Here is a 57,671-nt window from a genome sequence, read left to right as displayed (position 1 = left end):
TCGAACGCTATCGCGATTGCCTCGACCAGGCCGCCTCGCTGTATCAGGGCGAAGTAGAGACCTTGAACGATGGCAGCACGTTGATGCTGTTCCACACAGAAGACAGCGGCGACGATTACCTGACCAACGCCATCTGCTGTGGCGAACTGCTGCGGGCCCTGGGCCACCAGTTGCAGATCGAAGTCGCGGACAGTGGCATCACCCTGCAATTGCAACTGGGCCTGACCCTGGGCGACGAACTGTTCGGCCTGAGCCAGATCGACCTGCTGCTGACCGATCCCGCCCAGGACGCCCTGGCCCTGTCGCAACACAGCCGCAACCTGCTGCTGGTGGAGCGCAAGATCAGTGACGACGCGTTGATCCGCCAGCGCGCACGGATCCGCCCGATTGCCAGCCCTGAGGGGGCTTGCTGTGTGGAGCGGTTGATGGAGCCGTATCCATCGATGCTGGAGCGGCAATTGGCGCGGATGCATGAGCGCCGCGCGTAGGAGCTGCCGAAGGCTGCGATCTTTTAGCCTTTGAGCCTGCAAGCCCGTAGATGAGCGATCGCCTGCGGGCTTTTTTGTGGCCTGCTCTGGCCTCTTCGTCGGAACGCCGCCCGGAGCAAGTCCGCTCCCACAGGGGACGTGGTCGTACACAAGATCTGTGTTCACAGAGATAATTGTGGGAGCGGGCTTGCTCCGGGCGGCGTTCCGACGAAGAGGCCGGAACTGACGCCAGATATCTCCATCCTGCAGAAACAACAAAGCCCGCATCTATGCGGGCTTTGTTTCAAATCCATCCAGCCTTAGAAGCGGAACACTTCCATATCCGTACGAATCGGCGCGGCCATCGGGATCTTCGGCTGCTTTTCCTGTTCTACCGCAGGTGCTGGCGCCTTGGCTGCCGGCTTGCGCGGGGCTTCGGCGATCGGCGGCTGATTGGCCAGGGGCTTGAGCGCCACCGACAATTGCTCGGCCAGGCGTTGCAACAACACGCCCTGTGCCTGGACCTGAGCCGCCGTGGTACCGGCATGCTGTTCCTGCAAATGGATGATGCGGTTGTCGCGGACCTGCCCGCGACGGTCGATCAGGCGCCATTGCGCGTCGAGGATCGCCGGCTGTTTTTCACCCGAATCCAGGCGCGTGATAGTCAGCAGGACCTGGACGTCCGGTGTAAAGCCCAGTGTTGCCGGGGCCAGCACTACGCGCTGGCTGTCCAGGCGACCTGCGACCTGACGCAGTAGCAGTTGATCGATATCCGACGAAAGGCTGCCAGCCCAACGACCGTCGGTCGAGGCTTGCAGGCTGCCATCGGGCTGGCGCTGCAACAGGGTTTCGCGTTGCAGGTAGTCGGCCACGGTCACAGGCCCCAACAATACCGCCATGCCCGCGTTCTGTGCGGGCTGAACCGGACTACCCGCGTCCAGCTGATACAACGACACCGGTTGGTGAACGCTGCAACCCGCCAGGCCAAGAACGCCGGCGAGCAAAAGAATAAAAGGAAGGCGCAGAGCAGTCATCGTCCCATCCAGGTGATCGCAAAAAGGCTGATCACAGTGAAAATACTCAATAAATATGAAGAACGCGCGGCAGTGCCGGCGCTTGAAAGGCCATATCATCCGTGAATATGCGTTCCGACTCCAGCGCAAAGCGCCGAACTACGGGTTAAATCGTAGATCGGCGCCTCAAACTCGCGTTCTTCGGTCAACTGAACGCAGTAGCGCTCAGTTGACCGGGCTTTCGACGAGTAGCGCATCTACCCGCTGGAAGCCCCGCGGCAACTTATTGCCACGACGACCACGTTCACCCTTGTAGTGTTCGAGATCGTCCGCTTTCAGTGACAAGGTACGTTTCCCGGCCTGCAACACCAGTGTTGCACCGTCCGGCAATACGGCGATGTCCGTCACATACTCTTCACGACTGGCCACTCGTTCACCGGGGATCCCGATGATCTTGTTGCCTTTGCCCTTACCTAATTGTGGCAGGTCGCTGATCTTGAATATCAGCAGGCGACCTTCGGTCGTCACCGACGCCAGCCAGTTCTGCTCACGATCGGCCACAGGGCGCGGCAGCATGACCTTGGCGTTGTTCGGCAGGCTCAACAGGGCCTTGCCCGCCTTGTTCTTGGCTTGCAGGTCTTCACCCTTGACCACGAAACCGTAGCCGGCGTCGGAGGCAATCACGTACAACGCGTCGTCTTCGGGCATCAACACGCATTCGAAACTCGCCCCTGGCGGCGGCGTCAGGCGACCGGTCAGCGGTTCGCCCTGGCCACGGGCCGACGGCAAGGTGTGGGCGGCCACCGAATAACTGCGTCCGGTGGAGTCGATAAACACGGCAAACTGGTTGGAGCGCCCGGCTGCCAGCGCCTTGAAACCGTCCCCGGCCTTGTAGGAAAGCCCGGTGGCGTCGATTTCGTGGCCTTTGGCGGAGCGAATCCAGCCTTTTTCCGACAGCACCACCGTCACTTTCTCGTTCGGCAGCAGATCGTGCTCGGTCAGGGCCTTGGCTTCGGCACGTTCGACGATAGGCGACCGACGGTCATCACCGTAGGTTTCAGCGTCCTTGATCAGCTCGCTGCGCACCAGTTTTTTCAACTTGGTTTCGCTGCTGAGCAGGGCTTGCAGCTTGGCTTGTTCCTTGAGCAGTTCATCCTGCTCGGCACGCAGCTTCATCTCTTCCAGTCGCGCCAACTGACGCAGACGGGTATCGAGAATGTAGTCGGCCTGGATTTCGCTCAGGGCGAAACGCTCGATCAGCGCGGCTTTCGGGTGTTCCTCGGTACGGATGATGTGGATCACTTCATCCAGGTTGAGGTAGGCAATCAACAAACCGTCCAACAGGTGCAGGCGACGCTCGACCTTGTCGAGGCGGAATTGCAGGCGACGACGCACGGTCTGCACCCGGAACTCCAGCCATTCGACCAGCAGCGCCCGCAGGTTCTTCAGCTGCGGCTTGCCGTCCAGGCCGATGATATTGATGTTGACCCGGTAGCTCGACTCCAGCTCGGTGCTGGCGAACAGGTGCTGCATCAGGGCATCGTGGTCGAAGTTTTTTCGCGCGCCCGGAATGATCACGATCCGGCACGGGTTTTCGTGGTCGGATTCGTCACGCAGGTCGGCGATTTGCGGTGCCTTGGACGGCTTGGCCTGCATCATCGCGGCGATCTGCTCAAGCACCTTGGCGCCCGAGACCTGATGTGGCAGCGCGGTGACGATGATGTCGCCGTCTTCGATGTGATACACGGCGCGCATGCGCACCGAACCGCGACCGGTTTCGTAGATTTTCAGCAGGTCGGCGCGCGGGGTGATGATTTCCGCTTCGGTCGGGTAGTCCGGGCCCTGGATGTGTTCACAGAGCTGTTCGACCGTGGCCTTGGGCTCGTCGAGCAAACGCACGCACGCCGTGGCGACTTCCCGCAGGTTGTGCGGCGGAACGTCGGTGGCCATGCCCACGGCGATACCGGTGGTGCCGTTGAGCAGGATATTCGGCAAACGTGCCGGCAACACCAGCGGTTCGTCGAGGGTACCGTCGAAGTTCGGGCCCCAGTCCGCCGTGCCCTGGCCCAGCTCGCTGAGCAGCACTTCGGAATAGCGCGACAGCCGCGCTTCGGTGTAACGCATGGCGGCGAAGGACTTGGGATCGTCCGGCGCCCCCCAGTTGCCCTGGCCGTCGACCAGCGTGTATCGATAGCTGAACGGCTGGGCCATCAACACCATGGCTTCGTAGCAGGCCGAGTCGCCGTGGGGGTGGAACTTACCGAGCACGTCACCGACGGTACGCGCCGATTTCTTGTGCTTGGAATCGGCGTCCAGCCCCAACTCGCTCATCGCATAAATAATGCGGCGCTGTACCGGTTTCAGACCGTCGCCGATATGCGGCAAGGCACGGTCCATGATCACGTACATGGAGTAGTTGAGGTAGGCATTTTCGGTGAAGTCAGCCAGTGACCGGCGTTCTACACCGTCCAGGCTGAGATCAAGGGAGTCGCTCATGCGGGCCTCATCGGTTCGTTGTCTGGCGCAGCAGCATGGTGCCACCGCGCTGGGTAAATTCAAGTTTGTTCAGTGCGCTCATGCCGAGCAACACCTGATCGCCGTGCAGCCCCGGGGCCACCAGTGCGCGTACATCCCGTAGCACGATGTCGCCCAGTTGCAGGCGCTCGATACGGGTGCGATAGCCCTGGCTCAGGCCGTTGGCCGTGCTCAGGGTCACGCCGAATCCTTCTTCGAGCTTCAAGCGCTTGGCCAGGCCCGCCGGAATCGACACATCGGTCGCCCCGGTATCGAGCATGAAGTCCACCGGCTGGCCGTTGATCTGGCCGCTGGCGACGAAATGCCCCTGCACATTGCTCACCAGTTTCACCTCGATGAAACCTTCGCCCTGCTCCGAACTGACCACCACATTCGGATTTTGCTGACGCGCTTCCCACTGGGCGAAAAACCGCGTGGCCAGAAACAGCGCCGCACACCAGGCCAGCACCATGAACACCCGGCCGATACGCTGCCCCGGGCTTTGTTGTCTCATGGCCTGGCACTCCAGCCACCTTCCGGTGCGGCGAAGCGCCAGACCACCGGGCGGACTTCGCCATCGGCGCGCGCGCCGAAGTTATTGTCGACACCGATCCAGGCGCCATCGGCATCCACGATCAACGCTTCTTCCAGCCCGTAGTTCTGTGAATAACGACGGCTCTCCTCCAACAACTCGGCGGCGTACGACCAGCAGCGCTCGACCTTGGCCGTCTGCGCATCCCGGCGACAGATCTGGAAGGCATTGCGGTCAAGGGTGAACAGCTTGCCGTTGAACAGCGACAGGTCAGAAAAATCCCGCGGGACAGGCTTGGCACGGGGAAACTGCTCGGGCTGCATTTCCATGCCCGCCTCGCTCAGCAGCACGCAACCACCGTCGCAATCCCACAACGTCTGCTGGCGCTTGATCATCAGTAACCCCCGGCCTTGACGCTCGGCGGCGAGCCACATCCGATCCCCCGCCGGATTGATCACCAGCCCTTCGAACAGCGCATTGAATTGCAACAGCAGGCCTCTGGCCCGTGCCTCGCGAACCATCATCGGCGAAATTTTAAGCCAGGTGGCAGGCCCCGTTGGCGGCACTTGCAAGACAGCGGCATGGCCTTCGCTGACGATGTAGCGATTGCCGGCGCTGTCACAGGTGATGCCTTCGAAGTCCAGATCGCCGCCACGCACGAACGAAGCCCCCCAGACGCGAGACTTCAGCCCCCAGGGCAAACCGCTGTCCGGCACCGTCGGTACGTCGATGTGCACCGTTTGTGCCTGCCACACGGATTCGCGGGTATCGAGGCGGTAGATCTGGCCATCGTCGCGGTCGGAAACCGCCCACAGGTCATTGCCGCACTGCGCCAGCCCGGACAGGTTGCCGCCGCGCATGCCGTCGATGACATGCCCGGACAACACGCGCAGCTGTGGCGCCGGCTCGGCGGATACCGTAATCGACGTCAGCAGCAACCCACAGGCCAGGGCAAAGCCCAGACGCATCAGCCCAGCACCTCGGCCAGGTTGCCCTTGGACTCCAGCCAGGTCTTGCGGTCACCGGCGCGTTTCTTCGCCAGCAGCATATCCATCATTTCCGAGGTGGCCTCGAAATCTTCCAGGGTCAACTGCACCAGGCGCCGGGTGTTCGGGTCCATGGTGGTTTCGCGCAGCTGTGGCGGGTTCATTTCGCCCAGACCCTTGAATCGGGTGACCTGCGGCTTGCCGCGCTTCTTCTCGGCCACCAGGCGATCGAGGATGCCATCGCGTTCGGCTTCATCGAGGGCGTAGTAGATCTCTTTGCCCAGGTCGATGCGGTACAACGGCGGCATCGCGACATAGACGTGACCGGCATCCACCAACGGGCGGAAATGCTGGACGAACAAGGCGCAGAGCAAGGTCGCGATGTGCAGACCGTCGGAGTCGGCGTCGGCGAGGATGCAGATCTTGCCGTAGCGCAGCTGGCTCATGTCCGCCGCGCCCGGATCGACGCCGATGGCCACGGCGATGTTGTGCACTTCCTGGCTGGCCAGCACTTCGCTGCCGTCGACTTCCCAGGTGTTGAGGATCTTGCCCCGCAACGGCAGGATCGCCTGGAATTCCTTGTCCCGCGCCTGCTTGGCGGAACCGCCGGCGGAATCACCTTCCACCAGGAACAGCTCGGAACGCATCGGGTCCTGCCCGGCACAGTCAGCCAGCTTGCCCGGCAGCGCCGGGCCTTGGGTAATGCGTTTGCGCTCGACCTTCTTGCTGGCCTTGAGGCGACGGCCAGCGTTGTTGATCGCCAGTTCCGCCAGCAGCATGCCGGTTTCCGGGTTGGCATTGAGCCACAGGCTGAACGCATCCTTGACCACACCGGAGACGAACGCCGCCGCTTCACGGGACGACAGGCGCTCCTTGGTCTGGCCGGAGAATTGCGGTTCCTGCATCTTCATCGACAGCACGAAGGCGATGCGCTCCCAGACGTCTTCCGGCGCCAGCTTCACACCACGCGGCAACAGGCTGCGGAACTCGCAGAACTCGCGCATGGCGTCGAGCAGGCCCTGGCGCAAACCGTTGACGTGGGTGCCGCCCTGGGCGGTCGGGATCAGGTTGACGTAGCTTTCCTGCACCGCGTCGCCGCCTTCCGGCAGCCACAGCAGCGCCCAATCCACCGCTTCCTTGTTACCGGCAAAAGCGCCACAAAACGGCTCGTCCGGCAGGCGCTCGAATTCGTTGACCGCATCCACCAGGTAGGAACGCAGGCCGTCTTCGTAATGCCATTCGACTTTCTCGCCGGTGGCCTTGTCTTCAAAGCTGACCAGCAGCCCCGGGCACAACACGGCCTTGGCCTTGAGCACATGCTTGAGGCGGCTGATGGAGAATTTCGGGGAGTCGAAGTATTTCGGATCCGGCGCAAAGTACACGCTGGTGCCGGTGTTGCGCTTGCCGACGGTACCGATCACTTCCAGCTCGGTCTTTTTGTAACCGTCAGCGAAAGTCATCTGATATTCGTTGCCGTCACGCTTGACCCGCACCCGCACTTCGGTGGACAAGGCGTTAACCACGGAAATACCCACCCCGTGCAGACCGCCGGAGAACTGGTAGTTCTTGTTGGAAAACTTGCCACCGGCATGCAGCTTGGTGAGGATCAGCTCGACACCCGAAACACCTTCCTCGGGGTGAATGTCCACCGGCATGCCACGGCCGTCGTCGCTGACTTCCAGGGAATGGTCGGCATGCAGGATCACCTGCACCGATGAGGCATGCCCGGCCAAGGCTTCGTCGACACTGTTGTCGATGACTTCCTGGGCAAGGTGGTTCGGCCGACTGGTGTCGGTGTACATGCCGGGGCGTTTGCGCACCGGGTCGAGGCCCGAGAGGACTTCGATGGCGTCTGCGTTATAAGAGCTAGCGCTGGGAGTGGCCATGGGGTCTCGTCGTCAGTGTTCGGTGAAAAAAGAATTCATGGGGCTATCGCTCACAATGCGGTGAAATCGATTGCCTGATACAAATCGGCGCCAATGCCGGCAAAACTCAACATGGCCGGCAGTTGCGTGGCAAAACCCTGGAAACCGTGATCGCCGCCGGCCTGGATACGCAAGGCGCATGCCCGGTAATACTGCTGGGCGAGGCGATAGTCCAGCGTTTCGTCAGCTGTCTGCAACCATACCTGATAACGCTGTAGATCCTGGGGCGCCGGCACTTCCAGTTCGGCCAGGGCCGTCACGTGGTCGTGGGTCATTTCCCAGGTCTCTTCGGTATACAGGTTTTTCTGCGTCCCCAGAAAGCCGTCGAACATCCGGTGCGGGCTGACGGCAGGGTTGATCAACAGGGCTTTCAAGCCAAGGCGCTCGGCCAGGTGAGTGGCATAGTAGCCGCCGAGCGAGCTGCCGACCAGCAGTGGCCGCCCCAGCTCGGCAATCGCCTGTTCCAGCTGCTCGATAGCCTGACGCGGATGGTGGTGCAACGCCGGAACGCGCAAGTGTTCGCTCAGGCCCAGACGCTCCATCACCTCGACCAACTGACAGGCCTTCTTCGACAACGGCGAGCTGTTGAAGCCGTGGATATAAAGGATCGAACCGGACATTTGAGCTCCCTGTGCGTCGGCTAAAGAGTCGGAGTTTACAGGGACCTGGGGGAATCGGGGATATCCGCGGAATTCACGGCGTCTGTGTAGACGCCTTCGCGAGCAAGCCCGCTCCCACACTGGGCCTGCGTCGGTCACAAGCCCCCCCCTGTGGGAGCGGGCTTGCTCGCGAAGGGCGCAACTAGGTTTTCCAGAAAAAATGAAAAATCAGTAACCGCTGGAACCGTAATCCACAGTGAAAGCAAACCCGGTCACCCGCTCCACCCCGGTTTCCAGCCGCCCGTCGGGAAGCAACCGCAGCCAGCGATAGCCCGGCGCCTGTTCCCCGACCTTGAAATCCTCGCTGCCGGGTTCGAACTGGATGCAGGTCGACGGCGAGGCGATCAGACGTACGCCGTTACGTAATTGATCGATTTCCTGGTGCACATGCCCCCACAGCACGGCACGCACCTGTGGAAAACGATCCAGCACTTCAAAAAACGCCTCGGGATTGCGCAGACCGATAGGCTCCATCCAGGCGCAACCAATCGAAACCGGGTGATGGTGCAAGCACACCAGATGATGACGTTCCGGCGCTTCGCTCAACGAGCGGGCGAGCAACTGCAGCTGTTCATCCTGCAAATATCCCGGCACCGAGCCTGGCACCGCCGAATCGAGCAAGGTGACCCGCCAGTTGCCGATATCCACCACAGGTTCCAGCAAAGCGCTCTGCACCGCCGCCTCGGCCATGATCCGTGGCTCGTCGTGATTGCCGGGAATCCAGCGCGCCGGTGCGTCGAGCTGACGCGTCATGTCGCGAAATTGTTGGTAAGACTCCAGCGTCCCGTCCTGGGACAGATCACCCGTGGCCAGGATCAAGTCAATCCGTGGCTGTTGCGCGCGCACCAGCTCGATGACCTTTTGCAGGCTGTCGCGGGTGTTCATGCCCAGCAACGCGCCGTCCGCTTCGGCAAACAGGTGGCTGTCGGAGAGTTGCACCAGCAACGCCGGATTGGCGGTGGTCAATGTGGATACGCTCGGCAAGGCGTTCTCCCAGGGCGTGATCACGGGGATGGGTAAGTGCCGCAATTATGCTGGGGGACGATCGAAAGAGGAAATCTGTGAACCTGACGCAGTTCACAACTGCGCTTCACAACTAACGTACGACTTCGTACTCATGCCCCAGCGCCAGGCAATGGCTCAGCCATTCGCCCAGAAACATGTTCAGCTGGGCCTTTTCGTCCGGCTGGTGCATCGAGGCATTCGGGTAAGGATAGATGCCGCGAAAGCGTCGTGCATGTTCGGCGCTGACCACTTCGGCCATGCGCGCGTCGTGATAGACCTGCACTTCCAGTTGCGGCACCGGCAGCCAGGGCAGGCTGTGCTCCTGACGCACTTGCAGGGTCGTGGTGTAAGGACAGGTCAGCAGGACTTCCAGGGCCAGCACACCGAGCATCTGATCGCCATGGGTCACGGCGATGCGCCGCGCGGCGGGCTCGCTGCGCATGTCCGGCAGCAGTCGCATCAAGCGCGCGTAGTTCGCCTCGCAGGACGCTTGCAGCCCCACCAGGTCCACCCGATAGCGATCGCGCAGCTTGTTTACGACCATAACCCCCTCACTTCAACGCGGTTCAAAGCCAGCCATTGCAAGGCAATGATGCTCGCCGCGTTGGCAATACGCCCGTCGCGCACGGCTTGCAGGGCATCTTCGAAAGCCCAGACCGTGACGCGGATGTCTTCTGCCTCTTCCTCCAGCCCATGCAGGCCGCCAACCCCGGTAGTGTCGCAACGCCCCAGGTACAGATGCACGAATTCGTTGCTGCCGCCCGGCGATGGAAAGTATTTGGTGATCGGCCAGAGCGCCCCGATTTCAAGCCCAGCTTCCTCCTGCGCCTCGCGGTGAGCAACTGCTTCCGGCACTTCATCCTTGTCGATCAGACCAGCGACCAGTTCGATCAGCCACGGGTTGTCGGTCTTGTCCATGGCGCCGACGCGAAACTGCTCGATCAGCACCACTTCATCGCGCTGCGGATCGTAAGGCAGCATGCACACTGCGTCATGGCGAACGAACACTTCGCGATTGATCTCGCGGCTCATGCCCCCGGCGAACAATTCGTGGCGCAAGTGCACGCGTTCGAGTTTGTAGAAGCCCTCGTAGCACTTTTCGCGCCGCACGATATCAACGGCGGTCGGAATGGCGTTGGCAAAATCCGTCATGACTATCCTCTTTTACTGCAAGTCCTGTTCGAGGTGCTTTTTTCCTGGGCCTCGACTTCGCGCCATCCTAACGCGCCCGTGACGTTTGATGCAGCCCCTTTCCTGTCAGCGGGATGGACGGTGAGGGCGAAACCCACTCTAATTAGCTTAGTGGCGAACTGACTGCTTTGTTGAGAGTCGAAGCCGGTAACTTTTTGCCTTCCCCTGTTTCAGAAAGGACGCTCATGTCGCTTTTCAAAATCGCCTCCGTGGCCGCTATCGCCCTGACCCTGGGCGCTTGCGCGAGCCTGTTCCAGCCCAACTACCGGACGCCGTTGGAGACCACCCGCGACGCCTCCGAGCAACTCAAGCCCGGTTGCAGCAATCCGGATTGCCCGCTGGTCAACATCGACACCCTGCACTTCCCGGACGAGCCTGCGCTGGACGGAATCATCGAAAAGCGCCTGCTGCAAATGACCCGCACCTCGCCCGACGCGCCGGTTGCCCCGACCCTGGCGGCCTATCGCGAAGAGTTTTTACGCACCGCCGGCCCGCGCTTCAGCAGCTATCTGCAGGCAAAGGTACGTGAGCAGCATGACGGCTTGGTGATCGTCGAATTGTCCAGCTACCTGGACACCGGCGGTGCCCACGGCACCCCAGGACGAGGTTTCATCAACTATTCACGCCAACAGCATAAAGTGCTGACACTGTCGGACATGCTGGTGCCAGGGCAGGAAGACGCATTCTGGAAAGCCGCGCAAGTGGCACACAACAGCTGGCTGATCAGCACCAAGCTCGATCAGGAACCGGAGTTCGTGAAGAGCTGGCCGTTCCAGAAAACCCAGAACGTGGCGCTGACCTACGGCGGGGTGATCCTCAAGTACGAAACCAGCACCATCGCGCCTTACGCGCTGGGCCATGTCGAACTGAAGATCCCCTACCCTCGCCTGAACGGCATCATCAAGCCCGAACTGTTTCCCGGCCGTAACTGAAGGCCCGGCCCAGCACTAGCTGGAGCAACCCTGCCACGACCAGTGCCGGCAGGGTTGCGCCGATATCCGGATACAGGTTGGCCAACAAGTGATAGGTGCTGACCCCGCCCAGCCAGGCAAGCAGCGCCGGCCAGCGCAGTGCGGCCGAGGCCACCTGGGCGCTGCGCTTGCGCAGGATGAAGTGGTCAACCAGCACCACGCCGAACAACGGCGCAAACACCGAGCCGATCAGCAGCAGGAAGTTCTGGTACTGGGCTAACGGCGCCAGCAGGGCAATCAGCGTGCAGATAACGCCGATGGCCAGGGCCAGGTGCTCGACCTTGGCGCGCAACAGAATCCCGCTGGACACCGCCGCCGAGTGAATATCGGCAAAGGCGTTTTCCGATTCATCCAGAAGAATCAGCAGCAGCGGAATCCCCAGGCCGGCACCGGCCAGCGCCAGCAGCAAGGCATTGACTTCACCGCTCGGCGCGAACGCCAGGGTATAGGCCACGCCCAGGCTCATCAGCCAGAAATTACCGATGAAGAAACCGATGGCGGTGCCACCGAAGACGTTTTTCGCCCGCTTGCCGAAGCGCGAGTAGTCGGCGATCAGCGGCAACCACGACAGCGGCATGGCAATGGCGATGTCGAAACCCACGGCGAACGGCATCGAACCGTCACCGGCCTGGGCCCACAATGCGGCCAGATCAGCCTTGGCGAACAGGTTCCAGGTCAACCAGGTGCACGCGGCCAGCAGCAGCCAGATGCCCCATTTGCGCAGGATCTGCCGGACGAACGTCAACGGGCCGCTGACAGCCAACAGGGTCGCCAGCGCACCGAAGAACAGCGTCCACATTATCGGATTGGACAGCCAGCTACCGTCGCTGAACGCCTTTGCGCCCAACAGACTGGCGGCGTCGCGCATGACGATGATTTCGAACGAACCCCAGCCGATCAATTGCAGCAGGTTCAGCACCGCCGGCAGGCTCGCGCCTTTGGCGCCGAGGCTGAGCTTGAGCGCGGCCATCGACGACAGGCCAGTGTCACTGCCAATCACGCCAACCGCGGCCAGCAGCAAAACGCCGACCAGGGTGCCGAGGAAAATCGCCAGCAACGAACCGGACAGGCCCAGGCCTGGCGCGAGCAATGCGCCGGTCTGCAACACCATCAGGCCGATGCCGAGGGAGAACCACAGGGAAAACAGGTCGCGACCGCCGAATACACGATTGTCGGTCGGCACCGCGATATCGGGAGAATAAGTGCTGGGTTGAATGCTCAAGGGTGTTATCTCAGAGGGACACATTTTGTTATTCGGATCTTCGCTGACTGGTCTGACGCCATCGCGAGCAAGCTCGCTCCCACAGAGGAATGCATTCCAATGTGGGAGCGAGCTTGCTCGCGATGGCGGCGGTGAAAACACCGCCGACCTCAGCTCAGATCAAACTTTCTGATACAGCTGACTGCCTTCCTGCTTGAAGCGCTCGGCCTGTTCGGCCATGCCCTGGGCAACGTCCACGTCGACCGCTTCGATCCGTTGGTTGGCCGCATACTCGCGGACTTCCTGGGTGATCTTCATCGAGCAGAATTTCGGCCCGCACATCGAGCAGAAATGCGCGACCTTGGCCGAATCCTTCGGCAGGGTTTCATCGTGATACGAACGCGCGGTGTCCGGATCCAGGCCCAGGTTGAACTGGTCTTCCCAGCGGAATTCGAAACGCGCCTTGCTCAAGGCATTGTCGCGGATCTGTGCGCCCGGGTGCCCCTTCGCCAGATCGGCGGCATGCGCGGCGATCTTGTAGGTGATGATCCCGGTCTTCACGTCATCCTTGTTCGGCAGGCCCAGGTGTTCCTTCGGTGTCACGTAGCAGAGCATGGCGCAACCGAACCAGCCGATCATCGCCGCACCGATGCCGGAGGTGATGTGGTCGTAGCCCGGTGCGATGTCGGTGGTCAGCGGGCCGAGGGTGTAGAACGGCGCCTCGTCGCAGCACTCCAGCTGCTTGTCCATATTCTCTTTGATCAACTGCATCGGCACGTGGCCCGGGCCTTCGATCATGCACTGCACGTCGTGCTTCCAGGCAATCTTGGTCAGCTCGCCAAGGGTCTCCAGTTCGCCGAACTGCGCTTCGTCGTTAGCGTCGGCAATCGAGCCCGGACGCAGGCCATCGCCGAGCGAGAAGCTGACGTCGTAGGCCTTCATGATTTCGCAGATGTCTTCGAAATGGGTGTAGAGGAAGTTCTCTTTGTGATGCGCCAGGCACCACTTGGCCATGATCGAACCGCCACGGGAGACGATGCCGGTCACGCGCTTGGCGGTCATCGGCACGTAGCGCAACAGCACGCCGGCGTGGATGGTGAAGTAGTCGACGCCCTGCTCGGCCTGTTCGATCAGCGTGTCGCGGAACAGCTCCCAGGTCAGGTCTTCGGCCACGCCGCCGACTTTTTCCAGGGCCTGGTAGATCGGCACCGTACCGATCGGCACCGGCGAGTTACGGATGATCCACTCGCGGGTTTCGTGGATGTGCTTGCCGGTGGACAGGTCCATGACCGTGTCCGAACCCCAGCGAATGCCCCAGGTCAGTTTCGCCACTTCTTCTTCGATGGACGAACCCAGGGCGCTGTTGCCGATGTTGCCGTTGATCTTCACCAGGAAGTTACGGCCGATGATCATCGGTTCCAGTTCGGTGTGGTTGATGTTGGCCGGAATGATCGCGCGGCCACGGGCGATTTCGTCACGGACGAATTCGGGGGTGATGATTTTCGGCACGCTGGCGCCGAAGCTGTGGCCGGCGTGTTGCTGGTCCAGCAGGCCGGCGGCGCGGGCCACTTCCAGCTTCATGTTTTCGCGGATGGCGACGTATTCCATCTCGGCGGTGATGATGCCTTGGCGCGCGTAGTGCATCTGGCTGACGTTGGCGCCCGGCTTGGCGCGACGCGGGTTGTTGACGTGGGCGAAGCGCAGCTTTGTCAGCTCAGGATCGGCAAGGCGTTCCTGGCCGAAATTCGAACTCAGGCCGCTCAGGCGCTCGGTGTCGCCACGGGATTCGATCCACGGCGAACGCACGTCGGCCAGGCCTTTGCGCACGTCGATGATGACGTTGGGGTCGGTGTACGGGCCCGAGGTGTCGTACACCACGACCGGTGCATTGATCTCGCCGCCGAAGTCGGTCGGCGTCACATCAAGGCTGATTTCGCGCATCGGCACGAGGATGTCCGGGCGAGTGCCCTGGACATAGATTTTTTGCGAGCGGGTAAACGGCTGAACCGATTGCTGATCGACCTTGGCCGAGTCACTCAGGTTGGTGGCGATTTTTGATTTTGTAGTCATCACGGGCTCTCCAGACACACATCCAGGCAGTGGATTTTTGTCGGAGCGAACCTGTAAACGAATGGACGCACGGGCGCTGGAGAAACCAGCTGTGCTGTGCTCAGTGCTCGAGGGGTGTTCGATTGTCGAACAACATCCCGGACGAAGCACAAGAGGACTCGCCGGGTGACGAGAAATCTTGTTCCCTACGCAGGCGCTAACCTGATCAGGTTCAACGGGATCCGAAATTATTCGATCTCAGCCTCATAGCAAGGCACCCCGACAAGAACCCGGCCAGTCTAGACACAACTGGCAAAGAACGCCAACCCCACTGCAATTACCGTGATGAATGGCGTAATTACACGCAGTATCAGGATTGTTGCGGCCCCAATGCACAACTACACTCGCTACGCTGAGCCGCTCATTGACGCTGTCAAACCATGGCCTTAGCCTTGGCGCTCAAATTACCTCTGTAATATCAATTCTAGGGATCGTCTATGCTGCGCAAACTCTCACTGGCCCTCGCCGTGTCTTGTGCGTCCAACGGAATGGCCTGGGCAGCAGATGCGCCCTTATCGGCCAAGACGGACCTGGTCAGCGTTTATCAGGAAGCCGTCAACAACAACGCCGACCTGGCGGCTGCCATCGCCCAATACGGCGCGCAGAAAGAAGTCGTGCCCCAGGCCCGCGCCGGGCTGCTGCCGAACCTCTCGGGCGGCGCCAATGTTGCCGAGGTGCGTACGTCGCTCGATCAACCTTCGGGCACGACCAACCGCGATGCTCATTCCTACCAGGCCACTTTGGCGCAACCTTTGTTCCGCGCCGATCGCTGGTTCCAGTTCCAGGCCGCCAAGGAAGTCAACGAACAGGCTGCCCTGCAACTTTCGGCGACCGAGCAAAACCTGATCCTGCAAACCGCTGACAGCTATTTCAACGTGCTGCGCAGCCAGGACAACCTGGCCTCGACAAAGGCCGAAGAAGCGGCGTTCAAACGCCAGCTCGATCAATCCAACGAGCGTTTCGATGTCGGCCTCTCGGACAAGACCGACGTATTGAACTCACAGGCCAGCTACGACACCGCACGCGCCAACCGCATCGTTGCGCAGCGCCAGGTGGACGACGCCTTTGAAGCATTGATCACCCTGACCAACCGCCAGTACAACTCGATCTGGGGCATCAGCCATAACCTGCCGATCCTGCCGCCAGTACCGAACGACGCCAAGGCCTGGGTCGAAACCGCGGGCAGGCAGAACCTCAATCTGTTGGCCAGCAACTATGCCGTCAGCGCCGCCGAACAAACTGTCAAGCAGCGCAGGTCCGGGCACTTGCCAACGGTTGACGCGGTCGCCAAGTACGAGAAAGGCGACAACGATGCGCTGGGCTTCAGCAATCCGGTTCCCTTGGGCCAACCCTACGGCGGCAACGTCGAGCAAACGACCGTGGGCCTGCAACTGAATATCCCGATCTACAGCGGCGGCCTGATCAACTCCCAGGTGCGTCAGTCCTATGCACAACTGGACCAGACCGAGCAGCAACGCGAATCCCTGCGCCGCAGCATCGTGGAAAACACCCGTGACCTGCACCGCGCGGTGAACACCGATGTCGAGCAGGTACAGGCGCGCAAGCAATCGATCATCTCCAACCAGAGCGCTGTGGAAGCGACTGAAATCGGCTATCAGGTGGGTACGCGAAACATCGTCGACGTGCTGGATGCGCAGCGTCAGCTCTACACCTCGGTACGCGACTACAACAACACCCGTTACGACTACATCCTCGACAACCTGCGCTTGAAGCAACAGGCCGGCACGTTGAATCCGGGGGATCTGCAAGTCCTGGCACGCTGGCTCAATCCGAACTACAACCCGGACAAGGACTTCCTGCCACCGGATCTGGCCAAGGCGGCAGAGGAGCAGTTGAAAGCGCGACCTGATCAGTAAAAACCAAAGATCGCAGCCTGCGGCAGCTCCTACAGGATGAATATCAATCCCGTGCAGGAGCTGCCGCAGGCTGCGATCCTTTTCTGTCCGACGACTCGGTCTATTGGCCGATCAACCGCCCCAACCCGTCCAGCAAGCGCTGCAATGCGCCCTGATTGGTGCGCATCACTTTCAACCCGGCCTCTGCCATGCGCTGCGCATCTCGCGGCAGTTCGAACAGCCGCTGCACCGCCACCGCCAGCCCTTCGGCATCCTCCACTTCCTGCAACGCCCCGGCAGTGCGCAACTGCGCGGCAATTTCGAGGAAGTTGAAAAGATGCGGACCGCTCAATACCGGTTTAGCCAAGGCTGCTGGCTCCAGCAAATTATGCCCGCCATTCGGCACCAGGCTGCCGCCGACGAATGCGCTGTCAGCCAGGGCGTAGAGAAACAGCAACTCGCCCATGGTGTCGCCCAGCAGCACTGAAGTATTTGCGCTGACCGCATCGCCACTGGAACGGCGGACCGTGGCAAACCCCTGTTGCTGGCACAACCCGAACACCGAATTGAAGCGCTCCGGATGACGCGGTACCAGAATCAGCAGGGCATCGGGGTGACTGGCCAACAACTGACGATGAGCCGCCAGCACCACCTCGTCTTCGCCGTCATGGGTACTGGCCGCGATCCACACCGGTCGTTCCAGTGCCCGCCATTGCCCGCGCAGTTCAACAGCGCGTTCCAGCAGTTGCGGGTCGATGGTCAGGTCGAACTTGATCGAACCGGTTACTTCGACGGTTTCGTTCCGGGCGCCCAGGTTGCGCAAGCGTTGCGCCTCGGCTTCGGTCTGCACCGCGAACAGGCTCATCTCGGCCAGCATCGGCTGGGTCAGCCTGGGGAACCGGCCATAGCCCCTGGCCGAACGCTCGGACAGCCGCGCATTGGCCAGTGCCACGGGGATCCCGCGCTTGGCGCATTGATGGATATGGTTGGGCCACAGTTCGGTTTCCATGATCACCGCCAGTTTCGGCTGGACCCGATCGAGGAAGCGCCGGGCAGCGCAAGGCAGGTCGTAAGGCAGATAACAGTGCTGGATGCGCGGCTCATTGGCGAACAGTGCATGGATGCGTTCCGAACCGGTCGGCGTCATGCAGGTCACGGTGATCGGCAGATCCGGATAACGCGCCAGCAAGGCGCGGATCATCGGCGCGGCCGCAATGCTTTCGCCCACCGACACGGCGTGCACCCAGATGCCGCCCGGTTTCATCGCCGGCATTCCGTAGGAAAAGCGCTCGCCGATACGCCTGGCATAAGCCGGCGCCTTGCGCGCGCGCAGCCAAAGCCGAATCGCTACCAATGGCAGCCCCAGATAAAACAGCGCGGTGTAGAGAGTTCTATTCATGGCGGCGGAGTTTATCGGCTTTTTTCGCCTATCGCCTGCAAGTGCACGGCAAAACGTTCGGCGAGCCAGCGCGCGGCCGGACCGAGCGGTTCATCCCGGCGCCATACCAGCTCCACCACCAGGGCCGGCGGGGTCCACTCGCTGACCAGCTCGACCATCTGGTTCTGATAGGTCGGGTACTGCACTACGTGGCGCGGCAACCAGGCCCAGCCGAGGCCGCGCACCAGCCATTCGGCCATCACATAGAAACTGTCGGCACGCCAGACCTGCGGGCTGGCCGGATCACTGCCGGGATAAATGCTCGACTCCGTGGACATCAGCAACTGCCGATGTTGCGCCAGCTGCTGGCCGTCCACTGCACTTTTGCGCGCCAACGGATGATCCTTGCCGCACACCGTAACCATTTCCACGCTGCCCAGCACCCGCCGCTCAAGCGCCTCGGGAATCTGATCGTGAAAGAACAGCAACCCCAAGTCGGCGCGCCGCTCCACTAGTTTGCGCGCCACATCGCCTTGGGCGGCGCTGGTCAACTGCACTTCAAGGCTGGGAAATTTTTCCGCCAGGGCCTCGAAGCTTTCGATGATCGGCTGATAAGGCATCGCCTCATCCTGCGCCACACGCAGTCGCGCTTCCTGCCCGCGCATCATCGCCAGCGCCCGGCCATTGAGTCGTTCGCACTGGCGCAATACTTCCCGCGCTTCGTCCAGCAAAGCGGTACCGGCTTCAGTGAGTTTCGGCTGACGACCGCTGCTGCGGTCGAACAGGCTGACGCCCAGGTCTTCTTCCAGCAACGCTATCGAACTGCTGACCGCCGACTGCGCCTTGCGCTGATCCCGCGCCACGGCAGAAAACGAACGCTGCTCCGCTACGCTGACAAACAACCGCAGCTGCTCCAGATTCCATTGCATGCTCATGGCCCAACCCATCTTCTAAACAGATAGGTAATGACTTTACCGCATCTGGCGAATCTCTAGAATGCCGACCTCAGAGAGCAACACTTCACACGAGGATTGACCCATGACCGCTTACTACTACCTGGCCATAGCCATCTGCGCCGAAGTGATTGCCACTGTTTCGATGAAAGCGGTCAAAGGCTTCAGCACCCCGCTGCCACTGGTGCTGGTCATCGTCGGTTACGGGATCGCCTTCTGGATGCTGACCCTGGTGGTGCGCAGCGTTCCGGTGGGCGTGGCGTACGCCGTGTGGGCCGGCATGGGGATCGTGATGGTCAGCGTCGCCGCGCTGTTTATCTATGGGCAGAAGCTGGACGTGCCGGCGATGCTGGGGATGGCGTTGATTGTGCTGGGCGTCGTGGTTATCCAGCTGTTCTCCAAGACTGCCGGGCATTGATAAAAAGATCGCAGCCTGCGGCAGCTCCTACAAAGGCAGACCGGACCCACCCGTAGGAGCTGCCGCAGGCTGCGATCCTTTTCCCGTCTCAGCTCCAATCCATGAATCTGTATACTGCGCCCTCGTCTTGAACACTGAGGTCGCCGAATGCCATCCGTTATTTCCACCGACGTGCTGATTGTCGGCGCTGGTGTCGCCGGCCTCTGGCTGAATGCGCGCCTGCGTCGCCAGGGTTTTTCGACCGTGCTGGTGGAAAGCGCCAGCCTCGGCGGCGGGCAGAGCGTGAAGTCCCAGGGCATCATCCATGGCGGCGCCAAATACGCGCTGCATGGTGCCCTGACCGGTGCCTCGGAAGCCATCGCCGACATGCCACGTCGCTGGCGTGAAGCCTTGGCCGGTAACGGCGAGCTGGACCTGTCCGGCGTACGCCTGCTGTCCGAAGCCCATTACCTCTGGTCCCCCGGCACCCTCGCCGGCAACCTCACCAGTTTCTTTGCCAGCAAAGCCGTGCGCGGTCGCGTCGATCAGGTCAAGGGCGAGCAATTGCCGCCAGCCCTGCAAGACAAGCGCTTCAAGGGCAAGGTCTATCGCCTGGCGGAACTGGTGGTCGATGTGCCGAGCCTGATCCAGCGCCTGGCCGACCTGGCCGGCGATGGCTTGCTCGCCGGCCAGACGATCGAGCCGCTGCTCGAAGGCGGCGTGCTGGTCGGCCTGAAGGTGGACGAGCGCGAGATCCGTGCCCAGCGCATCGTCCTGAGCGCCGGCGCCGGAACCGCGGCATTGCTCGAAACGCTGGGCCTGAGCCAGCCCGCCATGCAGCGCCGCCCGTTGCACATGATCATCGCCAAGGGGCCAAGCCTCAAACCGCTGTACGCCCACTGCCTGGGTGGTGGCACCAAACCGCGCATCACCGTGACCACGCACCCGGCGGCGGATGGCCAATGGGTCTGGTACCTGGGCGGCGATATCGCGGAATCCGAAGGCGTGACCCGTGAGCCCGCCGAGCAGATCGCCACCGCACAGAAAGAACTCGGCCAATTGCTGCCATGGATCGACCTGAGCACGGTGCAATGGGCGACCTTGCGCGTGGATCGCGCCGAACCGCTGCAATCAGGCCTGACCCGTCCCGACAACGCCTTTGTGGCCGAGGAAGGTCGACTGCTGGTGGGCTGGCCGACCAAACTCGCCCTGGCGCCGGACTTCGCCGACCGGGTGATCGCCAGCCTGACCCGCGACCGTATCCAGCCGAGCCACCCGGCAGCGCTGCCTGAACTGCCTAAGCCACCGATGGGCGTACCTGCCTGGGAGCAACTGCTGCCATGAGCCAACCGACCCTGCACGACTTGCATCGCCCGCTGGGCAGCACCGGCCTGCTGGTTTCCCCCCTGGGCCTGGGCACGGTGAAACTGGGCCGCGACCAAGGGGTGAAGTACCCCAACGGCTTCCAGATTCCCGATGACGACGAAGCACGCATGCTGCTCAAACTCGCCCGCGACCTGGGCATCAACCTGATCGATACCGCCCCGGCCTACGGTCGCAGCGAAGAACGCCTGGGCCCGTTGCTGCGCGGCCAGCGTCAGGATTGGGTGATTGTCAGCAAGGTCGGCGAAGAGTTTGCCGACGGCCAGTCCCGTCACGATTTCAGCGCCGCACACACACGTATGTCGGTGGAGCGCAGCCTGCAACGCCTGGAAACAGACTTCATCGACCTGGTGCTGGTGCACTCCGATGGTAATGACCTGGCGATCCTCAATGACTGCGAAGTCTATGACACCCTCGCCGAGCTCAAGGCCGAAGGCAAGATTCTCGGTTTCGGCTTTTCCGGCAAAACCGTCGACGGCGGCCTGAAAGCGCTCGAGCAAGGCGACTGCGCGATGGTCACCTACAATCTCAACGAACAAAACGAGAAGGCCGTCATTGACTATGCTGCTGCACACGGCAAAGCCATTCTGGTCAAGAAAGCCCTCGCCAGTGGTCATGTCTGCCTGAGTCCGGGCGTGGATCCGGTGCGCGCCAGTTTCGAGTTGTTGTTTGAACATCCGGGTGTTGCCAGTGCTATTGTCGGGACCATCAATCCGCTGCACCTCGCCCACAATGTCGCGACCGTTGCCCAGGTCCTACGTAGCCACTGACGCCGCCCACGCGGCCTTAAGCAGGAGCCGACATGTCGCGTACGCTCATCAGAAAGAACCCGAGCAACTTCAAGACCCTGCCGTTATTCGTCGAAGCGACCCCCGAAGGCCTGGCTTACCAGAGCGTCGGCAGGCCGCTGAATTTCTCCCAGACCCTGCAACGTCGTCGGCCGGTGACGGTTGGCGACAGCGAACGGTTTGCCCTGGAACTGGCCAACCTCGGGGTTTCGGTGCGCCTGACCCTGCATTGGCAGAATCGCGACTATTGGGTGCTGGTGCGCCAACGCCGGCAGGACCGCGGCGATGTGGTGCTCAAGCTGATCTCCGGGTACGTGCCGGCCCATGAACTGAACCTGCCCTTGCACACGGCGATCCAGGAGATAGCCGAAGAGTGCCTGTTGGAAACCCCGGAAGGCTGGCTCGGTGGGCGCTTCAATGACACCTGGCTGCCGACGCCCTACTCGGCCGCCCTGCATTACCGCGAAGCCCTGCCGTTTCGCTTGTCGCCACTGTCCGGCTCGGCGCGGCCGGTACGTTGCGCCAACCTGATGCTGATAGAGCGCCCGCGGGCTTACGTGCATTTGCCAACCGCCTCGCTGCAACTGATCTACGACTTGCGCCTGGACGTTCCCAAGGATGCCAAATCCCTGAGCCTGTTCCATGTCGACGAACGACTGGAAGGTGATCAACTCGTCGCCCGCCTCGACCGCAAGCGCCCCGATCTGTACTTGATGCCCTTGCAGGACGGCCACCCGATGGCTGAGCTCTACACCTTGAAAAAGGATCAGCTATACCCTGCCAGCACGCGCGGACTGTACCTGGCCGAGAGTTTTGCCCGACAGGAGGGCTGGCTGGTTCGCGACGAACGAATTCGCTGGAAGGACTGGGTGAGGCAGCAGGGTCTGACCCCGCCGGGGAAGGATTCGGGCCTGGCGCGATTGCGCGGCAAGGCCAAATTGCTGCTGAAGAAAATTGTGCCGCGCAAGGCGGCACGATAGCAAGAACCAGGAGCGGGGCTTTTGTGGCGAGGGAGCTTGTTCCCGCTCGGCTGCGCAGCAGTCGTGAAACCACCAGACGCGGTCCGCCTGAAAAACCGCGGTGCATGGCTTTGGGGCCGCTGTGCGACCCAGCGGGAGCAAGCTCCCTCGCCACAATCAAGACTTGCGGATCTTCTCGACAATGGCAGTAGTGGAGCTGTTTTCCACCAGCCCCAGCACTTTCACGGTACCACCGTAGGCCGTCACAATGTCCGCGCCGACCACCTGGTCGATCCCGTAGTCGCCGCCCTTGACCAACACGTCCGGCTTGACCGCGCTCAGCAGGTTTTCCGGAGTGCCTTCCGAGAAGCTGATCACCCAGTCAACCGCCCCCAGGCCGGCCAGTACGGCCATGCGCCGGTCGACACTGTTGATCGGACGGCCCGGCCCTTTCAGGCGGCTGACCGATGCATCGTCGTTGATCGCCACGATCAGGCGATCGCCCTGGGCCCGCGCCTGTTCCAGATAGGTCACGTGACCGGCGTGCAGGATGTCGAAGCAACCGTTGGTGAACACGATCCGCTCGTTGTGCGCGCGGGCGTCATCGACCGCCAGCAACAGCTGTTCAAGACCCAGCACTCCACGCTCGGAACCCTCCTCGCGCTGAATCGCACGACGCAGTTCCGGTGCACTGATGGCTGCCGTACCCAGTTTGCCGACCACGATACCCGCCGCCAGGTTAGCCAGGGCCACCGCATGGGGCAGTTCTTCGCCAGCGGCAATCGCGGCCGCCAGGGTGGAAATCACTGTGTCACCGGCACCGGTCACGTCGAACACTTCACGGGCCCGGGCCGGCAGGTGCAGCGCCGGATGATCCGGGCGCAGCAAGGTCATGCCGTGCTCGCCACGGGTCACCAGCAAGGCACCGAGGTCCAGATCGTGCATCAACTGCGCGCCCTTGCTCACCAATTCGTGCTCGTCGGCGCAACCACCGACGATGGTTTCGAATTCGTTGAGGTTTGGCGTGATCAGGCTCGCCCCGCGGTAGATCGAGAAATCCTTGCCCTTGGGATCGGCCAGCACCGGGATGCCACGGGCACGGGCGGCCTGGATCAGCGCCTGATGGTTTTTCAGCGCGCCTTTGCCGTAGTCGGACAGCACCAGCACCTTGATGCCTTCGAGCAACTCGTCGACCTGCGCGGCCAGCGCCAGCGCGTCGGTGGCGAAGGGTTCTTCGAAGTCGATACGCAGCAGTTGCTGGTGGCGGCTCATGACCCGCAGCTTGACGATGGTCGGCTGGTGCGCAATGCGCTGGAAGATGGCCCGCACGCCGGCGCCCTTGAGGCTGTTGACCAGGCTGTTGGCGGCTTCATCGTCGCCGGTTACACCGACCAGCGAGGCCGGAGCCCCCAGGGCGGCAATGTTCAAGGCAACGTTGGCAGCACCGCCCGGGCGGTCTTCGATGTGATCGACCTTGACCACCGGCACCGGTGCCTCAGGAGAAATCCGTGAGGTACCACCATGCCAGTAACGGTCGAGCATGACATCGCCGACTACCAAGACAGGGGCTTGATCGAATCGCGGCATGGACAACTTCATGGTGCAACCCACATACAGAATGAACAGGGGCGCGATATTAACACAGGGTTGGTGTCGGCTAGTGCGGTGGCTGCAACCGGATGATTCGCCGGGGTTTATTGCTCATTTTTTGAGCAAAAAATCCGCCAGACGACAGCACGTTGCCGAGATTTATTCCGGCTTGGTCAAGAAGCGTAATGGTCTGGATACAAATCACCGGACGCGTTGCACGCCAGGAGTGCGAAAGGGCGAGCCAGGCTCGCCCTTTCGGGGTCAGGCGATGTCTTCGGCCGGGGCGTCGAGGCCCATCGCGTTGAGGCGCGAGTAGTAGCCGTTTTGCGCCAGCAGTTGTTCATGGGTGCCGCGCTCGACGATTTTCCCCTGATCCATGACCAGGATCAGGTCGGCCTTCTCGATGGTCGACAGGCGGTGAGCGATCACCAGCGTGGTGCGACCTTTCATGACATGATCCAGGGCTGCCTGGATATGCCGCTCGGACTCGGTATCGAGTGCCGAAGTCGCCTCATCGAGAATCAGCAGCGGAGCATTCTTCAACAGTGCCCGGGCAATCGCCAGGCGCTGGCGCTGGCCACCGGACAGCAGCACGCCGTTTTCCCCGACCTGGGTGTCCAGGCCTTCGGGCAATTGGGCAATGAAGTCCATCGCGTAGGCATCCTTGGCCGCTTTCTCGATGTCTTCACGGGGTGCGCCAGCCAGGTCGCCATAAGCGATGTTGTTGGCCACGGTGTCGCTGAACAGGGTCACGTGCTGAGTCACCTGGGCGATATGCCGACGCAGGTTCAACAGCTTGTACTGTTCCACTTCGACGCCATCGATGAGGATTTCGCCCTTGTCGTGGTGATAGAAACGCGGAATCAGATTGGCCAGGGTCGACTTGCCGCTGCCCGAACGCCCCACCAGCGCCACCATTTGCCCGGGCTCGACCGAGAAACTGATGTCATTGAGCACCTGACGCTCGGTATCAGGGTAGGTAAAGCTGAGGTTGCGCACGTCCAGGCGACCGCTGACGACATCACGCTCGACGGTGCCGGTATCGACTTCAGGCTCGACATCCAGTTGCTCGAAGATACTTTCGGCACCGGCCACGCCCTTCTGGATGGTCGAGCTGACTTCGGACAGCTGGCGAATCGGCTTGGGCAGCAGGCCAGCAAGGGTGATGTAGGCCACCATGTCGCCAGCGGACGCATCGCCCCGCAGGAACAGCACCAGGAACATCAGCACGGCCATGGCGGTGTAGATCACCAGTTGCAGCAACGGCGTGTAGATGGCGCCGGTGCGGGTCATGCGCAATTGCTTGTCGGTGTTGCCCTGGCTGGCATCGAAGAAGCGTTTCTCTTCGTACTTTTCACCGCCAAAGCTGCGCACCACGCGATAGCCCTGGATCGTTTCGGACGCCACATGCGTCACGTCCCCCATGGCCAGCTGGATCTTCTTGCTCTGCTTGCGGAATTTCTTGCTGGCCGTGCGCACCATGAGGGCGATCAGCGGCAGGATGGCGACCATGACCAGCGTCAGGCGCCAGTTCATGTACAACAGCGAGGCAAACAGGAAGATCACCGTCATGCCTTCACGGATTACGACCTTGATCGCATCTGTTGCCGCCCCCGTGACCATGGTCACGTTGAAGGTGATACGGGAAATCAGGTGCCCCGAGTTATGCTTGTCGAAATACCGGTTTGGCAACACCAGCAGGTTGTTGAACAACTGGACCCGCAAGTCATGGACCAGGCCCAGGGAAACCTTGGCCAGAAAATAGTTGCCCAGGTACGATCCCAACCCCTGCCACGCGGCGATCAGGATGATCAGCAACGGCACCGCCTGTAGCAGTTGCAGATCCCGCAGGTAGGGCACGGTTGGAAACAGCACCGCTTCAGGATTGGATAGACCGTCGACAAAGTACTTCAGGATGTAGCCCAGCATTGGCTGCGTCGAAGCGAAAATCAGAAAACCGACGATGCTGATCAGGAACAGGCTGATATACGGCCGGACATAGCCGAGCAGGCGGAAGTAGATTTTCAAGCTCGATGGGCTTGCGCAGAGACTGGAGTCGGTCATATCACGCGAATGTCGATGAAAAGGACGCTGACTTTACCACAGCTTCCCCAGGGTTCTGGCAATCGCATACAGTCTGTGTATTGTGGCGCGTCAAATAGCCACCAGATGTCCCTGCCTTGGTATGGTCGCTCAATTCAGGAATAAGTTACCCAGCATGCAATTAAACGCTTTGAACAGCACGTCCAACAGAATCTTCGATTTCATTTGTTTGTGGATCCTTCCGCTCGGTTATTTATTGCTGCTTTGTGCGCTGTTTTTCCTGCCGGGACGCAGTGTGCATCACAAGCTTTACTATGGCCTGTTCAGCATTCCAGCACTGTTTGCGCTGTGCCTGCGGCCGCGGCTCGGCAAAGAGTTGCTGCGCGAACCGATCGTCATTGCAGTCCTGCTGTTTATGGCGTGGGCACTGCTCAGCCTGTGCTGGAGGCCAGACGACGACATCGACTTTGGCCAGTTCAAACCGCCATTGCACACCTTGTTGCTGTTTGTTGGCTGCTACCTGCTGGTGCGCTTTCGCAGCGAAATCATCCAGCCCCTGCTGTTCTGCGCCGCGACGGTGGCACTGGTCATTTCTGCCTACAACCTGTACAGGTTCGACCAGATCTATCAACCGGAAATGCGCCTGATCGGTGTAGGCGCTTTCGACAACCCACTGCTCAGCTCCCACGTTTTCGGCTTTTTTTGCACCTACTGGCTCAGCCTGAGCATGACCTGCAAGCGACGCCAGATACTTTGGCTGAGCGTACCGGCGATGGCGATCATGTTCGCCGCAGTGCTGGCCACCGGCTCCAGGACCCCACTGGTTGCACTGACGCTGGCTGCGCTATGGCTGTGTTTCATCTGCTGGAATCGACGCTCGGTGTTCATGCTTGGCGCCATGTTCTTCGCCGGTACTGCGACTTTCGCGTTATTTGCGGACAAAATCTTCGAAAGAGGCAGTTCCTTCCGCATCGAGCTCTGGCAATTGACCCTGGACCGGATCGCCGAGCACCCATGGATCGGGCACGGCTACAACGCCGTACTGAGACTGGACCCCGGCGTAGGCTACAACCTTCAGGAGCCCCATAGCTTTGTCTTGGGCGTGCTCTACTACGTCGGCATTATCGGCCTGCTGCCATGGCTGTTCTTTCTCGCATGGGGCTTCATCAGCAGCCGGCGCCATCGCGTGCAACCGCTGTTTATCATTGCCTCAGCCTGGCTGGCCTTCGGTATCGGCGCGGGCCTGACTGAAGGTGGCGGGATCATCTCTCGCCCCAAGGAGCACTGGTTCCTGCTGTGGATCCCCTTGGCGCTGATTGCCGCATTGAGCATCAATCAACGGGCCCGGCGCCTGCTGGACATGCCAATCAGGACCGCGACACCAGGCACCCTGCAACAGCTGACTGCCGATGCCCGGATCATCGAAGAGGATGGTCTTGGCCCCAAGGTCCTGCGCCTGAGTGATGGCAGTTTTCTCAAGCTGTTCCGCCGCCGCCGCTGGTATACCTCGGGTAGTTTCACGCCCTACTCCGACCGTTTTGCCGTCAATAGCGTGCAACTGCGCAGCATGGGCATTCCGACACCGCACATCCTCGATCTTTACCGGTTCGAAGACGGCAGCACCGCTGTGCATTACTCCCCGTTGCCGGGCAACACGCTGCGCCAGATCCTGCAAGGCATCACCGCCCCGGCGGTGCGCCAGGCACTGGTGGAGCGCTTCGGTAAATTCATGGCTCAACTGCACCAGCAGGGGGTCTACTTCCGCTCCCTGCACTTGGGCAATGTGCTGGTGCTGGAGGACGGCGAGTTCGGCCTGATCGACCTGGCCGACCTGCGAATTTACCCCTCGGCATTGAGCCCTTCCCTTCGTCGGCGTAATCTGCGCCACATGCAGCGCTACGCATCAGATCGGCATTGGTTGTTCGAGGATCACTTCGAAGCGCTGCTGCTGGGATACGCCGCGACGGCTTCGAAAGCCGACGTGGATAATTTGCACAGGCACGTGCTGGCCGGGAGTCCTCCAGCCCAGGCTCACTGATGATAGAAACCAACCCGCTGATCGCGATGACGGCTTACCTGCTCGCCATCGCGACCGCTGCGCTATTGTTGCGCAGTGTGCCGAGATTCACCCGACAGCTGGAGCACTCCGGCGAAAGCCGCTTTGCCGGCATCGACGGCTTACGCGGGTATCTGGCCTTCGGTGTGTTCGTCCATCACTCGATCATTACCTGGATTTTTCTGCAAACCGGTGTGATCGATTTTCCGCCGAGCAACTTCTACTCGCAGCTCGGCCAGGGCAGCGTCGCCCTCTTTTTCATGATCACCGGCTTTCTGTTCTGGGACCGCCTGCTCACCCACGGGAGGCAACACGACTGGCTGGCATTTGCGGTATCCCGACTGTTTCGCCTCTACCCGCTCTACCTGCCGCTGATGTTGACCGTGTTTGCCTGTGTGTTCTATTTGCAGGACTGGGAACTCAAGGACTCCGGCACCCAACTCATTGGCCAGACCCTGGCCTGGCTGATCTTCGACCGGCCAGACGTCAACCAGTACCAGCAGACCGGCATGCTGATCTCCAACGTCACCTGGACGCTGGGGTACGAGGTGTTTTTCTACCTGGCCCTGCCACTGGCCGCCATGGTGTTCATCTATCGCGGCGGCTGGATGCAGACAGTGCTGTGCCTGATCGGCATTTACACCCTGTACCAGGTGGTCGGCTGGGAACACTCGCTGAAAAAGCACTTCCTGGCCAGCTTCCTCGGAGGCATCGCTGCGGCGTACTGGATTCGCCGTCCACAATGGGTCGCCTGGAGCCTGTCTCCGCTGGCGGGCATCATCGCCCTGCTCGCCTTGGCGATCGCCTTTACAGCATTCAACCGGGCATTCAATCTGGGAGCGTTGTTGCTGCTTTCACTGTTCTTTGTGATCGTGGCCTCCGGCAACACCTTGTTCGGCGCCCTGAGACCACGCAGCATCCGCTGGCTGGGGGAAATCAGCTACAGCACGTATTTGCTGCACGGCTTCGTGCTCTGGGTACTGGTGCAGCGACTACCGCCGATATTGCACCTTGACGCCCGGCAAGCCTGGGTCTTCCTGCCGTTGATGGCCGCGTGCAGTTGCCTGCTGATCATCATCGGCAGCCTGACTTACCTGTACATCGAAAAGCCCGGCATCAATGCCGGCAAGAAAACCCTGCACTGGTTGCGCCAGAACAGGAAACCGGGGAAAGAACTTCCCGAGGAAACGGCTCAACAACGTTGAGCAATGGTCGCGGCATATCACGCCCCCTTGAATCCAGCCTTCGGCTCAGTCTTTCTCCACCCGTGAGAAATACATACGGCCCAACCCACGCCAGGTTTTCTTGTTCCAGGCCTTGAACGGAATCTGCGCCAGCAACTCCCGCGCCAGCTTGCGATCACGGTTGGCGGTCTTGAGGAACATGGAATTGAGAAACTTGTAGCGCACCTCGTCATACAGCGGGTGATCGCTGAAGAGCGCGTAGGTGCGCAGGATGCTGTCGATCATGAAGCGGTGGTTCTTGTAGGAGTTGGTGGCATGCTTGCGATAGCGCGCCATCAACACATTCAGACCATCGATGAAGTAGCCGGCATGGGTCACCTTCAATTCGATCAGCAAGTCTTCCAGGCGAATGGTCGGGTCGAAACCGCCCACCTTGTCCAGCGCTTCGCGACGGATCATCAGGGTGGGTGCCGGAGGATAGGGCTTGCGCTCCAGGAACATGTCATCGAAGTCCAGGCGACGGAACGGCACATCCCGGCGCTGGCGCTTCTCGGGGTAAAGATTGCCGTCGGCATCGATCAGTTCGATATTACCGGCGCAAATGCCGACCTCTGGCTTGCCGTCCATATGCGCGACCTGGGTGGCGATTCGCTCCGGCAGCATGATGTCATCCGAACCGAACGGCACGATCAGGCTGCCCTTTGCCCGGGCAATCGCACCGTTGAGGGTATTGGTCAGCCCCTGGTTTTCCTGAACCCGGAAGTCGAAACCATGAACAGCCTGCAACGCCTTGATCCGCTCGACGCTGTCATCCTTCGAGCCATCGTCGACCACCAGCAACTCGATGTTCCGGTAGGTCTGGTTGAGGACGCTGAGAATGCTTTCCTCGATGTAAGGGGCGTGGTTGTACGACGCGATAATGACCGTGACGATGGGTTGCGCGTCGTTCATGGCTGTTCCTTGCGGGCCTGTTCCAGGCCGGAGTCGATCAGGTTGAGGTATTCGCGACGGAACTCCTCGATGTCATGGTGTTGTTGCAAATAACGAAAAGCCTGCTCGCCCTTGGCCTTGAGCTCGTCATCCGAAAGGCCAAGGTAAGTGTCCAGCGCCGCCTGCAACGTCGGCACATCCTTCGGCGTAATCGCCAGGCCACCGGCCCCCTCGATGAGCGGCAACATGGCCGGCACGTTCGAGGCAATCACCGGCAAATGCCCACTCATGCCTTCAAGCAGCGCCAGCCCGAGGCCTTCGGCCAAAGAAGGCATGGTCCAGATATCGAAAGCGCGGATGTACTGCAGGGCAATTTCCTTGAACCCCAGCAAATGGGCGCGGCCACTTAGGCCGAGGCGGTCGATTTCCGCGGCCAGGCGCGACTCTTCGCGGCCGGCGCCGATGATCGCCAGTTGAGTATTGGGGTATTTGTCCTTGAGTGCCGCGAAGGCCTGCAGCAAATAGATATGACCCTTGACCGGCACCAGTCGCCCCAACGCACCGATCAGCCGCACCGACGGATCGATGCCCAGCATTTCACGGGCCTTTTCACGACTGTGTTGCAGACCTTCGGCCTGCTCAATGTCGATGGCATTGGTGATGGCATAGGTATTCTGATCGGTGAAGCCACAGTCACAGTCCAGCAGATAGTGCTTCACCGCTGGCGACACGCCGACGAAGCGCCAGTGACGATCGATCAGGCGCTGGGTCTGGCGGCGCCGGTAAAAACGGTCGTACTCGCCAAAGCCGTGGGAAATGCCGATGCACAACGGCACTTTCAACCAGCGGTTGAGCGCCAGCATCATGTTCACCGGCTTGAAGCGGTTGCAGATCACTACATCGAATTTTTCCCGACGGCAGAACTTGTACAGCTGCCACATGGCCCGCAGGCGCATGCCCTTGAGGGATTTGTCGGAAAATTCGAAGTACACCGAACGGTCGGCTCGGCTCACTGCTTCACCCGGCCCGGGTTTGCCGCGCAGAAACGCGGCGGTCACTTCATAGCGATCACTGGGTAGGGCCTTGACGATTTGCTCCGCGAGGTCGGCGAAATCATGGGCTTTGACGTTGTAGTCAGGCTGCAGCTGCAGGACCTTCGACCGCTGACTCATAACTCTCCCCGCTGAGAAACATTGCCTGGTGTGTGCTTGATGGACCACAAAAGCTCGTGGCGCCGGACGGCCTTGCGAAAGAACTCGTTCTGGCCATAGGTGGACGGCAACCGGCCGGCCAACAAACGTTGTATCAACCGACGCAAGCGACGCTTGAACGGCATTGCCGATTGCAGGTCGTGCATCATGCCCAACGCCATGGCCTTGTCTCGCTGCTGCTCCAGCGGCAAGGGCAGGCAATAAGGCTGCATCGGCTGGGCCGGATCGAAGGCCGGCGGCAAGGCGATGCCATCACCGGTATCGCCCATCGGCCAGCGGTCGTTGTCGTGCAGGTGGTTGGCATAGCCCAATAGCGTGGTCGGCTGCCAGTCCAGGCCTTGCAAGGCTTCGAGAACTGCCGCTTGGGCGCAGACATGGTCGGGATGCGGATCGAGGGTCGGATGCGGCAGGACGATGACCTCGGGGCGGGCCCGCAGCAGCAACTCACGCAGATCCGCCAGCAGATTGTTCCAGGTCGGCGCGCCATCGGCATCGCCCGGCAGCGTGAAAGGATTCAACTGACGGAACAGCCGGGTATCGCTCAGGTCCGCTTCCCGCGATCCCGCGGCCACCGCAGGCGCGGCCTGCATGCTCGCCAGTTGCAGGCAGAAATAACCAAGTTGTACGCAGCGGGCCTCGGGTACACCGGCCCAACGTGGCACGGTGATGCTGTCCCAGGTGCGCAGGCGGCCTTTCAAGCGGGCCGCATCGACCTTGTTCAGTCCCATCTGCCGGTAGTGTTCGGCTTCGATTTCGCCCGCTGTCAGCGTGACGATCCAGGTTTCGTCGGCCTGGCTGTACAAACCGTAGGCTGCCAGCTCGGCATCATCGGCGTGGGGCGCGATGACCATCACCCGTTGACGCCGATAATCCGGATGTTCCAGTGCCCACAGCACAGGCTCACCGAACACACGACAGAAACGCCCGCGCAAGCGCAGCTCGCCACGCGACAGCGCCTGAGCCTGACCACTGAGATTGAGGTAACGCAGGCCGTTTACGCCTCGTTCGAAGGTTTGTCGATCAGGGTTTTCGCCCCCCGCCAACTCGACCACTGGGTCGATAAAACGTCCCAGCCAGGTGCTTTTCACCCGCAGGGCCAGCACCAGCGTCGCATCGTCGACCAGCATCACGCCCTCGTCCAGCCGCAAATGTTCACCGTTCAGGTGCACTTTGGGCTGGGGCGTGTAGGGCGGAAAGCTGTACTGGTAATCGTCTTTCGGTGAGTAGAACAGGTGGTCGGCAAACCAGGCTTCGTGGGCAACCCAACCCAGAACCGCCAGCACCAGCGGCAACCACCAGGCCACCAGCACACCCATGACGATCAACAGCACCAGCGCAATCAGCAGGCCGATACGTTTATTGCGCCGATGGCGCTTGAGCAGTTGCTGTTTGCGGCTCATGGTTTGGCTCATACGGTGAAGACCGGCACGGGGTTGCACCAGCGATCCTTGTATTCACGGTCGGCGCGACCGAAGGAAAAGCGCAACGGTTTGTCCTGGGCCCGGGCATGTTCCCAGGCGCTTTGGGTATTGAGGAAACTCAACACACTGCCGGGGCTGAACTCGCGAGTCTCGGGATCGACCCCGCCATTGATGTATTCGACGCTGATCCACTGCGGGGTTTCGACGCGGTACACCAGTTGAATCGCAATCGGCGCATCGTTGAGGAAAATCACCGAGCCGATCAGCAACTCGCGCAGCAACTCGATGACCTCGGCCATGCGCTCGGCACCCGTCGCCGGGAAACCCCAGCGGCGCTGGAACAAGTCGCAGTAAATCGCCGCCAACTCAGCACTGGAAAATTCGGACACCGGCCGCACCACGCCACCGGCCTCTTCCAGCAAGCGCAATTCGCGGCGCTGGTTATAGCGAAATTTTTTCGACAGCTCTTCGGGCGTGCGGGCCATGGCCAGTTGTTCGGCTTGCAACTTGATGCCAGTGAAACGGCCTTCGTTCAGCGCCGACAGATACCGCGCGCGATGACGCAAAGGCGCCTGGGTATCGGCGGCGGCCGGCAGGATGATCTCGGCGTTGCCGAGGTCGAACAGACCCTTCTTGCCGCGACGCTTGAGCACGTCCTTGGACAAGGCCAGGTCGCGACCCCAGGTCGGGATCGCCGCCTTGACATCGTCGCCCTGCACCCAGGCCAGGTAACGCACCGGAATGTCAGCCAGTTGCGCCAGCCGCTCGACCACCATGGGATGAGTCGCGACGCTGCCGCCATAACGCTGCCAGGTTTCGGCGTAAGTCGAGGCGTCGACTACCGCCCAGCCACGCTCGCGCCAGCCTTGAAATCGGTTGAGCATCAGCCCCTCTGTGCCAGTTCGGTAACGTGCGGCAAGTGCCAGAAAGCATCGCGCACTGCGCGATCGGAGAAGCGTTCGCGCAAGCGCTCGAGCATCAACCCGGCACACTGCCGACGCTGCTGATCATCCATACCGTGCAGATGTTGCAGCCCTTGGGCCAGACGCCCGGCATCGCCCAACGGGAACAGGATGCCTACGCCTTCGACCACCTCTTTCGCTCCGCCGCACGCCGTGGCGAGCAAAGGAACGCCAGCGGCCATGGCCTCCAGCAGCACCATGCCGAACGGTTCGTGATCGGAACTCAGGGCGAACACATCGAAGGCCCGGAAGTAGTTACGCGCGTCCGGCACCTGACCGAGGAACAGAACCCGGTCACCGATACCCAGTTCCCGGGCCTGGTCCTTGAGGTCCTCCTCCAGGCGCCCTTTGCCGAGAATCACCAGCTGGCTGTTGGCGGGCAACCCCGGCAATGCCTCGGCGAATCCCTGCAGCAGCGTGGCCTGGTCCTTGTCCGGATGCAGCCGTCCGACGTTGCCGACGATCCACGCATCCGCCGACAAACCGAGGGTTTCCCGGGCCTCGCGAGCCGACACCTGGGTCGCCTGCAAGGCGTCCACATCGATACGGTTGTACAAGGTCTGGATCCGCGAAGCCGGCCACTTCGGCAGGCATTGGCGCATGTCGTCGCGCACGGCGTCGGACACACCGAGCAGACTCAAACGCTTGCGGAAAATATGCGCGAACAGTTTGCGGCTGCCACGTTTGTAATCGTCAAAAGCGTGGTGCACGCCAATCACCGGCAACGACGTGCCGAGCAAGGCGATATAGATCGGCTTGAAGCGGTGGGCGATGCAGAAACTGAAGTTGCGTGATGCGGCGATCTTGCGCAGATCGCCGATGGCACCCAGCTTGAGGCCACGAATGGCCTTGGAGCTGTACTCCATGAACAGCACTTCGTCGGAGGCGCAGCCCGCGGCGACTTCGGCATCGGCAACCCCGGTGAGAAACACCGTGGTCACTCGATAACCGGTCCCCGCGAACAGGCTGGCGTACTGCCGTGCGCAGTCCAGGAACGGCCCGTCATAGCCGTGGCAGAACTGCAGCACATGGCGTTCAGCCGAACGTGTCATAGGCGTTCGCGCCCTCTTTGACCACCAGGATGTCTTCCATGATCAGATACTGTAGATCCGAACCGAAGAACATGTTCAGGGCGTCAGTCGGCGAGCAGATCATCGGTTCGCCGCGACGGTTGAGCGAGGTGTTCAGCGACACACCGTTGCCGGTCAGCACTTCCAGCGCTTTCATCATGTCGTAGTAGCGCGGGTTGTATTCGCGCTTGAGCACCTGGGCTCGGGAGGTACCGTCTTCGTGGACAACTTCCGGCACGCGGGTCTTCCACTCTTCAGCCACTTCGAAGGTGAAGGTCATGAACGGGGCCGGGTGATCGATCTTGATCATCTGTGGCGCCACGGTGTCGAGCATCGACGGGCAGAAAGGCCTCCAGCGCTCGCGGAACTTGATCTGGTGGTTGATGCGGTCAGCCACGCCCGCAATGCTCGGGCAACCGATGATCGAACGACCGCCCAAGGCGCGCGGACCAAACTCCATGCGGCCCTGGAACCAGGCCACCGGGTTGCCATCGACCATGATTTTGGCGATCTGCTCGGGCATGTTGTCGAGCTTGCGCCAGGTCGGCTTGTTCTCATGACGGGCGCATGCGGCAATCACGTCCTCGTTGCTGTACGACGGGCCGAGGTAGACGTGTTCCATCTTCTCGACCGGCACGCCACGGGCGTGGGACACATAGGCCGCGGCACCGACTGCTGTGCCGGCATCGCCGGATGCAGGCTGTACGAACAGCTCTTTGACGTCGTCGCGGGCGATGATTTTCTGGTTCAGCTTGACGTTCAACGCACAGCCGCCAGCGTAGGCCAGCTTGCCGGTTTCCTTGAGCACGTCGCCCAGGTAATGGTCGATCATCTGCAGCGCAATTTTTTCGAACAGCGCTTGAATACTGGCGGCGTAGTGGATGTACGGCTCGTCGGCGATGTCGCCTTCACGCTTGGGACCCAGCCACTCGATCAGCTTCGGCGAGAAGTAGTAACCCTTGCCCTTCTCTTTGTAGCGACGCAGGCCGATGACGTTGGCGTAGTCGGTGTTGATCACCAGTTCGCCATTTTCGAACGAAGCCAGGCGCGAAAAATCGTATTTGCTGGCGTCGCCGTACGGCGCCATGCCCATGACCTTGAACTCACCGTCGAGCATATCGAAACCGAGGAACTCGGTGATCGCGCCATACAGGCCGCCGAGGGAGTCCGGATCGAAGAATTCCTTGATCTTGTGGATCTTGCCGTTTTCGCCATAACCGAAGAAGGTCGTGGCGTACTCGCCCTTGCCGTCGATACCCAGGATCGCGGTTTTCTCTTTGAAACCGGAGCAGTGATAAGCGCTGGAGGCGTGGGCCAGGTGGTGTTCGACCGGCTCGATCTTGATCTTCTTCGGATCAAAACCCAATTGCTCCAGGCACCAGACGATCTTGTTGCGATAGCGCTTGTAGCGACGGTTACCCATCAGGATCGCGTCGAGGGCGCGGTCCGGGGCGTACCAGTAACGCTTGGCGTACTGCCAGCGGGCCTTGCCGAACAGGCTGATCGGGGCGAATGGAATCGCGACCACGTCAACGTCGGACGGCTTGATGCCGGCCTGTTCCAGGCAGAATTTCGCCGATTCGTAGGGCATGCGGTTCTTTGCATGTTTATCGCGTACGAAGCGCTCCTCTTCAGCCGCCGCGACCAGCTTGCCGTCGATATACAGGGCTGCGGAAGGATCATGGCTAAGGGCGCCGGACAGGCCAAGAATCGTCAATGCCACAGGGGTCTAGCCTCTTTAGTCTGCATGCAGGCGCAAGCGCCTCAAAAATTAATGTGCCCTCGCAAGGGGCGAGAGACAGCTAAAGGGCGGGATTATAGCGTAAAAGCGACGGCAAACCTCTAGCCGCAAGCGGCATGCAACTACGGCCGGGGCCTCGCGGCTTCTTTTTATCCGCGTGCAGGTCGCCAATAGATGGAAATATTGCCGTCCACGCTTTGCCGGTAAATCGTGTACGGCAAGACAACAGTGTCCAGCGCGCCGGACACGGCCAGGTCCACCAATACGAGCGGTACAAGGATGCCCGTAGGGTCTGGCGGCGCATTCAATACACAGAAGTCGTAGGCCAGGCCGCTGTAGACCCGGGGAATGGATTGGCAATAGGTCTTTTGCCGGCGCAGCCCCTGCGCGGCCTGGGCTTCATCCAGCAGGACGGTGGCGGCGGTCCCGCAGCCCGTTAGCGACACTGATAAAACACCCGCTGAAACTGCCATTTTGATCGTCACTGCCTGCCCTCCGAGAACGTCGGGCAAACTAGCATCGGGGCAATTTTGGCCACAGCTCATGACTTCCCAAGATCGCGTAGGACGGTTCACAAGAACTTGTCTGCTTTCTTGGTTGGCAGTTCCGGCCTCATCGTCGGAACGCCGCCCGGAGCAAGCTCGCTCCCACATTTGAACTGAGGTGTTCACAGGTTTTGTGTTCACCACCAATCCCTGTGGGAGCGAGCTTGCTCGCGATAGCGGCTTAAGCAGCGCCTGAGATGTCCTTGGGAAGACGCTGATCGATGACCTGGTAAAGGGCACTACCTTCAGGCCAATTGCGCATGAACCGCGCGCGATCCCTGGCATACGCCGGGGCGAAGCTGCCGAGGGAGCCGTGCTGGCACATCGAGTCGAGGTCGATCAACGCCCAGCGATCCTGCTGCCAGAACAGGTTATGCCCCTTGAAGTCGCCATGGCTGATGCGCAGGCGAATCAATTCGGCGAACAGATGATCCAGTGCCGCCAGTTCGGCTTGCGGTGCATCGCCACGTTCCACATACGGCGCAAAACGCTCGATGATGTCCGGCCCCGGCAGGTACTCGGTGATCAGGTAAGCCCGGCTGCGCAGCCACATGAAACGCTTTTCCAGCAACGCCAGCGGCTTGGGCGTGGCAATCCCGAGGAATGCCAGGCGGTTGCCTTCGCGCCAGGAATGCCAGGCCCGGCTCGGGCGCCAGAAACGCTTGAGCCAGTGAGCAAAACCCTTGATGTTGTAGCGCTTGATCACCAGCGTGCGGCCATCCACCTCGACCTTGCCGACACTCGCCGCACCGCCGGTCTTGTACAGATGCCCCTGATCGAGCAAGGCATCGGCCTGCTCCAGCACCGGCACCATCGACGGCACTTCCTCTCGGCGAATCGCCTGTAGTCCGAAGGCCCCGCGCTGGACGCTGAACAGCGTGCACTCGCGGCCGACCTTGATCAGGAAGTCCTTGAGGCGCCAGCTGCGGACCTTGTCGATCTGCTTCTGCAACGCTTCCATGGGCAAGGCGTGTTCGCCGTTGCTGAGCAGGTAATACACCAGCAACTCTTCAATGAAGGGCTCGATCGACTTCGGCAACTGGGCGAAGAACACCCCGAGGTTTTCCAGGACCTTCTGCCGGGACAGCGGCTGGCCAGGCGTCTCGCAGCAGATGCCCGCGCCATCGATCAGGTACAGGCGCCCGCCCTGGCGCAGCAGGTTGTCCAGATGCAGGTCTTCTTGCCACAGCCCCTTGCGATGCATCTGACCGATCGCGCCCAACGCCTCGGCCAGCACCGCGCCTTGCCCATCGGACAGTACGGGCTGCTGCTCAACCTGCTTCCAGGTGTCGCCCAGGCTTTCGGCATGCTCAAGGAAATCAAACAGCAGCCAGCCACCCTCGCCGTCCTTCAGGCCATCGGCCAACAACTGCGGCGTGGTCAGCCCCTGGGCAGACAGTAGGCGCACGCCGTCCAGTTCACGCTGAAAATGCCGTGCAGCCTTGCTGCCGACCAGCAATTTGGCCAGCACCGGCCGGCCACGCCAGACGCCGGCACCGACATAACGCTGCCCCGGCAACACCCGCAACAGGCTCAGCAATTGCAACTCGGCGGGGCCGGCGGCGTCGGCCAGCGAAACGCTCAGCGGCAAGCCTGGGGTACGGCCGGCAGACTTCAGTTCGGACAATCGCATCAGCGTGGCCTCTTCTGGCTGCGCCGCGCGGTCAACCGCTGCAGCCAGTTGTCAATCAGCGAGCTGTCCTGCGGCTGATCCAGATAGGCGGCCAGCAATTGCCGCAGTTGCGACTCGCCCCACTCGGGCGCGCGACGCGTCAGCGGTTCCAGATCCTTGATTCGGTCACGCTGCCCGTACAGCAGCGGCCGGGTCTTTTCCAGGTCAATCAATTGAGCCTGATAGCCGTTGCCGGTGGCGCGCATGAAAATGTGCTTGGGATAAAAGCACCCATGCACCTGGCGTGCGGCGTGCAGCTGCCGGGCCAGTTCGCCACTGGCCTTGAGGATTTCCGAGTGCTGCTCAGGGCTCAATTGAGCCCAGCGCTGCAACAGCGAGTCGAGGTCGTCCCAACCGTCCAGGGCGCGGGTCATCAGGATCGCGCGGACTTCGCCATTGACCTTGCGCTCCCCGTAAAACACCGCGTCCAGCGCCGGAATGCCCATCTTCCGGTAACGGGAGATGTTGCGAAACTCGCGAGCGAAACTCGGCTCGCCGAACGGTGCGCGCAAGGTGCGGGTCAGGTAGTTGCTTTGACGCTTGAGGTAAAAACCATGACCTTCCAGATCCAGCCGAAACACGCTGCTCCAGCCACCGCGACCGGTGTTGGGTTCGTCCACCGCATCGAGCTGCTTGGCCCAGAGCGCCTCGAACGTGCCGAGGCCATGGCGCTCAAGCAGCGCACGGTCCTCAGCGGCCAGAAAATCAGTCATTCGCGTCCCTCGAAAAATCTCACCACATGCCGGATGCGTTTTTTGTCCGCAGCGTTGAGCCGGGTCCGGTTGCGGTATTGCAGGTAAAAGCGCAGGCGCTGGGTAGCCGACAATTGATACTTGGCGACCTTGTCCAGGCACGCCAGATCCTTGGTAATACGGTACTTGAGCCAGAAACCGCGCCAGAAATCGCCGTTGGGGCAGTCGATCAGAAACACTCGAGCCTCATCGTCGATCAGCAGGTTGCGCCACTTCAGATCATTATGGGTGAAGCGGTGGTCGTGCATGGTCCGGGTGTATTGGGCCAACTGGCGACTGACGGTATCGACCCAGGCGCGATCCGACAGCTTCGGGTCGCGGCGCTCGGCCAGTGCCGACAAGTCTTCGGTGCGCGGCAGTTCCCGGGTAATCATCGCGCCGCGAGCGTAGGCCGCACCGCGCCGCTCCAGCCCCCAGGCCACTACTTCGGCAGTGGGAATGCCCCACTTGGCGAAGCGCTTGAGGTTCTGCCATTCCATCTTCACCCGAGGCTTGCCCAGGTAACGCCGCAAGCCTTTGCCGGCACCCACATACCGTTTGACGTAATAGTTGACGCCATTGCGCTCGACACGGATGACCTCCGAGAGCACGTCACTGGTCAAACGCTCGCCTTGCAGTGCAAACACAGCCTCGAGGCTGCCAAAGTCATCGGCCAGCTCGCTGTAGGCCGGATCCAGTTTCCAACCCGACATCAGAGCGCATCCCCGTATCGCTGTTTACGCTCATAGAGCTTGTTGGCCTTGCCGTCGAGCCAGGCCAGCAAAGACGCCTCTTCACTCAGGATCTGGCGCAGCGGCTGCTGGAAATAGCCCTTGAGGAAGCGCAGCTTGTCGCGGCGGGTCAGACCGATGTCCAGCGCGGAAAAGTACAGCGCGGCCAGGTCCTTGTTGCGCCAGCGCGAGGTGATCGCCGGGCGGGTCTGGGCACGGTGCAGGTCGATCACCGAGAGCTTGAAGTCATCAAAGGTCACCGGCTTGTCGGTGTGCAGCAGGAAATGGCAGATGTAGCAGTCGCGGTGATTGACCCCGGCGCGGTGCATCATGCCAGTCATGCGTGCGACTTCGGCGATCAGCGCGCGCTTGAGTTTTGGCTCGGGCGGCTGCTTGACCCAGTTGATACTGAAGTCTTCCAGGCTGACCGTCGGCGCCAGCTCTTCGGTCACGATGAACGAGTGCTGGTCGGCCGGGTTGCTACCCTTCTCGCCATACGCAACGGCGGTCATGGTCGGCACGCCGACTTCCTGCAGGCGCTGAATGGCCTGCCACTCCTGACCGGCACCCAGTACAGGGAGTTTGGCGGTGAGCAGGTTCTTGAAGATTTCGCCCCAGCCGATGCCACGGTGGATTTTCACGAAAAACCCGTTGCCGTCGACTTCCGTGCGTAATGTCCTGCGTGCTTCCAGCTCGCGGTACACCTCACCCTTGAGCCCCTCGACTTCGGCGAACGGGTCGCGTCCGGCCCAAAGGCTCTTGAACGGTTCAGCCAGCATCAACTTCATTTAAGCGCGCTCCGCCAGAATCACATCGGCCGCGTGCTGCGGCATGCTGTAGAGGTCGGCCGTTTCGGCGAAGGCCAGACCGTTGCGGCTCCAGGCCGCCCTTGCTTGAGCGTCGTTCAACATGCCGGTCAGGTACTGCGTCAGCTGCGCCTGATCGAACGGTTCGTCCAGCACCAGGCCCGCATCGGCCTCGGCGATGTAATGGGCGTAACCGCACACCGCACTCACCAGCACCGGCAGGCCGGCCACCAGGGCTTCGAGCAGCACAGTGCCGGTATTTTCGTTGTACGCCGGGTGAATCAACAGATCGGCACCCAGCAGGAAACGCGGGATATCGCTACGCCCCTTGAGGAAGGTGACGTTGTCGCCCAACCCCAATGTCGCACTCTGCATCTGGAATAATTTGGGGTCATCCTGGCCAATTACAAACAGCCGGGTGCGCTTCTTCAGATCAGCGGGCAATGCCGCCAGGGCCTTGAGGCTGCGGTCCACCCCCTTGGTCTTGAACCCGGAACCGATCTGCACCAGCAGCAGTTCGTCGTCCTTGAGATTGAACTCAGCACGGAACCCGGCGCGAATTTCATCGGCATCCGCCGGTCGGCGACGGTCCTGGGCGATACCCGGTGGCAGCAGGTGGAAGCGCTCCAGCGGAGTGTCGTAATGCTTGATGAACAGCGGCTGCTGGACCTCGGAAATCATCAGTACTTCGGTCTTCGCCTCTTTGGCGAACACCGCCCGCTCGTATTCGGCGAAATGGCGATAGCGGCCCCAACGGCGATACAGCGAGTTACGCAGGTTCTGCGCCTTGTCTTCGAAGCAGCCGTCGGCGGCATAGTAGACGTCCAGGCCCGGCATCTTGTTGAAGCCGATCAGGCGGTCGACCGGGCGCTTGGCCAGGTCCGCTTCCATCCATTCGCTGAGCTTTTCGTTGCGCCGATGGTTGAAGAACGCCTTGACCGGCGCCACCAGCACTTCGAAACCCGGAGGGACGTCGCCTTCCCAGATCAGCGTGTAGACGCGAATCTGATGGCCGCGTTTCTGGCACTCCAGGGCGATTCGCATGAAGTCGCGCTGCAAACCGCCAAAGGGAAAATATTTGTACAAGACAAATGCCAATTGCATCAGCGCAGCTCCTCAGCCATTAACAACGTGCTCAGTCGGCTGGCGACACGCTCGGGATTCAGACGCGTGAAGCACAACGGCCACTCGCGTTTCAGGTCAAATTGACGGGCATCTTCAGCCGTCGGTTGATAAGTGCATTTCTTTTGCAGGCACGGAGCACAAGGGAAATCGCTGGCCAGGTGAATCTGCACCTTGCCATAGGCGCCGGTCAGGCCCGGATTGGTCGGGCCGAACAGCGACAGCGTCGGCACATCCAGCGCGGCAGCCAGATGGCCCAGGCCGGTGTCTACCGCCACGCAGGCTTGCGCGCCCGCCAGTACCTTGCCGACACCGGCCAGATTCAGTTTGGGCAACACTTCGGCGTGTTTGAAACCGGCAGCGATACGCTCGGCGCGGGCCTTTTCCACGGCATTGCCCCAAGGCAGTTTCACCCCGACCCCAAGGTAGCCGACCCGTTCGGTCAGCTCGCGCCAATAGGCTTCTGGCCAGTGTTTGGTGTCCCAGGTGGTGCCGTGCAGAAACACCACGTACGGATTCTTGCGCGGCAATTCCACCAGGCGCTCGATATTCAAGCCGTAGTCGCCCAGGCCTTTGGGCAAGTCATAGCCCAACGCGATGGCGAACAACTGACGCACTCGCTCCACCGCGTGCTGCCCGCGGGCAACGGCCAGGCGTCGATTGTAGAAGCGCGCGGCGATGGGCTCGCGCGCCGAGCTTTTATCGAGGCCGGCCACCGGGGCCTTGACGTAACGGGTCAGCCAGGCGCTTTTCAGCAAGCCCTGGGCGTCGATCACCAAGTCATATTTCGTGGCGCGAACGCTTTGCTTGAAGCGCTTCCACTCACCGCTCTTGATGGTCTGCCAGATGTTTTTGCGCCAGCGACGGATCGCCACCGGAATCACCTTGTCCACCGCTGGATGCCAGGTCGGGATCTCGGCAAAGCCTTCTTCCACCACCCAGTCGAATTTGATGCCGGGAATCGCCCGTGCAGCGTCGGTCAACGCCGGCAACGCATGAATGACGTCGCCCAACGATGACGTCTTGATCAACAGAACCCGCAAGCTATTTGACCTCGACCGGAGTGCCTTGCAACCGCTGCAGGGCTTCGTTCACCGCTTGCGGCATGAGTTGGCGCAGGCAGTTGTAATGGCCGAAACGGCAAGTGCGGTCGAAGCATGGGCTGCATTCGATACCCAGGCGAACGACTTCGACGTGCTCGGCCAGCGGTGGCGTGAAACCTGGCGACGTCGAGCCGTAGACCGCGACCAGCGGGCGGTTCAGCGCGGCGGCAACGTGCATCAATCCGGAGTCGTTGGACACCACCGCATCGGCGCAGGACATCAGGTCGATGGCTTCAGCCAGCGAGGTGCCGCCGCTGAGGTTGACCGATTCTTCACGCAGGCCGGGAATCAGCCGCGCGCGGATGTCTTCGCCCACGGCGTGATCGTTTTTCGAACCGAACAGCCAGACTTGCCAGCCTTCGCGGATCTTCGCTTCGGCAACCGCGGCGTAATGCTCGGACGGCCAGCGCTTGGATTCACCGAACTCGGCACCAGGGCACAGGACCAACACCGGGCGGTCGAGGGTCAGGCCGAATTTGGCCAGTGCCGCTTCGCGGGTAACCGGGTCGATCTGCAGTGTCGGGCGCGGATAGGGTTTTGGCAGTTCAACGCCAGGCTCGTAAGCCAGGGCCATGAAGCGCTCGATCATCAGCGGATAACGATCCTTGTCCAGCGTGCGCACGTCGTTGAGCAGGCCATAGCGGAACTCGCCACGCCAGCCGGTGCGTTTCGGGATGCCGGCAAAGAACGGCACCAGTGCCGACTTCAGGGAATTGGGTAGCAGGATCGCCTGGTCGTACTGGCCAGCCAGGGATTTGCCGATGCGCCGACGCGTTGCCAGCTCCAGGACACCGTGACCGAGCGGAAAGCTCAAGGCCTGGCGAACTTCGGGCATGCGCTCAAGAATCGGCCGGCTCCACTCGGGGGCCAGCACGTCGATTTCGCATTGCGGGTGGCGTTGTTTCAGACACTGGAAAAGTGTCTGCGCCATCACCATGTCACCGACCCAACTGGGCCCAACGATCAGAATTTTCATGTGGTTTCCATAAACGAACCGGGGAGGCCTACGCCTCCCCGCCTCGAGAATCTCTGCGGGAGCACGGCGGCTTGCGATGGGTCATCACCTTCAACATTGCTGTCGAGTGTCACTCCGCTATCGCGAGCAGGCTCGCTCCCACATTGGGTATTGGTGTACCTCGATCCGCATGACACTGCAGATCTACTGTGGGAGCGGGCTTGCTCGCGAAGGGGCCGTCACATCCAACATCACTATTGACTGACACTCCGCCTTCGCGAGCAAGCCCGCTCCCACAGGGGATATTGGGCGTATCAAATATCCCGTTTCAGCTTAGCCCCAGCTCACGCCAGATCCGCATGACCTGCCGCCGTTCGTCCGCGAACTGGTCGCCCGGAATCACCCCCGGGTCCTTCTGCAAGGCCTGCCGGTGGGCGGCGGAACGGTACGCTTTATACGCTTCACGCAACAGGCTGGCATCTTCGACCGGCATCAGCCCTTCATGCTCCAGCTCTTCCAGAATGCGGATATTGTCTGTCCAGCGCAGCAATGGCGGGTGTGTTTCGGACCACGCCAGGGCCGCGTATTGCACCATAAATTCAATATCGACGATACCACCGGCGTCCTGCTTGATATCGAACGGCGCCGTGGCTTCGAAGGCATTTGCCCCGGTGCCGGCCGCGGTGCTCTTGCTGCCCAGGTTATCGCGCATCTTGGCGCGCATCTCACTGACCTCCTGGCGCAGGGTCGGTAGATCACGGGTTTTGCCCAATATCGCGGCGCGGACTTTCTCGAAGGCCTGACCGACATCCTGACTGCCCACCAACACCCGCGCCCGCACCAGCGCCTGGTGTTCCCAGGTCCAGGCTTCGTTCTCCTGATAGCGGGCAAACGCCCCCAAGGAGCTCACCAACAAGCCCGACGCACCGGATGGCCGCAGACGCATGTCCACTTCATACAACTGCCCGGAGTTGGTCTGCGCCGTCAGCAAGTGAATGATCCGCTGCCCCAGCCGGGTAAAGAATTGCGCGCCATCGATGGGTTTCACGCCATCGGTTTCAGCCTGCGGATCGCCGTCGTGGATGAACACCAGGTCCAGGTCCGAACCATGCCCGAGTTCCAGGCCGCCGACTTTCCCATAACCGACAATGATGAAGCCGGGATCGCACAAGGTGCCATCGGTGCGCAGCGGCGTGCCGTACTTGGCCACGGTCTGGCGCCAGGCCAGAGCCAGCACTTGCTCCAGGATCGCCTCGGCGAGCCAGGTCAGGTAATCGCTGACTTTCATCAGCGGCAGGCTGCCGGCGATTTCCGAAGCAGCCACCCGCAAGCGGTGCGCCAGCTTGAAGTGGCGCAGGGCTTCCATTTGCTGTTCGAGGTCGTCCTCGGGAATCCGTGTCAGGCGCTCGCGTAATTCGGCCGCCAGTTCTGGCGCCAGTGGCGGCTTGAACAGCCGGCCTTCGTTGAGCAATTCGTCGAGCAGCAGCGGGAAGCGGGTGATTTGCTCGGCGATCCACGGGCTCGCCGCGCACAGCGTCAGCAAACGCCGCAATGCACTGGGGTTCTCGGTCAACAGCACCAGGTACGCGGAACGACGGGCCACGGCTTCGACCAGCGGCAGCACCCGCTCCAGTACCAGGTCCGGATTGTCATGTTCCACGGCCTGTGCCAGCAACCGCGGAATAAAAGCATCGAGACGCTCGCGCCCCAGACGCTGCATCGCCCTCAATTGCGGGCTACCGCGCAAGCCGGCCAAGGCTTTCAAGGCTTTTGGGGCATCTTTGAAACCACCTTCTTCCAGTTGGCGGCAGGCAGCCTCATCGTCCTGGGCCTCTTCCCACAGCGGCAACCACTCACCGCCGACCACCACTTCGCTTTCGGCGCCCTGCTCTTCATCGGGATCGGCAATCACCTGCCCGAAGTGCCAGGCAATACGGCCGCGCCAGTACATCAGTTGTTCGTGGAACGCCGTCCAGTTGGCGAAACCGAGCATAAAGGCAATGCGCGCCTGATCCTGCTCGCCATTAGGCAACATTTGCGTCTGGCGATCGGCAATCGCCTGAATCGCGTGTTCGGTATAACGCAGGAATTCGTAGCCTTCACGCAGCTCGCTGATCACGGCCGGCGGCAGATAACCCTGGCCTTCCAGCGTGCCCAGTACCTTTAATAGTGGGCGCTGCTGCAAGCTCAGGTCGCGACCCCCGTGGATCAGCTGGAATGCCTGGGCAATGAACTCGACTTCGCGAATACCGCCGGAACCGAGCTTGATGTTGTCGGCCATGCCCTTGCGCCGCACTTCCTGCTGGATCAGCTGCTTCATGGTGCGCAGCGCTTCAATGGCCGAGAAGTCCAGGTAACGCCGGTAAACGAATGGCCGCAGCATCTCCTGCAGTTGCGCGCCGGCGACTTGATCCCCGGCCACCACCCGCGACTTGATCATCGCGTAGCGCTCCCAGTCGCGCCCCTGATCCTGGTAATACTGCTCCAGCGCGTTGAAGCTCAGCACCAGTGCGCCCGCCGAACCGTAGGGACGCAAGCGCATGTCGACGCGGAATACAAAGCCGTCGACAGTCATCGGGTCCAGGGCCTTGATCAGCCGCTGGCCCAGACGGATGAAGAACTCCTGGTTATCCAGCGGGCGTTTGACGCCGACGGTTTCGCCACCCTCGGGGTAGGCGAAAATCAGGTCGATGTCCGACGACAGGTTCAACTCCACGGCACCGAGCTTGCCCATGCCAAGAACGACCATCTGCTGCGGCTCGCCGCTGCGTCGCCCGGTCGGCACGCCGAACTGCTGACAATGCCGCGTGTACAACCATTGATAGGCCTGATCGATGCTCGCATCGGCCATGTCCGAAAGGTCGCGGCAGGTTTGGATCAAGTCGGCCTGGCGTGTCAGGTCGCGCCAGATGATCCGCACCTGATGGCGTGCACGCTGGCGGCGCAAGACGCGGCCAAGCAGATCGTCGGTCTCGGCCGCGCTTACGGCGGCCGCGATCTGCCCGCATAACTCACCGGGGGCGAAGCTGCGGTCCAGCTCACCGGAGTGCACCAGCTCCAGCAACATCAAAGGGTCACGAACACACTGTTCAATCACAAAATCGCTGGCGGCGGTGACGCGGGCAAATTGCGCCCAGCGTTCCGGCGTCCAGGCAGACAGCCCGTGATCATCGTCCAGGGCGGCCACAGCAGCCCGGAACGACTGCTCGGCGCGAGTGACAAACGGCAGGAGAATGGCGGGCAGTTCGGCAAGCGAGGGGAGGCTCATGGTCTATCCTTGATCGGCGTACAACGGACTGCATGTAGTGGTTTTCGAAAACCCACTACCTGAGGGAGTGTCGAACAAAAGTTAGAAATAGCTGAAATTTCTTTAATTTTGGCAGCCAGCATCAAGCTTTTACCTTTTGTAGTTGGAAAAAGACCAACCTTAACGATTATTCTCACAACGCAGCCGGGGGCCACAAGCCGCTCATCTGTAGTTTTACTACTCGTATATACATTAGCCGGGCTGAAATGCCGGAAGATTTGTAGTAAAACTACACGCCGCCGGAACAACCTATCGGCAATCCAAGAATTTATATCGTCTGCCCACAAGGCCAGTCGCAAACTCAGGCAACCGATTCTGGAAGCCTTTCCGCCCTGGAGCAAGCCATGCAAGACCTCGATCCCGTCGAAACCCAGGAATGGCTGGACGCCCTGGAATCGGTTCTCGACAAAGAAGGCGAAGACCGTGCTCACTATCTGATGACCCGTATGGGTGAACTGGCGACCCGCAGCGGTTCGCAGTTGCCTTACGCCATCACCACGCCTTACCGCAACACCATCCCGGTAACCCACGAAGCACGCATGCCTGGCGACCTGTTCATGGAACGCCGCATTCGCTCGCTGGTACGCTGGAACGCGATGGCCATGGTAATGCGTACGAACCTGAAGGATTCTGACCTCGGCGGTCACATCTCCAGCTTCGCTTCCAGTGCGACCCTGTATGACATCGGCTTCAACTACTTCTTCCAGGCCCCGACCGAAGAACACGGCGGCGACCTGATCTACTTCCAGGGCCACACCTCGCCAGGCGTTTACGCCCGCGCATTCATGGAAGGCCGCATCACCGAAGACCAGATGAACAACTTCCGTCAGGAAGTCGATGGTCAAGGCCTGTCGTCCTACCCGCACCCTTGGCTGATGCCTGACTTCTGGCAGTTCCCAACCGTATCCATGGGTCTGGGCCCGATCCAGGCGATCTACCAGGCACGCTTCATGAAGTACCTGGAACACCGTGGCTTCATCCAGCCAGGCAAACAGAAAGTCTGGTGCTTCCTGGGCGACGGCGAGTGCGACGAGCCGGAATCCCTGGGCGCGATCTCCCTGGCCGGCCGCGAGAAGCTGGACAACCTGATCTTCGTCATCAACTGCAACCTGCAGCGCCTCGACGGCCCGGTTCGCGGCAACGGCAAGATCATCCAGGAACTCGAAGGCGTGTTCCGTGGTGCCCAGTGGAACGTGACCAAAGTCATCTGGGGCCGTTTCTGGGACCCACTGCTGGCCAAGGACGTCGACGGCATCCTGCAACGCCGCATGGACGAAGTCATCGACGGCGAATACCAGAACTACAAAGCCAAAGACGGCGCGTTCGTACGTGAACACTTCTTCAACACGCCAGAACTCAAGGCGATGGTCGAAGACCTGTCCGACGACGAGATCTGGAAGCTCAACCGTGGCGGCCACGACCCGTACAAGGTCTACGCGGCGTACCACGAAGCGGTCAACCACAAAGAACAACCGACCGTCATCCTGGCCAAGACCATCAAGGGTTATGGCACCGGTGCCGGCGAAGCGAAAAACACTGCGCACAACACCAAGAAGGTCGATGTCGAAAGCCTGAAGTTGTTCCGCGACCGCTTCGACATTCCGGTCAAGGACGATGAACTGGAAAACCTGCCGTTCTTCAAACCGGAAGAAGGCAGCGCCGAAGCCCGTTACCTGAGCGAGCGCCGTACCGCACTGGGCGGCTTCGTACCTCAGCGTCGCGCCAAGAGCTTCAACATCCCGACTCCGCCACTGGACACCCTCAAGGCGATCCTGGACGGCTCTGGCGACCGCGAAATCTCCACCACCATGGCCTTCGTGCGGATCCTCGCGCAACTGGTCAAGGACAAGGAAATCGGCCCGCGCATCGTACCGATCATCCCGGACGAAGCCCGTACCTTCGGTATGGAAGGCATGTTCCGCCAGCTGGGCATCTACTCCTCCGTCGGCCAGCTCTACGAGCCAGTCGATAAAGACCAGGTGATGTTCTACAAGGAAGACCAGAAGGGCCAGATCCTCGAAGAAGGCATCAACGAAGCGGGCGCCATGAGCTCCTTCATCGCTGCCGGTACTTCGTACTCCAGCCACAACCAGCCGATGCTGCCGTTCTACATCTTCTACTCGATGTTCGGCTTCCAGCGTATCGGCGACCTGGCATGGGCCGCTGGCGACAGCCGCACCCGTGGCTTCCTGATCGGCGGCACCGCCGGCCGTACCACCCTGAACGGTGAAGGCCTGCAACACGAAGACGGTCACAGCCACCTGCTGGCCGCGACCATCCCGAACTGCCGCACCTACGATCCAACCTACGGCTACGAGCTGGCGGTGATCATTCAGGACGGCATGAAGAAGATGACCGAAGAGCAACAGGACGTCTTCTACTACATCACCGTGATGAACGAGTCGTACCAGCAGCCAGCCATGCCGGCCGGTGCCGAAGAAGGCATCAAGAAAGGCATGTACCTGCTCGAAGAAGACAACCGCGAAGCGGCGCACCACGTTCAGCTGATGGGCTCCGGCACCATCCTGCGTGAAGTCCGTGAAGCAGCGAAGATCCTGCGCGAAGAGTTCAACGTCGGCGCCGACGTGTGGAGCGTTACCAGCTTCAACGAACTGCGCCGCGATGGCCTGGCCGTTGAGCGCACCAACCGTCTGCACCCGGGCCAGAAGCCTAAGCTGAGCTACGTCGAAGAGTGCCTGAACGGCCGTAAAGGTCCGGTCATCGCCTCTACCGACTACATGAAACTGTTCGCCGAGCAGATCCGTCAGTGGGTACCGTCCAAGGAATTCAAAGTCCTGGGCACCGACGGTTTCGGCCGCAGCGACAGCCGCAAGAAACTGCGTCATTTCTTCGAAGTCGACCGTCATTTCGTGGTGTTGGCAGCCCTGGAAGCACTGGCTGACCGTGGTGACATCGAACCTAAGGTTGTGGCCGAGGCCATCGCCAAGTTCGGTATCAACCCGGAAAAACGCAACCCACTGGACTGCTGAGGAGAGATTCTGTGAGCGAACTCATTCGCGTACCTGACATCGGCAGCGGTGAAGGTGAAGTAATTGAACTGTTTGTGAAGGTCGGCGACCGTATCGAAGCCGACCAGAGCATCCTGACACTTGAGTCGGACAAGGCGAGCATGGAAGTGCCTGCGCCGAAGGCCGGTATCATCAAGAGCCTGAAAGTGAAGCTGGGCGATCGCCTGAAAGAAGGCGACGAACTGCTGGAACTGGAAGTCGAAGGTGCCGCGCAAGCGGCCCCTGCGGCCGCCCCTGCACCGGCTGCCAAGGCTGAAGCCAAACCGGCTGCGGCACCTGCCGCCGCCCCTGCTCCCGCTGCGCCGGCTGCCGCCAGCGTTCAGCAAGTGCACGTGCCGGACATCGGTTCGTCGGGCAAGGCCCAGATCATCGAGATCCAGGTCAAGGTCGGCGACACCGTCGCGGCTGATCAATCGTTGATCACCCTGGAGTCCGACAAGGCGAGCATGGAAATCCCGTCGCCAGCCGCTGGCGTGGTCAAGGCCATCAGCGTCAAGCTCAACGACGAAGTCGGCACCGGCGACCTGATCCTGGACCTGGAAGTGGCGGGTGCTGCGGCACCGGCTGCTGCTCCGGCCCAGGCTGCCGCTCCAGCTGCCGCCGCTGCGCCTGCTCCTGCAGCAGCTCCGGCTGCACCGGTTGCCGACAGCGTTCAGGACATCCACGTTCCGGACATCGGTTCGGCGGGCAAGGCCAAGATCATCGAAGTCCTGGTCAAGGCCGGCGACACCGTTGTGGCCGACCAGTCGCTGATCACCCTGGAATCCGACAAGGCGAGCATGGAAATTCCATCGCCTGCCGCTGGCGTGGTGGAAAGCGTTTCCATCAAGCTCGATGACGAAGTCGGTACCGGCGACCTGATCCTGAAACTGAAAGTCAAAGGCGCCGCTCCGGCCGCCGCACCGGCACCTGCCGCTGCTGCTGCCGCTCCGAGCGCACCTGCTCCAGCTGCTGCTCCTGCCGCCGCCGCCGCTGCACCTGCTGCTGCGCCGGCCGCCGCGCCAGCCAGGCCGGGTGCAAAAGTTCACGCCGGCCCTGCCGTGCGTCAACTGGCCCGCGAATTCGGTGTCGAGCTGAGTGCCGTTGGCGCCAGCGGTCCGCACGGTCGCATCCTGAAGGAAGACGTGCAGGTTTACGTCAAGGCCATGATGCAGAAGGCCAAGGAAGCGCCGGCCGCTGCTGCCGGTGCAACCGGTGGCGCGGGCATCCCGCCGATTCCGGTCGTGGACTTCAGCCGCTTCGGTGAAATCGAAGAAGTGCCGATGACCCGCCTGATGCAGGTCGGCGCAGCCAACCTGCACCGCAGCTGGCTGAACGTGCCGCACGTGACGCAATTCGACTCGGCGGATATCACCGAGCTCGAAGCGTTCCGCGTTGCCCAGAAAGCCGTTGCAGAGAAGGCCGGCGTCAAGCTGACCATCCTGCCGTTGCTGCTCAAGACCTGTGCGCACCTGCTCAAGGAACTGCCGGACTTCAACAGCTCGCTGGCGCCAAGCGGCAAAGCGATCATCCGCAAGAAATACGTGAACATCGGCTTCGCCGTCGACACTCCGGATGGCCTGCTGGTACCGGTCATCAAGAACGTCGACCAGAAGAGCCTGCTGCAACTGGCCGCCGAAGCTGCTTCCCTGGCTGAAAAAGCCCGGACCAAGAAGCTTTCGTCGGACGAGATGCAAGGCGCCTGCTTCACCATTTCCAGCCTCGGCCACATTGGCGGCACCGGCTTCACGCCGATCGTCAACGCGCCGGAAGTGGCGATCCTCGGTGTTTCCAAGGCAACCATCCAGCCAGTCTGGGACGGCAAAGCCTTCCAGCCGAAACTGATGCTGCCACTGTCGCTGTCCTACGATCACCGTGTGATCAACGGCGCCGCTGCTGCACGCTTCACCAAGCGTCTGAGCGATCTGCTGGGCGACATCCGCACCATGCTCCTGTAACACCGACCGGCCCTCCTTCACCGGAGGGCCAGTTGCGTTCCACGTTTCCGAGCGCCACGCTCGTACCTCAACCCCGCCAATTTGGCGGGGCTTTTTTTGCCTGAAACTTTTACTTAAAACGTCTTCCTACATTTGTGGCTGATATCGCCCACAAATCGAATCCATTTCTGCCAGATATTTATTCAGGCCAAATAACTAGTCTTGGCTGAATACCCTCCATTACATCCGAAACAACCAACTATCCATTAACTGGCAGCGAATGGACTCAAGCATGTTCAAACCAACTATTGGGCCAATTATTGGCCACACTACAACTAATCATGCACGTATATTTGTGCGTGGCGCAGCACAAAAGAATGCACCCGTATTTGCCGGCATCCGTTATCGCCGATCCGGGCATGAACAATGGATCGAAACAATCTTTGCAAAGCTGACAAGTCTGCAAGATATGTCCGATGTCCTGGTTCTCGATAACCTGGCGCCCGATACCGAATATGAATACCAGGCCGGCTGGTTCAGTACCAGGAGTGCCGGGCACACCGCGGATTCACTGCAGGAACTACCGCTGCGATGGCCGAAGGAGCTCTATCACTTGCGTACGCGTTCCGGCTCGTTCGCCACGCCACGTGGCTATTTCGTCGGCTCATGTCGCTACCTGAGAATGACCGCCGGCGTTGCGTCGGCGCCAGAGTGGGGCGACCGGATATTTGCCTCGATTGCTCAGCTGGCACAGCAAGCCGACCCGCCGGTCAGCGCGATGTTGATGACTGGCGATCAGATCTATGTCGACGATTTGAATTTTTTCGCGCCTGATCGCGAATATCAGCAAATACTTGCGAAATACCGTGCGGCGTTCTCTCAGCCACATATTTCCAGATTAATGGCCAATATCTCGACTTACATGATCCTCGACGATCACGAAATTGAAGATAACTGGCCAGACAAGAAAAAATCAGGCGATGATATTTTATATAACAACGCCATAAGTGCTTATGAGATATATCAAGCCAGCCACAGCCCGGTATTTGAATTATTTGACGATGGCCGGATCAGCCGACTGGCGAAGCACTATTGGTATCAGTTCAGCGATGGCGATATCGAATGGTTTGTCACCGATGGTCGCACCCGGCGCAATCTATCCGCCAATGATCGGCGCCTGCTTGATAACGAACAAGAATATGCCTTGTGCCAATGGCTGATCCACAGCCCTGCGCGGGTCAAACTGGTGGTCACCAGTGTGATGTTCTTCCCCGATGCCAGGCAAAACGGAAATGATGCCTGGGCCGGATTTCCCGCGCAACGGCTGCGGTTGCTGGAGACCATTCGTTTGTACCGGCTGAAGAATGTCATATTCGTTGCCGGTGACGTCCACGCCTCCATGACCAGCCGACTGACCCACAGCGAAGACCCGGGCTTCGAAGTGCACACCATCGTCTCGTCGCCCCTGTGCAACTCCAGGCTGCTGCCCTATGCCAGTCAATCCGGCTTTATCCTCGACCGTCCGCTGGCACGGACCGCCGCAGGCGAATATCGGCAGGAACTGACCGGTAAAGTCATCAGTCAGGATAACTTCGCGCATCTGGTTATCGACGCAAAACGCATCCGGGTCAATTACCACGATCGCGATGGCGAGCTATTGCAATCGACAGCCATTGAATTGCGTTGACGGCAAAAAATCACGGCCTTCGAGACGACTCCGAAGGCTGCGACCTGATCAATAGCAATACTTTTCACTGGAAACTTCAGAAATCTTCGCACCTGCCGACATATTCTTATAGCACTTGGCCTTCATCTCTCTTGTCAGTCGGTGTCGCAATGATGCAACCTTGCCGCAGGCAACAGTAAAGAGGGCGAGAGCCCGGCGCGTTCAGCATATTCGAAGCGAGTTTCCCTCCATGAAAAGCCAACCCGATGCCGCCAGCCGTATGGTGGCCGAGGTAGTGACGCAGTTGCCTGTGCCCTCGCGGCTCGGCATGCTGCGTTTCGAACGGCTTAATGAACCCAGCTGGGCGCTGCTGTTTCTCGACCCCAATTGCGAACGCCAGTTCGGCCTCCCCGCCGTTGAGCTGTGTGCGCTGGTGGGCTCGCCCTACGCCAGCCTGATGGAACCGCAAGCGCGCTATCAACTGCACGACGCGATCCAGCAGCAACTGAGCGAAAGCACGCATTACCTGATCCGCTACACCCTGCACACCACCTCTGGCTCCCTGACCCTGCTTGAACTGGGCGAAGCCTTCAAACAACACAATCGACACCTGCTGCGCGGCTACCTGCTGGTCATCGACGGCCTGTTCGAGGATGACCCGCTGCAAGCGGCCCTGGATCTGGAAACCCAGAACTCGCGCCTGCAAATCGCCCTGGAGCTCAATCAGCGTGCCCAGCAGGAGCAACTGCTGCACCTGGAGCGGGTGCGTGCCCAGCAGGACCTGATCCTGCTGCTCACCCGACAACGCTACAGCAGCAACAACTCCTTGCGCGAAGCCGCCGAGCTGATCACCCGCAGCGCCTGCAACATCTACGAAATCGACAGTGCCAGCCTGTGGCACCTCGAAGGCTCGATGCTGGTGCCGATCTCGGCCTATCACCGCACGAATCAGCAATACCTGCTGCCGCAACCGATCGATGTCAGCGTTTTCCCCGACTACCTCGACGCCCTGCACACCGGCCGTGCCATCGACGCCCATAACGCCATGCGCGACCCGCGTACCCGGGAAATGGCTGAAAGCCTGCGCCCGCGCGATGTCAACGCAATGCTCGACGCCAGTATCCGCGTCGATGGCCAAGTGGTCGGCGTTTTGTGCCTGGAGCAGACCGGGGCGACCCGCGACTGGCAGTCGGATGAAATTGCCTTCGCCGGAGAACTGGCGGACCAGTTTGCCCAGGTCATCAGCAACCACAATCGGCGAACAGCCACCAGCGCCCTGCACCTGTTCCAGCGCGCAGTCGAACAAAGTGCCAACGCCTTCTTGCTGGTCAACTGCGATGGTGTGGTGGAATACGTCAACCCGAGCTTCACCGCGATCACCCAATATTCCACCGAAGAAGTGCACGGTCAGCGCCTGTCAGAACTGCCGGCCCTGGAAAACCTCAGCGAGCTGCTGTTCGATGCGCCTTCGGCGCTGGCCAAGAGCAACAGTTGGCAGGGCGAATTCAAGAGCCGCCGGAAAAACCTCGAACCCTACTGGGGCCAGTTGTCGATCTCCAAGGTTTACGGCGACAACCGCGAGCTGACCCACTACATCGGCATCTACGAAGACATCACCCAGACCAAGCTTGCCCAGCAGCGTATCGAGCGCCTGGCCTACACCGACAACCTGACCAACCTAGGCAACCGCCCGGCGTTCATCCGCAACCTCGATGAACGCTTCGCCCGTGACAGCGATGCGCCGATCAGCCTGTTGCTGGTGGACATCGACAACTTCAAGCGGATCAACGACAGCCTCGGCCACCAGACCGGCGACAAACTGCTGATCAGCCTGGCCCGACGCCTGCGCAACAGCCTGATCCCGAGCGGCAGCCTGGCGCGATTCGCCAGTAACGAATTCGCCGTGTTGCTGGACAACAGCGACCTCACGGTAGGCCAGCAAGTAGCCAACCAGTTGCTGGCGACCCTCGACAAACCGATGTTCGTCGACAACCAGTTGATCAGCGTCACTGGCTCCGTGGGCCTGGCCTGCGCGCCGCTGCACGGGCGCGACCCGCAAACCCTGATGCGCAACGCCGGGCTAGCGCTGCACAAGGCCAAGGCCAACGGCAAACACCAGGTGCAAGTGTTCACCGAAGCGCTGAACGCCGAGGCCAGCTACAAGCTGTTCGTCGAAAACAACCTGCGCCGCGCCCTGACCCAGAACGAACTCGACGTGTTCTACCAGCCCAAGCTGTGCCTGCGCAGCGGTCGCCTGCTGGGTATGGAAGCGCTGCTGCGCTGGGACCATCCGGAAAAGGGCATGATCCGCCCGGACCAGTTCATCAGCGTCGCCGAAGAAACCGGGCTGATCATTCCGATCGGCAAATGGATCGCCCGCCAGGCCTGCCGCATGAGCAAAGCGCTGACCGCCGCCGGCCTGGGCAACCTGCAAGTGGCGATCAACCTGTCGCCCAAGCAGTTCTCCGATCCGGACCTGGTGGCCTCCATTGCCAACATCCTCAAGGAAGAAGCCCTGCCGGCTCATTTGCTGGAGCTGGAGCTGACCGAAGGCCTGCTGCTGGAAGCCACCGAAGACACCCACCTGCAACTCGACCAGCTCAAGCGCCTGGGCCTGACCTTGGCCATGGACGACTTCGGCACCGGTTACTCGTCGCTCAGCTACTTGAAAAAATTCCCCATCGACATCATCAAGATCGATCGAAGCTTCATCCACGAAATCCCGGACAACCAGGACGACATGGAAATCACCTCCGCGGTGATCGCCATGGCCCACAACCTGAAGCTCAAGGTCGTGGCTGAAGGCATCGAAACCGCCGAGCAGTTGTCGTTCCTGCGCCGTCACCGCTGCGACGTCGGCCAGGGCTACCTGTTCGACCGTCCGATCCCGGGCAATGAGCTGGTCGACAAGCTCAAACGCTACCCCCGTGGCCCAATCGCCTGACAGACACAGAACCTGTGGATGACAAAAAACCTGTGGGAGCGGGCTTGCTCGCGAATGCGGTGTGTCAGAGCCGTGGTTACTGACTGACTCAACGCCTTCGCGAGCAAGCCCGCTCCCACAAGGTAGTGCGTATCGGGCAGGTATTGGGCACACTGACGGCCTGTTTATTTACAACCCAACCTGACTGAGAGGACTGATCATGGTTCTGCGCTCGGAAATTCTGGTGAACAAAAACGTGCTCCCGACTAAAGAACAAGCTCTGCCCGGTCGCGAAACCGCGATGACCCTGCCTGAAAAGCACTTTGTGTTTAAAGACACCCCCTTGCTCGGCCCGTTCTTCGAAGACGTCGACTTCGCGATCTTCGGCCTCGGCTGCTTCTGGGGTGCGGAACGCCGCTTCTGGCAGCGCGAAGGCGTGGTCAGCACCGTGGTCGGCTACGCCGGCGGTTTCACCCCGAACCCGACCTACGAAGAAGTCTGCTCGGGCCTGACCGGCCACACCGAAGTAGTGCTGGTGGTGTATGACAAGGCCAGGGTCAGCTACGAAGCACTGCTGGCGATGTTCTGGGAACTGCACAACCCGACGCAGGGCATGCGCCAGGGCAATGACATCGGCACCCAGTACCGTTCGGCGATCTACGCCACCAGC

Annotated in this window: 44 protein-coding genes and 1 riboswitch (2 of these 45 running past the window's edge); of the genes, 14 read left to right on the top strand and 30 right to left on the bottom strand. The window is 61.0% G+C overall.

The window, feature by feature from the left end:
- Window positions 1-488 carry the 3' end of an AhpA/YtjB family protein gene (locus ACMDB8_RS01980; protein ID WP_056725493.1) on the top strand. The gene continues 1,030 nt to the left of window position 1, outside the view, so 488 of the gene's 1,518 nt are visible here — the last part of the coding sequence; its start codon lies beyond the left edge, outside the window; the stop codon is at window positions 486-488.
- Window positions 489-787: 299 nt separating this feature from the next.
- Here the strand turns inward: ACMDB8_RS01980 and ACMDB8_RS01975 are convergent, their stop codons facing one another.
- The 9 genes from ACMDB8_RS01975 to ACMDB8_RS01935 all read right to left on the bottom strand — a co-directional run bounded on the left by ACMDB8_RS01975 (window position 788) and on the right by ACMDB8_RS01935 (window position 10,253).
- A complete protein-coding gene (locus tag ACMDB8_RS01975) occupies window positions 788-1,501 on the bottom strand; it encodes a PqiC family protein (protein WP_056725495.1) in 714 nt (237 codons plus the stop codon).
- Window positions 1,502-1,705: 204 nt separating this feature from the next.
- Complete coding sequence (gene parC / locus ACMDB8_RS01970) at window positions 1,706-3,976, bottom strand: DNA topoisomerase IV subunit A (RefSeq protein WP_095943185.1); 2,271 nt, start codon at window positions 3,974-3,976, stop codon at window positions 1,706-1,708.
- A 7-nt stretch (window positions 3,977-3,983) separates the two neighbouring features.
- Window positions 3,984-4,508: a retropepsin-like aspartic protease family protein gene (locus tag ACMDB8_RS01965; protein WP_056725499.1), complete on the bottom strand. Its 525-nt coding sequence runs from the start codon at window positions 4,506-4,508 to the stop codon at window positions 3,984-3,986.
- Window positions 4,505-5,494: an esterase-like activity of phytase family protein gene (locus ACMDB8_RS01960; RefSeq protein WP_056725501.1), complete on the bottom strand. Its 990-nt coding sequence runs from the start codon at window positions 5,492-5,494 to the stop codon at window positions 4,505-4,507. The genes ACMDB8_RS01965 and ACMDB8_RS01960 overlap by 4 nt, the downstream gene beginning before the upstream one ends.
- Complete coding sequence (gene parE / locus ACMDB8_RS01955; protein WP_056725503.1) at window positions 5,494-7,398, bottom strand: DNA topoisomerase IV subunit B; 1,905 nt, start codon at window positions 7,396-7,398, stop codon at window positions 5,494-5,496. Before parE ends, ACMDB8_RS01960 begins: the two co-directional genes overlap by 1 nt.
- Before the next feature lie 50 nt (window positions 7,399-7,448).
- Window positions 7,449-8,057 (bottom strand): YqiA/YcfP family alpha/beta fold hydrolase, encoded by a 609-nt coding sequence (locus ACMDB8_RS01950; RefSeq protein WP_409078568.1) that lies wholly within the window; start codon window positions 8,055-8,057, stop codon window positions 7,449-7,451.
- A gap of 207 nt (window positions 8,058-8,264) precedes the next feature.
- Window positions 8,265-9,080, bottom strand: coding sequence for a 3',5'-cyclic-AMP phosphodiesterase (gene cpdA / locus ACMDB8_RS01945; RefSeq protein WP_409078567.1), 816 nt, complete (start codon window positions 9,078-9,080; stop codon window positions 8,265-8,267).
- Window positions 9,081-9,192: 112 nt separating this feature from the next.
- Entirely contained in the window at window positions 9,193-9,645 is a 453-nt protein-coding gene (locus tag ACMDB8_RS01940) for a DUF1249 domain-containing protein (RefSeq protein WP_007977461.1), read from the bottom strand.
- Complete coding sequence (locus ACMDB8_RS01935) at window positions 9,636-10,253, bottom strand: NUDIX domain-containing protein (protein WP_056725510.1); 618 nt, start codon at window positions 10,251-10,253, stop codon at window positions 9,636-9,638. Before ACMDB8_RS01935 ends, ACMDB8_RS01940 begins: the two co-directional genes overlap by 10 nt.
- A gap of 224 nt (window positions 10,254-10,477) precedes the next feature.
- Between ACMDB8_RS01935 and ACMDB8_RS01930 the strand changes: the two genes are divergently transcribed.
- The gene (locus ACMDB8_RS01930) at window positions 10,478-11,224 is read left to right on the top strand and encodes an RsiV family protein (RefSeq protein ID WP_102669298.1); all 747 of its coding nucleotides are present in this window, start codon (window positions 10,478-10,480) and stop codon (window positions 11,222-11,224) included.
- Here ACMDB8_RS01930 and cytX read toward each other — a convergent pair.
- The gene (gene cytX, locus ACMDB8_RS01925) at window positions 11,193-12,485 is read right to left on the bottom strand and encodes a putative hydroxymethylpyrimidine transporter CytX (protein WP_409078566.1); all 1,293 of its coding nucleotides are present in this window, start codon (window positions 12,483-12,485) and stop codon (window positions 11,193-11,195) included. The two genes, ACMDB8_RS01930 and cytX, sit on opposite strands and share 32 nt — an antisense overlap.
- 159 nt (window positions 12,486-12,644) lie before the next feature.
- Window positions 12,645-14,534 (bottom strand): phosphomethylpyrimidine synthase ThiC, encoded by a 1,890-nt coding sequence (thiC, locus tag ACMDB8_RS01920; RefSeq protein ID WP_056725516.1) that lies wholly within the window; start codon window positions 14,532-14,534, stop codon window positions 12,645-12,647.
- A gap of 165 nt (window positions 14,535-14,699) precedes the next feature.
- Window positions 14,700-14,805, bottom strand: a riboswitch (TPP riboswitch).
- Between the two features lie 205 nt (window positions 14,806-15,010).
- Here thiC and ACMDB8_RS01915 point away from each other — a divergent pair.
- Window positions 15,011-16,450, top strand: coding sequence for a TolC family outer membrane protein (locus ACMDB8_RS01915; protein WP_056725518.1), 1,440 nt, complete (start codon window positions 15,011-15,013; stop codon window positions 16,448-16,450).
- Window positions 16,451-16,550: 100 nt separating this feature from the next.
- On the opposite strand, the gene waaA is transcribed toward ACMDB8_RS01915, so the two are convergent.
- Both waaA and ACMDB8_RS01905 read right to left on the bottom strand, forming a co-directional pair.
- Window positions 16,551-17,828, bottom strand: coding sequence for a lipid IV(A) 3-deoxy-D-manno-octulosonic acid transferase (gene waaA, locus ACMDB8_RS01910; protein ID WP_223541738.1), 1,278 nt, complete (start codon window positions 17,826-17,828; stop codon window positions 16,551-16,553).
- 11 nt (window positions 17,829-17,839) lie between these two features.
- Window positions 17,840-18,742, bottom strand: a complete 903-nt coding sequence (locus ACMDB8_RS01905) for a LysR family transcriptional regulator (RefSeq protein ID WP_177336476.1) — start codon at window positions 18,740-18,742, stop codon at window positions 17,840-17,842.
- Window positions 18,743-18,845: 103 nt separating this feature from the next.
- On the opposite strand from ACMDB8_RS01905, the gene ACMDB8_RS01900 reads away from it, so the two are divergent.
- The 4 genes from ACMDB8_RS01900 to ACMDB8_RS01885 all read left to right on the top strand — a co-directional run bounded on the left by ACMDB8_RS01900 (window position 18,846) and on the right by ACMDB8_RS01885 (window position 22,308).
- Entirely contained in the window at window positions 18,846-19,178 is a 333-nt protein-coding gene (locus ACMDB8_RS01900) for a DMT family transporter (protein ID WP_015093202.1), read from the top strand.
- Window positions 19,179-19,325: 147 nt separating this feature from the next.
- Window positions 19,326-20,501 carry an NAD(P)/FAD-dependent oxidoreductase gene (locus tag ACMDB8_RS01895; protein ID WP_409078565.1) on the top strand — a complete coding sequence of 392 codons (1,176 nt, stop codon included), beginning with the start codon at window positions 19,326-19,328 and terminating at the stop codon, window positions 20,499-20,501.
- The gene (locus tag ACMDB8_RS01890; RefSeq protein WP_056725522.1) at window positions 20,498-21,310 is read left to right on the top strand and encodes an aldo/keto reductase; all 813 of its coding nucleotides are present in this window, start codon (window positions 20,498-20,500) and stop codon (window positions 21,308-21,310) included. The genes ACMDB8_RS01895 and ACMDB8_RS01890 overlap by 4 nt, the downstream gene beginning before the upstream one ends.
- A gap of 32 nt (window positions 21,311-21,342) precedes the next feature.
- Window positions 21,343-22,308 (top strand): metal ABC transporter ATPase, encoded by a 966-nt coding sequence (locus tag ACMDB8_RS01885; protein ID WP_223541741.1) that lies wholly within the window; start codon window positions 21,343-21,345, stop codon window positions 22,306-22,308.
- A 156-nt stretch (window positions 22,309-22,464) separates the two neighbouring features.
- On the opposite strand, the gene hldE is transcribed toward ACMDB8_RS01885, so the two are convergent.
- Window positions 22,465-23,886 carry a bifunctional D-glycero-beta-D-manno-heptose-7-phosphate kinase/D-glycero-beta-D-manno-heptose 1-phosphate adenylyltransferase HldE gene (gene hldE, locus ACMDB8_RS01880; protein ID WP_046039763.1) on the bottom strand — a complete coding sequence of 474 codons (1,422 nt, stop codon included), beginning with the start codon at window positions 23,884-23,886 and terminating at the stop codon, window positions 22,465-22,467.
- Between the two features lie 252 nt (window positions 23,887-24,138).
- The gene (msbA, locus tag ACMDB8_RS01875) at window positions 24,139-25,941 is read right to left on the bottom strand and encodes a lipid A export permease/ATP-binding protein MsbA (RefSeq protein WP_056725526.1); all 1,803 of its coding nucleotides are present in this window, start codon (window positions 25,939-25,941) and stop codon (window positions 24,139-24,141) included.
- Window positions 25,942-26,095: 154 nt separating this feature from the next.
- On the opposite strand from msbA, the gene ACMDB8_RS01870 reads away from it, so the two are divergent.
- Both ACMDB8_RS01870 and ACMDB8_RS01865 read left to right on the top strand, forming a co-directional pair.
- Window positions 26,096-27,958, top strand: a complete 1,863-nt coding sequence (locus ACMDB8_RS01870) for an O-antigen ligase family protein (protein ID WP_056725529.1) — start codon at window positions 26,096-26,098, stop codon at window positions 27,956-27,958.
- The gene (locus tag ACMDB8_RS01865) at window positions 27,958-29,181 is read left to right on the top strand and encodes an acyltransferase family protein (protein ID WP_056725531.1); all 1,224 of its coding nucleotides are present in this window, start codon (window positions 27,958-27,960) and stop codon (window positions 29,179-29,181) included. The genes ACMDB8_RS01870 and ACMDB8_RS01865 overlap by 1 nt, the downstream gene beginning before the upstream one ends.
- A 45-nt stretch (window positions 29,182-29,226) precedes the next feature.
- Here ACMDB8_RS01865 and ACMDB8_RS01860 read toward each other — a convergent pair whose 3' ends face one another.
- From ACMDB8_RS01860 to glnE, 15 genes are all read right to left on the bottom strand, one after another.
- Window positions 29,227-30,111 carry a glycosyltransferase gene (locus tag ACMDB8_RS01860; protein ID WP_056725534.1) on the bottom strand — a complete coding sequence of 295 codons (885 nt, stop codon included), beginning with the start codon at window positions 30,109-30,111 and terminating at the stop codon, window positions 29,227-29,229.
- Window positions 30,108-31,262: a glycosyltransferase family 4 protein gene (locus ACMDB8_RS01855; RefSeq protein ID WP_409078564.1), complete on the bottom strand. Its 1,155-nt coding sequence runs from the start codon at window positions 31,260-31,262 to the stop codon at window positions 30,108-30,110. The genes ACMDB8_RS01860 and ACMDB8_RS01855 overlap by 4 nt, the downstream gene beginning before the upstream one ends.
- Window positions 31,259-32,701 (bottom strand): PIG-L family deacetylase, encoded by a 1,443-nt coding sequence (locus ACMDB8_RS01850; protein ID WP_409078563.1) that lies wholly within the window; start codon window positions 32,699-32,701, stop codon window positions 31,259-31,261. Before ACMDB8_RS01850 ends, ACMDB8_RS01855 begins: the two co-directional genes overlap by 4 nt.
- 8 nt (window positions 32,702-32,709) lie before the next feature.
- Complete coding sequence (locus ACMDB8_RS01845; RefSeq protein WP_056725538.1) at window positions 32,710-33,606, bottom strand: antimicrobial resistance protein Mig-14; 897 nt, start codon at window positions 33,604-33,606, stop codon at window positions 32,710-32,712.
- Window positions 33,606-34,736: a glycosyltransferase gene (locus tag ACMDB8_RS01840; protein WP_056725540.1), complete on the bottom strand. Its 1,131-nt coding sequence runs from the start codon at window positions 34,734-34,736 to the stop codon at window positions 33,606-33,608. Before ACMDB8_RS01840 ends, ACMDB8_RS01845 begins: the two co-directional genes overlap by 1 nt.
- Complete coding sequence (locus tag ACMDB8_RS01835; protein ID WP_056725542.1) at window positions 34,720-36,477, bottom strand: carbamoyltransferase family protein; 1,758 nt, start codon at window positions 36,475-36,477, stop codon at window positions 34,720-34,722. The genes ACMDB8_RS01840 and ACMDB8_RS01835 overlap by 17 nt, the downstream gene beginning before the upstream one ends.
- A gap of 167 nt (window positions 36,478-36,644) precedes the next feature.
- Entirely contained in the window at window positions 36,645-36,980 is a 336-nt protein-coding gene (locus ACMDB8_RS01830) for a YceK/YidQ family lipoprotein (RefSeq protein ID WP_082562989.1), read from the bottom strand.
- Between the two features lie 241 nt (window positions 36,981-37,221).
- Window positions 37,222-38,673 carry a lipopolysaccharide kinase InaA family protein gene (locus tag ACMDB8_RS01825; protein ID WP_409078562.1) on the bottom strand — a complete coding sequence of 484 codons (1,452 nt, stop codon included), beginning with the start codon at window positions 38,671-38,673 and terminating at the stop codon, window positions 37,222-37,224.
- Window positions 38,673-39,425 carry a lipopolysaccharide kinase InaA family protein gene (locus ACMDB8_RS01820; RefSeq protein WP_056725550.1) on the bottom strand — a complete coding sequence of 251 codons (753 nt, stop codon included), beginning with the start codon at window positions 39,423-39,425 and terminating at the stop codon, window positions 38,673-38,675. The genes ACMDB8_RS01825 and ACMDB8_RS01820 overlap by 1 nt, the downstream gene beginning before the upstream one ends.
- Window positions 39,422-40,156: a lipopolysaccharide kinase InaA family protein gene (locus ACMDB8_RS01815; protein WP_046039745.1), complete on the bottom strand. Its 735-nt coding sequence runs from the start codon at window positions 40,154-40,156 to the stop codon at window positions 39,422-39,424. The genes ACMDB8_RS01820 and ACMDB8_RS01815 overlap by 4 nt, the downstream gene beginning before the upstream one ends.
- Entirely contained in the window at window positions 40,156-40,962 is an 807-nt protein-coding gene (gene rfaP, locus ACMDB8_RS01810; RefSeq protein ID WP_056725551.1) for a lipopolysaccharide core heptose(I) kinase RfaP, read from the bottom strand. Before rfaP ends, ACMDB8_RS01815 begins: the two co-directional genes overlap by 1 nt.
- Entirely contained in the window at window positions 40,963-42,084 is a 1,122-nt protein-coding gene (locus tag ACMDB8_RS01805; RefSeq protein ID WP_223541743.1) for a glycosyltransferase family 4 protein, read from the bottom strand. It abuts the gene before it with no gap.
- Window positions 42,084-43,145 carry a lipopolysaccharide heptosyltransferase I gene (waaC, locus tag ACMDB8_RS01800; RefSeq protein WP_409078561.1) on the bottom strand — a complete coding sequence of 354 codons (1,062 nt, stop codon included), beginning with the start codon at window positions 43,143-43,145 and terminating at the stop codon, window positions 42,084-42,086. Before waaC ends, ACMDB8_RS01805 begins: the two co-directional genes overlap by 1 nt.
- Before the next feature lies 1 nt (window position 43,146).
- The gene (gene waaF / locus ACMDB8_RS01795; RefSeq protein WP_056725557.1) at window positions 43,147-44,181 is read right to left on the bottom strand and encodes a lipopolysaccharide heptosyltransferase II; all 1,035 of its coding nucleotides are present in this window, start codon (window positions 44,179-44,181) and stop codon (window positions 43,147-43,149) included.
- Window positions 44,182-44,488: 307 nt separating this feature from the next.
- On the bottom strand, window positions 44,489-47,428 hold the full coding sequence (glnE, locus tag ACMDB8_RS01790; protein ID WP_223541745.1) for a bifunctional [glutamate--ammonia ligase]-adenylyl-L-tyrosine phosphorylase/[glutamate--ammonia-ligase] adenylyltransferase: 2,940 nt from the start codon (window positions 47,426-47,428) through the stop codon (window positions 44,489-44,491).
- A gap of 383 nt (window positions 47,429-47,811) precedes the next feature.
- Between glnE and aceE the strand changes: the two genes are divergently transcribed.
- The 5 genes from aceE to msrA form a co-directional block, all read left to right on the top strand.
- Window positions 47,812-50,457 carry a pyruvate dehydrogenase (acetyl-transferring), homodimeric type gene (gene aceE, locus ACMDB8_RS01785; RefSeq protein WP_056725562.1) on the top strand — a complete coding sequence of 882 codons (2,646 nt, stop codon included), beginning with the start codon at window positions 47,812-47,814 and terminating at the stop codon, window positions 50,455-50,457.
- 11 nt (window positions 50,458-50,468) lie between these two features.
- Window positions 50,469-52,433 (top strand): dihydrolipoyllysine-residue acetyltransferase, encoded by a 1,965-nt coding sequence (gene aceF, locus ACMDB8_RS01780; RefSeq protein ID WP_409078560.1) that lies wholly within the window; start codon window positions 50,469-50,471, stop codon window positions 52,431-52,433.
- A 271-nt stretch (window positions 52,434-52,704) separates the two neighbouring features.
- Window positions 52,705-54,099 (top strand): alkaline phosphatase D family protein, encoded by a 1,395-nt coding sequence (locus tag ACMDB8_RS01775; RefSeq protein WP_409078559.1) that lies wholly within the window; start codon window positions 52,705-52,707, stop codon window positions 54,097-54,099.
- 229 nt (window positions 54,100-54,328) lie between these two features.
- Window positions 54,329-57,022: a putative bifunctional diguanylate cyclase/phosphodiesterase gene (locus tag ACMDB8_RS01770; RefSeq protein ID WP_056725568.1), complete on the top strand. Its 2,694-nt coding sequence runs from the start codon at window positions 54,329-54,331 to the stop codon at window positions 57,020-57,022.
- Window positions 57,023-57,221: 199 nt separating this feature from the next.
- Window positions 57,222-57,671, top strand: partial view of a peptide-methionine (S)-S-oxide reductase MsrA gene (gene msrA, locus ACMDB8_RS01765; RefSeq protein WP_409078558.1) — the 5' portion only. The gene runs 201 nt beyond the window's last position; the window shows 450 of its 651 coding nt (coding positions 1-450); it begins with the start codon at window positions 57,222-57,224; the stop codon falls past the right edge of the window.

Source organism: Pseudomonas monachiensis (genome assembly GCF_047345015.1).
Taxonomy (GTDB): domain Bacteria; phylum Pseudomonadota; class Gammaproteobacteria; order Pseudomonadales; family Pseudomonadaceae; genus Aquipseudomonas; species Aquipseudomonas monachiensis.
Note: the sequence above shows the minus strand (reverse complement) of the source record. Positions and strands in the feature narration are given on the sequence as shown.

Coding starts and splice junctions, on each gene's coding strand:
- ACMDB8_RS01975 (WP_056725495.1), bottom strand. CDS start 1,501: ATGACTGCTCTGCGCCTTCCTTTTATTCTTTTGCTCGCCGGCGTTCTT.
- parC (WP_095943185.1), bottom strand. CDS start 3,976: ATGAGCGACTCCCTTGATCTCAGCCTGGACGGTGTAGAACGCCGGTCA.
- ACMDB8_RS01965 (WP_056725499.1), bottom strand. CDS start 4,508: ATGAGACAACAAAGCCCGGGGCAGCGTATCGGCCGGGTGTTCATGGTG.
- ACMDB8_RS01960 (WP_056725501.1), bottom strand. CDS start 5,494: ATGCGTCTGGGCTTTGCCCTGGCCTGTGGGTTGCTGCTGACGTCGATT.
- parE (WP_056725503.1), bottom strand. CDS start 7,398: ATGGCCACTCCCAGCGCTAGCTCTTATAACGCAGACGCCATCGAAGTC.
- ACMDB8_RS01950 (WP_409078568.1), bottom strand. CDS start 8,057: ATGTCCGGTTCGATCCTTTATATCCACGGCTTCAACAGCTCGCCGTTG.
- ACMDB8_RS01940 (WP_007977461.1), bottom strand. CDS start 9,645: ATGGTCGTAAACAAGCTGCGCGATCGCTATCGGGTGGACCTGGTGGGG.
- ACMDB8_RS01935 (WP_056725510.1), bottom strand. CDS start 10,253: ATGACGGATTTTGCCAACGCCATTCCGACCGCCGTTGATATCGTGCGG.
- ACMDB8_RS01930 (WP_102669298.1), top strand. CDS start 10,478: ATGTCGCTTTTCAAAATCGCCTCCGTGGCCGCTATCGCCCTGACCCTG.
- thiC (WP_056725516.1), bottom strand. CDS start 14,534: ATGACTACAAAATCAAAAATCGCCACCAACCTGAGTGACTCGGCCAAG.
- ACMDB8_RS01915 (WP_056725518.1), top strand. CDS start 15,011: ATGCTGCGCAAACTCTCACTGGCCCTCGCCGTGTCTTGTGCGTCCAAC.
- waaA (WP_223541738.1), bottom strand. CDS start 17,828: ATGAATAGAACTCTCTACACCGCGCTGTTTTATCTGGGGCTGCCATTG.
- ACMDB8_RS01905 (WP_177336476.1), bottom strand. CDS start 18,742: ATGAGCATGCAATGGAATCTGGAGCAGCTGCGGTTGTTTGTCAGCGTA.
- ACMDB8_RS01900 (WP_015093202.1), top strand. CDS start 18,846: ATGACCGCTTACTACTACCTGGCCATAGCCATCTGCGCCGAAGTGATT.
- ACMDB8_RS01895 (WP_409078565.1), top strand. CDS start 19,326: ATGCCATCCGTTATTTCCACCGACGTGCTGATTGTCGGCGCTGGTGTC.
- ACMDB8_RS01890 (WP_056725522.1), top strand. CDS start 20,498: ATGAGCCAACCGACCCTGCACGACTTGCATCGCCCGCTGGGCAGCACC.
- ACMDB8_RS01885 (WP_223541741.1), top strand. CDS start 21,343: ATGTCGCGTACGCTCATCAGAAAGAACCCGAGCAACTTCAAGACCCTG.
- hldE (WP_046039763.1), bottom strand. CDS start 23,886: ATGAAGTTGTCCATGCCGCGATTCGATCAAGCCCCTGTCTTGGTAGTC.
- msbA (WP_056725526.1), bottom strand. CDS start 25,941: ATGACCGACTCCAGTCTCTGCGCAAGCCCATCGAGCTTGAAAATCTAC.
- ACMDB8_RS01870 (WP_056725529.1), top strand. CDS start 26,096: ATGCAATTAAACGCTTTGAACAGCACGTCCAACAGAATCTTCGATTTC.
- ACMDB8_RS01865 (WP_056725531.1), top strand. CDS start 27,958: ATGATAGAAACCAACCCGCTGATCGCGATGACGGCTTACCTGCTCGCC.
- ACMDB8_RS01860 (WP_056725534.1), bottom strand. CDS start 30,111: ATGAACGACGCGCAACCCATCGTCACGGTCATTATCGCGTCGTACAAC.
- ACMDB8_RS01855 (WP_409078564.1), bottom strand. CDS start 31,262: ATGAGTCAGCGGTCGAAGGTCCTGCAGCTGCAGCCTGACTACAACGTC.
- ACMDB8_RS01850 (WP_409078563.1), bottom strand. CDS start 32,701: ATGAGCCGCAAACAGCAACTGCTCAAGCGCCATCGGCGCAATAAACGT.
- ACMDB8_RS01845 (WP_056725538.1), bottom strand. CDS start 33,606: ATGCTCAACCGATTTCAAGGCTGGCGCGAGCGTGGCTGGGCGGTAGTC.
- ACMDB8_RS01840 (WP_056725540.1), bottom strand. CDS start 34,736: ATGACACGTTCGGCTGAACGCCATGTGCTGCAGTTCTGCCACGGCTAT.
- ACMDB8_RS01825 (WP_409078562.1), bottom strand. CDS start 38,673: ATGCGATTGTCCGAACTGAAGTCTGCCGGCCGTACCCCAGGCTTGCCG.
- ACMDB8_RS01820 (WP_056725550.1), bottom strand. CDS start 39,425: ATGACTGATTTTCTGGCCGCTGAGGACCGTGCGCTGCTTGAGCGCCAT.
- ACMDB8_RS01815 (WP_046039745.1), bottom strand. CDS start 40,156: ATGTCGGGTTGGAAACTGGATCCGGCCTACAGCGAGCTGGCCGATGAC.
- rfaP (WP_056725551.1), bottom strand. CDS start 40,962: ATGAAGTTGATGCTGGCTGAACCGTTCAAGAGCCTTTGGGCCGGACGC.
- ACMDB8_RS01805 (WP_223541743.1), bottom strand. CDS start 42,084: ATGCAATTGGCATTTGTCTTGTACAAATATTTTCCCTTTGGCGGTTTG.
- waaF (WP_056725557.1), bottom strand. CDS start 44,181: ATGAAAATTCTGATCGTTGGGCCCAGTTGGGTCGGTGACATGGTGATG.
- glnE (WP_223541745.1), bottom strand. CDS start 47,428: ATGAGCCTCCCCTCGCTTGCCGAACTGCCCGCCATTCTCCTGCCGTTT.
- aceE (WP_056725562.1), top strand. CDS start 47,812: ATGCAAGACCTCGATCCCGTCGAAACCCAGGAATGGCTGGACGCCCTG.
- ACMDB8_RS01775 (WP_409078559.1), top strand. CDS start 52,705: ATGTTCAAACCAACTATTGGGCCAATTATTGGCCACACTACAACTAAT.
- ACMDB8_RS01770 (WP_056725568.1), top strand. CDS start 54,329: ATGAAAAGCCAACCCGATGCCGCCAGCCGTATGGTGGCCGAGGTAGTG.